Raw genomic sequence first — 57,671 nt, 5'->3', positions numbered from 1 at the left:
AGGGTGCCGATCCACGATTACCGATCGTCACTGCCGAAATGAACGGATAGACGTTTCAAATAACCACCAACATGCGCAAATACGATCTTCTTACCCTTGGCCGCTCGTCCATTGACCTCTACTCGGCCAACGTGGGCAGCCCTTTTGAAAAAATCGAGGCATTCAATGCATTTGTGGGCGGCTGTCCGCTCAATATTGCTACCGGAAGCCGCCGGCTGGGCCTGGAAACGGCTATTCTGACTGGTATCGGCAACGACCAGGTCGGGAATTTCATCAAGCATTTTCTTGACAACGAGGGTATTGTTACAGAATGGGTACCAACCATCGAGGGCACGCGAAGCTCGGCAGTCGTGCTCGGCATCGAGCCGCCCGACCGTTTCCCGCTGGTATATTACCGCGAAAACTGCGCGGATATCAACCTGAATATCGATCACGTATCCGCCATACCGTTCCAGGATTTCAAGGCTGCCGCATTCTCGGGGACCGCATTCAGCAAAGATCCCAGCCGTACGGCGATGTTCTACGCGCTGGAACTGGCGAAGAAAAACGGGGTTACCCGCCTCCTCGACATCGATTTCCGCGCCGACCAGTGGTTCGACCCGCGTGCATTCGGCGTGACCATCCGTGCGGCATTGAGCAGCTTCAATATAGTGGTGGGAACCGAGGAGGAGATTCTCGCCACCTTTTTGACCGACAAAGAGCAGCTCCTCATTAAACACCAGCAAATATCAGCACCCGAAATCCGGGGAAATATTGAGAGTGCAATCAACGAAATCCTGAATTCGGGTGTGGAAACACTGGTGGTAAAGCGCGGCAAAGACGGTGCGTCGATCTTCCAACCAGGTAAGGAAGAAGTGAAAGTACCCGGTTTCCCGGTGGAGGTACTGAATGTGCTCGGGGCGGGCGACGCTTTCTGCGCCGGCTTTTCGTTCGGGCTGCTGCGAGGCTGGGATTTATACAAAAGTGTGAGAATGGGCAATGCATGCGGGGCAATCATCGTCACGCGCGAAGGCTGCGCGAATTTCATGCCGGCCTATGACGAGGTAATGGAGTTTGTGAAAGGATACGGAGGATTATAAGTTTTAAAATACAAATGGAAAAATTACAGAATTACATCAACGGCCGCTGGGTCGACAGCCATTCAAGCCATTTTGTGGATGTGCTGAACCCTGCCACGCAGGAAGTATTGGCGCAGGTCCCATACGGAACGGCACAGGATGTTGCCGATGCCGCAGCGGCTGCCCAGGAAGGTTTTCAGGAATGGAGAAATACGCCGGTTTCGAAGCGTGTACAATATTTGTTTAAACTTAAAACAATCCTCGAAGACAACGCCGACGACATCGCGCGAACCATCACCCTCGAATCGGGTAAGACGTTCATAGAGGCAAAAGCTGAGATGGTGCGTGCGATCGAGAACGTGGAAAACGCCTGCGGTATGCCCACGCTCATCCAGGGCGAGTTTTCGGAAGATATCGCCAAAGGTATCGACGAATACATGATCCGCCAGCCGCTGGGCCCGTGTGCGTGTATTGCTCCATTCAACTTCCCGGGTATGATCACGTTCTGGTTCCTTCCTTACGCACTTGCCTGCGGAAACAGCTACATTATCAAACCCTCGGAAAAGGTACCGCTGACGATGACTAAGATCGTCGGATTAATGGAAAAACTGGACCTTCCCAAAGGCGTACTCAACCTCGTGCAAGGCGCACGTGAAACGGTGGACGCTATCCTCGAACACCCGGTGATCAAAGGGATCAGCTTCGTGGGTTCTTCCAATGTAGCCCGTTATGTGTATGCCAAGGGCTCGGCCAATGGCAAGCGTGTGCAGGCACAGGGCGGCGCCAAAAACCCCGTGATCGTACTGCCGGACGCCGATATCGATATGACTTCCCAGATCGTGATCGACAGCGTTTACGGCTGCGCCGGCCAACGATGCCTGGCTGCCTCGACGATCATTACCGTGGGCGAGCACAAGGACATCACCGAAAGCCTCGTGGAATCGGCCAGAAACCGCAAAACAGGCTTTGGTCTGGACTCAGATGTATTAATGGGCCCCGTGATCACCGCGGAAAGCAAAAACCGTGTACACAGCCTGATCGACAAAGGCTTGCACGAAGGAGGCCGCTTGCTGGTAGACGGGCGCAATACGAAAATCGATGGCTACGAAAACGGTAACTTCATCGCCCCTACCATCATTGAAGACATTCCACTGGACGGCGAGCTGGCCGCCACCGAAATTTTCGGGCCGGTACTGAGCCTTGTACATATTAATACCATCGACGAAGCGATCCGCTTTATCAACTCCGGCAAGTACGGCAACATGGCCTGCATTTTCACCAGCAGCGGTTTGAACGCGCGTCGTTTCCGCCACGAAGCCGAGGCGGGTAATATTGGTATCAACATAGGTGTAGCCGCTCCCGTGGCGCAATTCCCGTTCTCAGGCTGGAAGGATAGCTTCTACGGCGACCTCCACGGCCAGGGCAAACACGCCGTCGAGTTCTTTACACAGACCAAAGTTGTGATCGAGCGCTGGCTGAAAGAATGGAATAGGAAATTTTAGAATCAAAAAATTCAATTCTATCAATTCAATTCTAATCTATCAATTCTAATCAATTCCCGTCGACTTAAGTCGACGGCAAGGGATGACCAAGAATTTTATAAATAAATCTTTTCAATAATCTTTTCTAAATCTTTGACCGCCGACTAAAGTCGGCGGATGCAACTCGCTCGCAACTTTTGACGATGACAAAAAAACTCAAAACCGGTGTGATCGGACTCGGCCGGATTGGCCAGATCCACCTTAGCAACCTGGTGCACCATATGCCGGATGCGGAAGTAATCATCGCTTCCGACCTCTCGCCTACTGCACACGCATTCGCCCGTGACCTGGGTGTTCCCGAGGTCGTAACGGATGCCTACGACGTGATCAACCACCCCGATGTGGAAGCGGTGATTATCTGTTCGCCCACACCTTTTCACGTGCCCTACACCGTAGCCGCCGCTGAAAAAGGAAAGCATGTTTTTTGTGAAAAACCCCTGGACGTAACGCTGGAAGCGATCCAGGCCGCTGAAAAGGCGGTTTCGGATAATAACGTGAAGCTGATGCTCGGCTTTAACCGCCGTTTCGACGCCAACTTCATGAACGTAAGGCATTTGGTCGCCAACGAAAAAATCGGCGAGCCGCATATCCTCCGCATCACGAGTCGCGACCCGGCACCGCCGCCGGTGGAATACCTGAAAGTTTCGGGCGGGATTTTCCTCGATATGTCGATCCATGACTTCGATATGGCACGCTACATTGTCGGAAGCGAAGTAAAAGAAGTATTCGTGAAAGGCGATGCGCTCATTCATCCGGAGATTAAGGAGTTTGGTGATATCGATACGGCGGTGATCGTATTGACCTTCGAAAACGGTGCGATTGGCGTTATCGATAATAGCCGAAAGGCTGTCTACGGCTACGACCAGCGCCTGGAAATCTTCGGCTCGAAAGGCATGGCAAAAGCGGAGAACAATACCACCGATACGCTCATTCATTTTGACAGCAATGGCGGCCATAGCTCGCTCCCGCTGCATTTCTTCCTGGAAAGGTATGAAACAGCCTACCGCGTATGCCTTAAAACATTCATCGATTGCGTGTTGAAAGATACTCCTTCGCCTGTGGATGCACACGACGGTCTGATGGCGACGGCCATCGGTATCGCTGCTATGAAGTCGCTTACCGAAGGGAGAAGCGTGAAACTGGACGAGGTGCTACAATATGCAGCGGCGGTTCAGGAATAGTCAAACGTAGTCATTTGTAGTCAGGGGTGGTCAAGTATTGTCATTGTAGTCATGAATGGTCAGGTATTGTCATTTGTAGTCATGAATGGTCAAGTATTGTCAGGTGTAGCGGAAAATGAATAAGTTTGGCCCACATAAACAACCAGACCTGACTACACTTGACAATACATGACAACACCTGACTACACTTGACAATACATGACTACTCTTGACAACACCTGACAATACATGACTACTCTTGACAATCCCTGACAATACATGACTACTCTTGACAATCCCTGACCCACACCGGCTCCTTTCATCCATTACCGTACAATTTAACCAACTAACCCTTTCATAAGCATGTCCACTACCGGTCTGCAATCGCTGGATTACATAGTATTTTTCATCTATCTGATAGGCGTTTCCGCTTACGGTTACTGGATTTATAAAAAGAAGAGCTCGAAAGAGGTTAGTTCTACCGACTACTTCCTTGCGGAGGGCTCGCTGACGTTCTGGGCGATTGGTGCTTCCATTATCGCTTCGAATATCTCGGCGGAGCACTTTATCGGGATGTCGGGATCAGGATTTGCCATTGGCCTGGCTATTTCTTCATACGAATGGATGGCCGCAGCCTCGCTGATCGTCGTTGCGCTGTTTATCCTGCCGGTGTATCTCAAAAACAAGATCTACACCATGCCGCAGTTCCTGCGGGAAAGGTACAGTCCCACGGTGGCAACGATCATGGCTGTTTTCTGGCTCCTGCTGTATGTATTTGTAAACCTGACATCTATCCTTTACCTCGGCGCACTCGCACTTGAAGTGACTGCCGGACTTGATTTCAATTACGGTATCGTCGGCCTGGGTCTCTTTGCGATCGTGATTACAATCGGCGGAATGAAAGTGATCGGATACACGGATGTCGTACAGGTAATAGTGCTCGTCATGGGCGGTTTGGCAACAACCTACCTTGCATTGGATCTCGTATCACAGCATTTCAACAGACCGGGCCTTTTTAATGCACTCGCATTGCTCAAAGAACAGGCGGATTCGCATTTCCATATGATTCTGCCGAAGGAGAATCCTTTTTACAAGGACCTTCCCGGTTTGACGGTGATTATCGGTGCGATGTGGATCAACAACCTCGCCTATTTCGGCTGCAACCAGTACATTATCCAGCGCAGCCTTGGTGCCAGCTTGCCAACGGCCCGGAAAGGGATTCTTTTCGCGGCGTTGCTCAAATTGCTCATCCCGATCATCGTCGTAATCCCGGGCATTGCTGCATTTGTTTTATACCAAAACGGCATGTTCCAGCAGGAAATGCTCGACGGCAATGCGGTAAAACCAGACCACGCTTACCCGGTTTTGCTTAACCTCCTGCCCGCAGGTCTGAAAGGAATGGCATTTGCCGCGCTTACCGCCGCCATTGTAGCGTCGCTGGCCGGCAAGGCAAACAGCATCTCAACGATATTTACATTAGACATTTACAAACAGTACATCGCCCCGCACGCCACCGAGCGCCAGCTTGTGCGCGTGGGCCGCTACACGATCTACGTCGCGATGGGCATCGGTATCCTCATTGCGCCGCAATTAAGGGTGCTCGATCAGGCCTATCAATTCATTCAGGAATACAGCAGCTTCATTACGCCGGGTGTATTTGCCATATTCATTCTTGGGATGTTCTGGAAGCGGACTACATCGGCGGCGGCGCTCACAGCTGCATTGCTGACGATCCCGTTGTCGACCGCAGGCAAGTTTATGTACCCCGAAATCCCGTTCTTGGACCGTATGGGCTACATTTTCCTGATCCTCTGCGCCGTAATCGCCGCCATTTCCCTGGCCGATCCTAAGAGCAAAAACAACCCTAAGGCCTTGGACATTCAGGCTTCCATGTTCCAGCCCGGGAAAAGTTTTGTGATAGGCTCGGTGTTGATATGCGGTGTACTGGCAGCTTTATACACGATTTTCTGGTAACCATTCCAATGCTACTGACAACTCGCCAACTATTTGAAAAATGCTACGGCCGCTACGCGATACCGGCAGTGAATGTGTTTTTCATGGAAGAAATCCATGGCCTTTTCGCTGCGGCACAAGAGGCGAATGCGCCTTTCATTGTACAAACTACGCCATTCGCTCGTGACTATGCGAATGCAGATATGCTCCTGTCCATGATAGGTGCCGCCGCGCGCATTTACCCGAACGTGACGTACGCGGTCCACATGGATCATGGGTACGAAGCGCACATTTTCGACGCCATCGACAAAGGCGGATACACGTCCGTGATGATCGATGCTTCGCACGACAGTTTTGAAACGAATGTAGCCCGTACCAAAGCCGTGGTAGCCGCGGCGCATGCGAAGGGCATTAGTGTGGAAGCAGAACTTGGCGTGCTGGCTGGCGTGGAAGATGATTTGACGGTAGACGCTGCGCATTCGTTTTATACCAATCCGCAGCAGGTCGAAGATTTCGTAAATGCCACCGATTGCGACAGCCTTGCCATTGCCGTCGGCACCAGCCATGGTGCTTACAAGTTTTCCGGCGGCCAGGGTTTGCAATTTCACATTCTGCAAGAAATCCAGCAGCGCTTGCCGGGCTTCCCGCTTGTCCTGCACGGTGGCTCAAACGTGGTACCGGAAGTAATCGAACGCATCAATGCGGCCGGCGGCCAGTTGAAAACCGATGCCAAAGGCGTACAGGAAGAAGAAGTAAGGAAGGCTATTCCGCTCGGGATCTGCAAAATCAACATTGCTACCGACACCCGCCTGCTTTGGACGATGGTGAACCGGGAGTTTTTCCGCGACCGCCCCGACGAATTCGCTCCCACTACCCCTGGGAAGATTTTTATGGAGGAATACAAAAAGTTTATGCTGAAAAAGTTCGATCTGTTCGGTTGCACGGGCAAAGCGAGCGAATTCAGCAATGTTATCAGCTGACTCTGTTTCGAACAGTAAATATTCAAAGACATGACCAAACGACTCACGGTGGCGCAGGCTACCATCATGTTTCTAAAAAATCAGTACATCGAACGCGACGGTATTGAGGAGCCCTATTTCGGCGGCTGTTTCGGTATTTTCGGGCACGGTAATGTAGCAGGGCTTGGCCAGGCATTGCAGGAAAACCCGGATTTCCGCTATTACCAATGTCGCAACGAACAATCTATGGTCCATACCGCGGTAGCTTATGCAAAGGTGAAGAACCGGCTGGGCGCATTCGTTTGTACGACGTCGATCGGGCCGGGCGCTACCAATATGATCACCGGTGCCGCATTGGCGACCATTAACCGATTACCGGTACTGCTCCTGCCAGGCGATATTTTCGCTACACGTGAGCCGAACCCGGTTTTGCAGCAACTCGAAAGTGCCGCTTCGCAGGATATTTCGGTCAATGATTGTTTCAAACCGGTTTCCAAATACTGGGACCGCATTAACCGCCCGGAGCAGCTCATTTACTCCCTGCCCGAAGTAATGCGCGTACTTACCTCACAAGCAGAAATGGGTGCCGTGACGCTCTCGATGCCGCAGGATGTGCAAACACATGCTTATGATTTTCCTGAGTCATTATTTCAAAAACGCGTATGGCATGTCGGCCGGCCACGCCCGGATCTAATTACGTTGCAAAAGGCAGCAGAATGGATCAAATCTGCTGAAAAACCAGTGATCGTAGCAGGCGGTGGCGCCATTTATAGCGGGGCGACGGAAACGCTTCATCAATTTGCATCCAAAACCGGCATCCCTGTCGGCGAAACTTTTGCCGGAAAAGGTGCGGTGCGCTATGATGCGCCGTACAGCATTGGCGGCTTGGGCGCTACGGGCACCAAATATGCGATCGATGTGGCCAACCAGGCCGATCTCGTCATCGGTATCGGCACACGTTACAGCGATTTTACAACGGCTTCCAAATCGATCTTCAAAAATCCGGGTGTCCGTTTTATCAATATCAATATCAGCGAATTCGATGCTTTCAAACATGCTGCATTGCCCGTAATCGGGGATGCGAAGGCGGTATTGGAAGAATTGACCGGGCTTTTGGGTAACCATGAAGTGGCTGCGGAGTACCGTCAGCACATCGCTCACATCAACAAAGCCTGGGACGACGAGGTGACGCAAATCTACGCTGAAGGCAACAGTACCGTTCCGCCGATCGATCAGGCTGTTGTAATCGGCACGCTGAATAGCTTCATGGACGACCGTGATGTAATGATCAATGCATCGGGCAGTGCCCCGGGTGATTTGCACAAGCTCTGGCGCGCTACCGACCCGAAAAACTTCCACCTCGAATACGGTTTCTCCTGCATGGGTTACGAGATCGCTGCCGGGCTCGGGGCCAAAATGGCGGATCCGTCTCGGGAAGTATATGTGCTTTGCGGCGACGGCGGTTACCTGATGAACAACCACGAGATCGTCACGGCCATTCAGGAAGGCGTGCGCTTTACCATCCTGTTGTTGAACAACAACGGCTACGCTAGCATTGGAGGGCTATCGGAAAGCATCGGCAGCGAGCGCTTTGGGACTATGTACAAATACCGCGAAAATGAGACGGGGCAGCTATCGGGCGGATTTTTACCGGTGGACCTCGCCAAAAATGCGGAAAGCCTCGGCGCTAACGTCATCCGCGCTACCGACAGACAATCGCTGGAAAATGCATTGGCACAATCCAAAACCGCCGACCGCACTACTGTCATTTACATTGAAACCAGTCTTTACCGCACCGTGAAGGGTTACCACGCATGGTGGGAAGTGCCGGTGGCTGAGGTATCGACGTCGGCTTCGGTGCAAAAGGCATTTGAAACTTACCGCGAGAACAAAAAAACACAACGAATTTTTTTATAGGGAGAAAAGGAGGAAAGGGAGGAAGGAGGAAAAGGAATTTCTTTTGCCTGTTTCTTCCTCCCCTTCCTCCATCCTCCCTTTCTTCCCCTTCATCCCTTTTCAAAAAAATGAACTTCGAAAACATCAAACTGGGCGTTGCTCCGATCAATTGGACCAACGACGATATGCCGGAGCTCGGCGGCGAGAATACATTTGAGCAATGCGTGAGCGAAATGGCACTTGCCGGATTTACGGGCTGCGAAGTAGGCAACAAATTCCCCCGCGATACCAACGTGCTCAAAAAAGCATTGGAACTCCGTGGCTTGCAGATCTGCAACCAATGGAACAGCTACGAGCTGACGACCAAAACATTTGCCGAGAACCGCGAAAACTTCACCAAACTGCTCGACTTCCTGGAAGTAATGGGTGCCAAAGTGATCGGTGGTGGCGAAACCGGCAATAGCTGCCAGGGGCAGATGGATGTGCCGGTGTTTGAAGGCAAAGGCATGCTGAATACCCGTGAGGATTGGGACAACTTCACTTACGGCCTCGACGAGCTTGGCAAAATCGCCCGTGACCGCGGCATGAAACTCGCGTTTCACCACCACATGGGTACCTGCATTCAAACTGTGGAAGAAACCGACCGACTCCTCAACGAAACCAACCCCGACTACGTGTTCCTGAACTACGACTGCGGGCATTTCCATTTCGCCGGGGAAGACCCTGTGGCTGCGTTGAACAAATACATCGGCCGGACGGCGCATATACACCTCAAAGACGTACGCCCGAACGTGCTCCAACGCGTACACGACGAGCGCCTGAGCTTCCTTACAGCCGTTAAAAACGGCGTTTTCACCGTCCCCGGTGATCCCGAAGGCTGCATTGATTTCCCATCCCTTTTCGAAGTCATTAAAAAAAGCGACTACGCAGGTTGGATCGTCCTCGAAGCAGAACAGGACCCTGCCAAAGCAAATCCGCTGGAATATGCGATCATAGCGAGGAATTTTTTCAGGGGATTGACAGAGATTTAAGTAAGAGCAGGCCCGCTGGGCCTGCCCGTTTATAGCACAACAATCGGCACCCAATTAAAACGGCTCCGTAGAAGCCTCCTGTGAACTAGGAGGCTTCTACGGAGCCGTTTTGCATTTATCACAATGGTTTACTTCAAACAAGGCGCCCCTTGCGGGGCCACTGCGACTTTAACTGAATAAAATTAGCGCTGACCACCGCCACATTTCCCCTCCCCGCTACGTAACAGCAGTATATTACCGATTAACCTGCATTGCATTACGGCCTATGGAATCAGTTTACGCATTACTTTAAACTGAACACTATGTTAAATTTCAAACAATTACATCTTCTCTATGTCCTGATATTTGCGTTGGCGGTGGTGGGTTGCAAGGACAAAGATGTCGACCCCGCCGCCGCATCCGTCGATTCTATCACTGCGGCGGATTATCCTGACATTAATAGCTGGCTTTACGATGTGATGGACGATGCCTATTTCTGGTACAAAAACCTGCCGGCGGAAAGCACATTAGATAACACCATTGATCCCAACGACTATTTTGAAAAACTCGTGTACCAGCGCACAACCGTCGACCGGTTCTCGATGGTTACCGACGATATCGATGCCTTGCAGGACGAGTTCAACGGCATCAGTAAAATCTTCGGGATCAGCTATTCATTGTCTTACATTGATAATGGCAAATCGAACATTGCAGCCTTCCTGAATTACGTGGTAAAAGGCAGCCCAGCCGAAACAGCGGGCCTGAAACGGGGTGATATTCTCATGAAAGTAAACGGTTCGCAGCTGACCTCCAGCAATTATACTTCACTGCTCAGCAGCAACGAAACGGCCACTTTTACATTGGGAGAAGTCTCAGGTTCCAATATCGTGGCCAGCAGCCAGACGATTACCATGACCAAAGCACAGGTAAGCGAAGACCCCGTCCTTTTTTCGACGGTGATTTCAAAACCGACTTACGGCAAAACAATCGGCTACCTTGTTTACACCCAGTTCGTGCCGGGTACCGATAATGATGAATCCAAATACGACAATGAGCTGCGCCAGGTGTTTGCGAATTTTAAAAGTAAAGGTGTGAATGAACTGGTACTCGACTTGCGGTTCAATCCGGGAGGATATATCAGTTCGGCAGAAACACTGGCGTCGCTGATCGGGACTGGTGTTTCGAGCTCCAAAATCTTCTATAAAGAGCAGTGGAACGACAAATACACCGCTTACTGGCAGAAAACCCAGGGAGCCGACGCGCTCAACTACACCTTCCTGAACGAAGCGAACAATATCGGCAGCACATTGAACCGCGTGTTTGTGCTGACGTCCAACGGCACAGCTTCCGCCAGCGAGCTGGTTATCAACGGCTTGAAACCCTACATGAGCGTCATCAAAATCGGTGAGCATACCGCCGGTAAAAACCTGTTCGGCTCGCTGATCAGCGACGACCAGGAACGCTGGAAATGGGGCGCGTACATCATGCTCGGGCAAACGGCGAATGCCAACGGCGAGTCGGATTACGGCACCGTGAACGGCATGACGCCGGATTACGAAGTGGAAGATTCCACCGTTCCTTATCTGCCTTTCGGCGATGAAAATGAGACGCTGCTCCGCAAAGCACTCGATATTATTGGGATTCCAGCTCCGGAAGGACAACGTCTTGCCGCGACAAAGAACGTCGATAGCTTCCGTAAAATGCTCCATGACGATCTCAAAACGAAGGACAATCTCATGATCCGTCGTGGAAACGTAAGAGCAATTCCCTAGTAAACTCTCACATACATATTGATCGCTGGACCGGGCCTGCACTTGCGGGCCCGGTCCGTTTTGTGCCCGCTGCATCAAAAAAGCACCGGACTGGCATCGTTTTAGTTGTATTTACCGTAATTTTGAATCCCAATTTTTACTCACGTTCGGTCCGTAGGCAACGATATGAAGTTGAGTGCTTTATATATCCTCCTTTTTTTATGCTATTTCCTGCCTTTTGCCCAGGCGCAGACCGGCAAACACACCTATCGTTTCAAAAACGAATTCACTGTGGCGCAACCGGAATGCGGCCCGAACGTTGTACCGCAAAAAGCGGCAGGCTCGTGTAGTGCTGGCAGTTCGGAGGGCAGATTTATCGGTGAGACGCTTCCGTGCGGGGAAAGACGTGCTGTTTATCACAACAACATGAACTCGGGATTGATGTACCCCAATACCGACGGCTTCGTTTCCGAATCCTATACCATCCAGCTTTATCTGAAAGTGACCGACTGGGGCCAGGCCCGGGCCCGGATCATCGATTTTTCGAACGGTACCCGCGATGAAGGTATTTACTTTAAAACCGCTCCGGGAACTAACAGCCACTGCCTGGATTTATCTCCGAACGGCATTATCGGGGAATGCCCTTATTTCAACTCCTCCACCTACTACCTACTGACTTTCACACGTGATGGCGCCACGGGAAAGATGAATATTTATGTCGGCAATAACCTCTTTACCAGCTTTATAGACACCAATAAAAACTACGTAGGGAAAGCCGGGGTTCCGATTTATATTTTTCGGGATGATAGTGTAGTTTCCTGCGAATCGGGAGAAGCCAATATTGCCTACCTGTGTTTTCGTCGCGAGTATTTTTCGCGGGATGCGGTCAACAGGTCCGCTTTGGAAATCTGCTTTGAGGCCAATATCAACTCGTATGCGGATTTCTCCATTACTTCCAGTCCGGATTGTGACCCTTCAAAAAACGTTGAAGTAAAATACACCGGCCCCATTCCGGCTCCCGGCACGGGCTATGATTTTAAATGGGGTTGGGATGGGGCACAGGTTATTTCGGGTTCCGGAATGGGGCCTTATGTGTTGAGATGGACTACCGGCGGCCCAAAATACGTTACGCTTGCGGTTACCAGCCAGGCCTGCGGCAACACGCTTGAAAATGGCAAACAGATTATCATCGGCAGGCCGACATTAACCGCCGAGGTGGCACCCGGCAGCTGCGACACCGGAACCGACGGAACGATTACACTTTCTGCAGTCGATGGCGTTTCCCCCTACCAATATTCGATCGACTCTGTCAATTTCCAGGCAGCGAACACATTTCAGAAGCCGGCGGGGCATTACAGGGTGTTTGTCAAAGATGCCAACGGCTGCACCACCGGGCAGGACGCCAATGTGACGTTTACCAGTGATATTATCGTCAGTACTATGCCCGACACCATCCTTTGCACGGGGCAATCGGTCGCGCTCGCTACGACCAGCAATGGCCAGGCATTTTCATGGGCACCGCAAAACGGACTGGATAATGCCAGCGTGATGGAACCGGTAGCCAGCCCGGAAACCACAACGCAATACATCATTACCGCCACCAAGGGTTTTTGCACTCAAACAGACACCGTGCGCGTCACCGTATCACCCAAAATAGAGGTAAATGTGACGCCCGACGCCCTGATTGAGTACAATGTTCCATTTCAGCTCAATGCTACCTCTCCTCAGATCCGCAACTACGCCGCTGCGACGTTTCTCTGGACACCGGCATTGGGCCTGAACAATGCCAATATTCAAAGCCCGGTCGCTGTTTTACGCGAAAATCAGTCTTATACAGTGGATGTTACCTCGGAGCTTGGCTGCAAAGGTTCCGGGCAGGTAAACCTCTCCATTAAGCGTCAGGAGAGCATAATAATCCCAACCGCTTTCTCGCCCAATGGCGACGGCAAAAACGAGGTATTGATACCGGTCGTGAACGAAATCGAATCGATCCGCTACTTCCGCATTTACAATCGTTGGGGGCAGGTTGTTTTCTTTACCAACCAGCTCAACACAGGCTGGGACGGCTCTTTCAACGGCAATGCAGCCGTTTCAGGCAACTACGTGTGGGAAATCGAAGGGGTATCGACCAAGGGGAAGGTAATCAGCAAGAAGGGGGCTGTGATGTTGTTGCAGTAATGCGACCGCCGACGGCCGACCGCTGACGGCCGACCGCTGACGGCCGATCTCATGCCAATATGGCAAAATCGGCGGTCAGCGGTCAGCGGTCGGTCGTCATTTTACCGGCTTATCCAGCTAAACTCATATTCCAGATCCGGAATGCGGGTACGGTCGGCGATTCTTCTGAGGCGTGCGGGAAGAGCCATGAGGTAATCTCTTGCTTTTTCCGCTCTTTCGTTGATGTCGCGAACGGAACCGATATTCCATTCTTTAAGCAAATCTTCGAGGATATCGATGTAATCCAGCGTCGTGTACACGCCCAGGCGTTGTGCGGCATCGGAGAAGTGTGAGAACGTTTCGCCCATTTTCACGCCGGTTTCCCGCATGAAGTGCGCCGGCATCACGATCTTTTTCTTCATCATATCTTCCAAAGCCAGTATCAGCTCCGACGGGTCGACTTCCAGGATACGGGTTACGAATGTCTTGTATGCCTTTGCGTGACGCATTTCGTCGGAAGCAATCACACCGCATATTTTCGATAAATGCGGGTTACCGAATTTCTTCGCGAGCGTGGCCGTACGGCGGTGCGAAACGTTGGTAGCCAACTCCTGGAACGAAGTATAAATGAAGTTCCGGTAAGGGTCACGGTCGGTGCCGATATCGAAACCGTCGGCAATGAGATATTGTGTAGAAACCTCCATGGCACGCATATTCACACGGCCCGAGAGATAAAGATACTTGTTGAGCAAGTCGCCGTGGCGGTTTTCCTCGGCCGTCCAGGCACGCACCCATTTCACCCAGCCGGATTCCGGCTCGTCGACCTGGTTGACACCAATCACATCCACCAGCCAGGATTCGTAAGTAGGCAGCGCCTCTTCCGTAATCGTGTCTCCGATCAGCACAGCAATGTAGTCATAAGGCAGGTCGCGGCAACTTTCCTGCAAAAGCTTCACTTCATGCAAAAAATTCTCCCGCGTTGCATCGGGCAGAAAATCAGCGGGTTGCCAGTTTTCCTCGATCGGCTTCAGGTATTCTCCAATCAGCCCGTCGAGGTCTTTGCCTATATGTTTCATTACTTCAAGCCTTTCGGCTGAAAGCGTAATATCCATTGGTATTTCGATTTAAACACTATTGACTATTTTACAAATAACGTGAATTATACGTAAGTTTTGAATGACAATTGTCATTTCACGTCTTAGAATTTGGAGTAACCAAAACAGATTTAGACTATTTTTGCAAAAAAAATAAGAATGAAAAAAATCCTCGATTACGTTCTGAGTGCCCTCTACCTGATCCATTTCGGTATTACCCTATTAGTTTTCCATGTTATACAGGTCATCGCATTCAACGTCTTCGGCAAAAAGGCGCACAAGGTGTCGGTCGACTGGCTTAATTTTTCCCTCACATTCGGGCTCTACCTCACCGGTGCTCGTATCAAGCTTAGGAATCTTGCCCAGTTACCCAACGACCGGCCGCTTATATTTGTAGCCAACCACCAGAGCAGCTACGACATTTCCCCTATTTATTGGTATATGCGGAAATACAGTCCGCGATTTGTTTCCAAAATAGAACTTGCAAAAGGTGTTCCCAGCATTTCCTATAACCTGCGCAAGAGCGGTGCGGCGCTGATCAACCGCAAAGACGGCAAGCAGGCCATTATGGAAATCGCGCGCCTCGGCAAACTGATCCACGACGAAAAGGCCTCTGCGATTATTTTCCCGGAAGGAACCCGCACTGCCAGCGGCGATATGAAACAGTTCCAGTCGGGCGGTGTTGCTACGCTGCTTAAACGCGCCCCGGACGCACTCATCGTGCCGGTTGCGATCGATGGCACGGGCGCAATGAACCCAAAAGGTATTTTCCCCTTGAAATCATTCTGCGCATTAAGCTTCACGGTATTGCCCGGCATTGAACCTGCCGGTAAAAAAGTAGAAGAGGTATTGGCGGAGACACAGGAAGAAATCAGGAAGGTGATCCAGCCTGGATCGTTTGCCGTCAGATCCTGACCCCTCACAATGATATTGGTATCCAAGGCCTTATATCGGCTTAACAATCGTTAACAATCCCCTTTTAAACCTCTTCGGCAAGTAGCCCTCTAACCCACAAACATTAAAACTTTTGGGTTATGAAAAAGATACTTTTTGCCGCAGTGGTTCTCGCATTAGGATTCACCAATGCTTCCGCCCAATATGGTCCCCGTTACGATCGTGACGGCTACCGCGACGGTTATAGCCGTGAAAGAATGTCTGACATTAACAGACTCCAAAGAGAAGCACGACAAAATATAGCCAACGGTGTACAATGGGGCACCCTCACTTCCCGTGAGGCGAACATGCTGATGAACCGCTACGAAAACATCGAAGACAAGGAACGCCATTTCGCCCGCCACGGCCGCTTGTCGAACCGTGAAGAAAGAATTCTCCGCAATGACTTGCACGAACTGATGTCGGATACCCGCCGCCTGAGCCGTGACCGCGACCGCTGGTCTCGCGATGGCCGTCACAGAGACAGATATTAAGAGTTAAAAGGTTATAGTTGAAGGTTTAGGGTAATGCAAAAAGCACCGGGACGTTGGCCCGGTGCTTTTTTATTCATTTTTGAAGTATCTGACGAGCTTTACATGCGACTTTTCGAACCCTTCACGCTGGTAGAATTTGTGCGCCTGCTCCCGCGTAGCACGCGAGGTAACTTCCATCTGAATGGCCCCCGCTCCCTTTGCAAACGCTGTAACATGCTCCATCAATACCTTCCCAACCTGTTGCGAGCGATATTCCGGTTCCACATACATTTCCTGAATTTCGGAAACCAGGGCAGCGTGATGCAATAGCGGCTGAATATGGCAGCTTACCATTCCGACAGGTTTACGATCCAGCTCGGCGAGGAAATAGCTGATATTCGGGCTTGCTATGTTACGATCGAAAGCCGCATCGAATCCCGGCCGATCGAGGACCATGTTTTCGAGACCGCATATCATATCGTAAATGACCTCGCGGTCGGCGGCAGTTGCGAGACGGATGGTAGTGGGTGCGCGCACTTTGATTACGGATTGAGTTGAGCGGCACAAATTACACCAGTCGTTGCATAACGGCAATAAGATGGGCTATTTCTCCGGCCAGATTACGGGGCCTCGCGTATCTCCCCGGACCGTTTTCGTAAATTCCTGCATTTCTTCTTGTGTGAGTTTCGAAAGGTCGACGCGGGAGCCGTCGCAACGAAACACTGTGCAAATGTTGCAAGACATATAAAGGATAGTGTAATCGAAAATGATTTCACCCTTGTACTTCCCGACAGTGACCATGAGCATATTTTCCTGCTTTTCTGCCTTCAAAGAGTCAATCTTCGCTTTCAGCCAGGGAAGATTCCGGACTGGGTCTTTTACACCGCATACGTTGAGTGTCGACGAAACTGTATTGTCTTTGCAGGAAAGTATAAAGACCAGAAAGGCGAAGAGCAGAAGTTTTTTCATAAGTCGGAATTAGCATAATGATTTGGGTATGAGACACCCAATTTGTAAAAACGGTTGTAGAAGCCTGCGTTTTCTTTGAATATAGTTGTTATAACATTTATGTTATTTTAATATACGGTTACAAAATTTAAATTACATTTGAAAAACTCATCAACCTGACGAATATGAAGCAAATTGTACTGGCAATTGCATTGATCATTTCCTTTCACAGCCGCGGTCAAATTACGTTCATTGATAGCAATACGCTCTGGAAAGAGCTTTCCAAACAGGCAAAAGAACAGGATAAACTTATTTTTATCCATTTTGAAAACAGCGAATGTGTCCAATGCAACGAAGTGGCTTCCATGGGTTTTAGCAGCCCGGTACTTAAAAAGATCTTCGATGAGGAATTCATTTCCATTCGCTGCAATGTAGGTACCTCCAATGGGCAAAACCTGGCGCAGAAATTCCGGATCATGAGTTCGCTGATGTCGCTTTATGTAGATTCTGACGGAAATATCCTGCATGTAAACAATGGTTCCACGGGCGATTCATATACCTATTTAAATGGTGCTGAACGGGCGCTCGACCGCAAAGGAAAAAAGCAATTGCCCGACTACGAAAGAGAATATAAAGCAGGCGTGCGCGCACCGGCATTCATGAGGGAATTTATGATTAAAAGGAGGGAGTCGTCTATGGCCATTGATGACCTGCTCGACGAGTACGTCAGATCTCTCAGCACCGATTCGCTCAGCAGTTTCAAGATTGTCAAAGGGATATTTGAATTTTCCCCCGCAGTAAACAGCCTGGCCTATCAAACCATTAAAACCAAAACACCTAAATCAATAACCGACAGTATATTCAATTCGGCTAAACCCGACGAACGGAAGGCTATGAATGAGGGAATTCTTGAAAATTCATTCCGCATAGCCACGCATAAGCGGGACGATAAAATGGCCTCGCAAATCGCTGAATTTGCCAGGGAAGCTCAGGGAAAAAACCGGTCTCAAGGTGAAATCGATTCGGCCAAATGGATGGTCAAATACTACTATCGGATCGGTGATACGCGGCGATATTTTGAAAACGCAGCAAAGCTGATCGAAAGCAAATACATGCCGTTAACTGTCGATTCCCTTGATGCTATGGACGATGCTGCCTTTAAAGCGCAGCAAACCTTTTTTATGTCTAAACGCGGCAAACGGGAACGTGACATAACGGTCATGTCCATGGCCATAGCGCCGCCTTCCCAGTTTGTTTATCTGGAACTCAATGAACATGCCTATCATTTCTACGAGCTTACCCGAGACAGGGAATTACTGGAAAAAGCATTGACCTGGTCGAAAAGATCGATGGACTTATCCAATGCCAAAAGATCAAATGCCGTCACTCCATTTCGGTTGGGAGACCCTAACTTTATTGATACCTATGCACACATACTTTATAAACTGGGCAAAAAAGAAGAGGCCATTGAATGGCAAACCAAAGCAGTAGAAGCGCAAAAGGTTTCGGGTATGGCCTACGAATCTTTTGAAATACGCCTTAATAAAATGAAAACAGGCACATTATAGCGGCCTATGCACCTGTTTTCGCATTATACAAACGCACTCTCCCCTGTAATTGCCCTTCCGACGATCAGCGAATTGATTTCCTTCGTGCCTTCGTAAGAGTAAATGGCTTCGGCATCGGCCACGAAGCGGGCAATGTCGTATTCGAGCAGGATACCATTGCCTCCGAACAGCTCGCGCGCATGGTCTACGATGGAGCGCATACGCAGCGTACAGAAAACCTTCGCGAGGGACGCATGCTCGTCGGCCAAGTCGCCCGCGTCCTGCAACTGGGACAGCCTGTACACCATCGTCTGCATAGCCGTGAGATCGCCCAGCATCGTTACCAGCAGGTCCTGTACCAACTGAAAACCGGCTATGGGCCTGCCGAACTGCTTTCTTTCCATTGTGTATTTCAAAGCCAGCTCGTACGCCCCGCGCCCGCAGCCGACCGCCTGCCATGCAACGCCCGCGCGGGTCATGCGCAGCACATTGGCAGTATCTTTGAACGAGTTCGCATTTTGAAGCCGGTCGGCCTCGGGTACACGGCAGTCGGTCAATGTGATCAAAGCATTCTGTACGGTGCGGAGCGCCATTTTATCCTCCATTTTTTCGGCTTTAAAACCAGGGTTTTCTTTGCGCACGATAAATCCTTTTACCTGGTTATCATCCACATTACGGGCCCAGATAATCGTGATATCCGAGAAGGTAGCATTGCCGATCCATTTCTTTTGTCCGTTAATAACCCATTCGTCACCTTCCCGCTTGCAGGTGGTGGTGAGGCCGCCCGCGGCTCCGGAACCCACCTCCGGCTCTGTGAGCCCGAAGGCACCTATCAACTCCATTCGCTGCATGACGGGGAGCCATTGCTGCTTCTGCTCCTCCGAACCGCACAGGTAAATAGAGCCCATCGCGAGCCCGCTGTGCACGCCAAAGAATGTTGAAATGGACGAATCGACACGCGCCATTTCCATCGCTATGAACCCTTCCAGCAATGCCGACCGCCCGGCGCAGCCGTAGCCATGGTAGGTAAGGCCGCAGATGTTCAGCTTGGCCATCAGCGGTATGACGTGCATCGGAAACTGCGCATTGTTCCAATAGTAATTCGCAATCGGCCGGATTTCCGTTTCCATAAACTCCCTCACTCTGAGCTGAATTTCTCGTTCCTCGGGATTGAGCGTCGCCCCCAGTTCATAAAAATCCCCATTAACGGCAGGCGGAACTTTCTTTTTGCCGGACCCCGCTTGCATGAATTTGAGCATTTTGCCGAGGTCGTCATCGCTCATTTTAGAAACCACACCCATTAACTGGTTCAGGTCAACTTTCCGGGAAAGCTTTGCTACGGCTTCGATATCGATGGATTTGAGGAGATCGCGTATCTGAGAAATGGATTTGAAAAGATTCATCTGGTTTGTTGGATTGTGATTTGATAAAGAGTCCGCTCCGCGGGCGGTTCTACTGCACTACCCTAAAAAAGTGACGCCAACGGGAATGGAATTTGCAGGTACCAGTCAAAACCTGAAAAACCATGAAAACGCAAACCAACAATGTAGAAGGCGGCTCGCCAAGCCACGGCGGGCCAAAAAGCAAATCGAAACAAAGAGATGATAGCCGAAAACCTTCGGGAGTCCTCAAACAGGAATCCATCCGAAAATCGGAGAAGGTAAATATGACCCAGAAAAAGGGGTATAACGAAACGCCTGAGACGGTTCCGGTAAAAGGCAAAAAGGCTTGAACCACGCCTATTTCATCGTTGCTTCCATTGCAGCGGCGAGATAAACCATTGGTGCATTCCAATTTATCGCGATCTCATTGGAGGCGTATGAGCAATCGTTATCGGTGAACGACTCGTCGGCAAATTTGTTCGGGTAACCCGCGCATTTGTCCTGCTGCCCCGGATTAGGGCCACCCGAGAGCAAGCCCGGTAAGGGGTCTACGATTCCATCGGCTATCGAAAGGCGATGATGCGGATGCATGACACGCTTCGCGCCAAAGCCTGTGAGGAAACAGTAGCCGGTTACATTGCGCCCGAGCAGGTAATCGAGGTTACCCAATGCCGCGTGAAGGTACTTTTGATCTTTTGACAGGCGATAGGCATACAGCAACGCAATTCCCTGGTTAGCCGCCACCGAGCTGCTGCCCCAGGCATAATCCTGTGCCATTTTGCCCATTACGGTATGATATGGTTGCGCTTCCAGGTTTGTCAAAAGGTTATCTGCGTAACTCAGAACATTCTTCCGCAATGCATCAAACTGCTCCGAGGGCAATTTCAAAGCTTCTGCAAAACGGAGCAATGTGTAGTATCCCAATGTTTTCACCTGGCTCCAAGTCGGCAGGGTCATGGGTTGCTGCAATTCCAGATCGATATTTTTGATATACTCAGGCTTACCCGCAGCGGCATACATTTCACTCGCCGCCCAAATCCACTCATCCTTCACGGAACGGTCGCCGTACGCTCCGGTAACCACGTCGGGATCAAACTCCTTATTCATAGCTTCCTGGTTGTACAGGACGGCCGGATGCTTTTCGGCCCACTGCCAGCCCTTCACAGCCGACGTAATGCAGGAATCGGCAAGGCCGGGGAATTTATTGTCAAAATTTTTGAACACCCGCGACGCCTGTGCCATTACCGCAACGAAATCCAGCGTTGCAGCGGTGCCTTTCTGCACCACATACCGGGGATTTTTCGCGGCATCCGGCATAATCATCCCATCGAAACGCGGGTTCGTAAGCTTGTGGTAAACACCTCCGTCCGCGGGATCCTGCATCGTGAGCATCCATCGCAGGTTCCAGACAATCTCATCGAGTAAATCGGGAACACCGTTGTTGCTCTCGGGAATATTGGTGTTAAAATCTTCGAAATAGAGCGGATAATCCTCGTATAACGAGAGTAATGTTCCCATCGTAATGCCGGAATTGACGATGTATTTATTGTAATCCCCAGCATCATACCAACCTCTTGGCGAAGAAATTACAGTATTCTCAGGCCGCCGGTCCGAAACAGCCGACGCATGAATCAACACCTTCTCATCGGGGTGCCCGGCAGGGCGCGCCCACTTGCCTGCATATTTTTCGGGTAGCTCAATGGAAGCACGCTGATAATAGTACCCTTTCAATGCGGCCTCGGCAACGCTTCGATGGACGCGGTCACCGATGCTGAATACGGCAGACTTTCCCAATCCTGCTATTTCAATGACATAGGCTCCCGGCTTTTGCAGCTTACTGAAATCCGCCAGCCGGGTGTGCTTTCCCGAATGCTGGCTCGTGCGAACTTCCCCTAGTTTTCCTTTTAAAACCGTTTTTCCCGACTTAGCCTCCTTCACCTCAAATGTACCTCCCGCTTCGGCAGCAATAACCGCTACTTTGGGTGCTGCGGTATAAAATCCGACCTGATTCAACCGGATCGCGTCCGAATGCTGTGCAAATGCAGGAGAAAAATTCAGGCTGACAACGGTCAGCAGGGCCGCCAAATGGGGGAGTAACTTCATTACATTCAAACGAATTTTATTTCAAGATCACAAAGTCTCCGGGCCGGCGACTCTACCTCAGTCCTGCAATTCTTTTACGGGATGCTCGATGTTCGTACCGGTAATTACCAGGCGATGGTATTCGCCCCATTTGCGGAGTTCTTCGATCAACGGTTCGAGCGTGCGGGCATGCTCGGTACGCTCATACTCGATCACCGGCGGGAAGGAATCGTACACCTTGCGCTCTACCAGCATGTTCATTTCCAGCTCTTTCAGCTCCTTTGATAGCATACGCGGGGTAATATTCGGAATGGCATTCTGTAATTCCATGAACCGCTTGCTGCCCAAGGCCATGGCAATGAGGATAGAAATCTTCCATTTTCCGCTGATCACATCCAGCGCGTCGCGTACGGGCAGAATCATCTCCCGGCATTCGGGGTGGTTTTCCTTGAAATTCTCTTTCATAGCTTTTCGCTTCAATACATTTAATCTATCTTCTTTGGCCCTACCGAGTCGTACACCACCATTTTTTCCCACAAATGGGCATTATGCTCGATAAAATCGAGGTAGACAGGGTGTGTCTGATAGATCTCTTCTTCAATAATATTCTTGAAAAAACACAGCCAGGAAATTGTGTAGTCCTTCACGATCACGGAACGGTTGGTAACCGCCGGCTTTCCGATATGCGCGTACTGGATCATCGGAGCCTTGGCGAGCTTATGCAAACCCTCCAAAAGCTGCGCTTCGTGCTGGGCATTATTAGGCTCTTTGAGGTAAAAGAAAACATGATGAATAAACAGCTCCCTGGTCCTTTCCGGCTCGGCAATGACAGGGGAAACAGCGGCGAGCGAAGCCATTCCCGCATTTCGCAGGAACTTTCTTCTTGATTGATCTTCCATGGGTTGAGCGCAAAAACGATAGCGGAGCATTTGCCGCCTTTCGGCTTCAAGGATAATGCTTATTTGCCCATTATCAAAACACTATGGCATTCGCAGATTGCTTTTAAAACTAATCCAATAAAAATTTAAATTATTTTGACATAATATTCAAGGTAAACATTCCAGATAGAAGTCTTTCTACTTAAAATACTCAATATACCCCCTATTATGAAAATCACTAAACGAGACTTAACCGTCGCCTCTCTCTCTGTTTGTTGTACCTTGACCTGCATTATCGCCCAGCCCAAAGGCAGCATCCTTGAATCAACCGTTTTCGACTGGAACAATATCGCTGTAAGAGGGACCGCCATCGGCTCTGTAAGAACCTTTTTCCGTTCTCCGACAGCCACAACTGATGAACTCGAATGCCACGTGACCACATTGAATCCGGGCGAAGCCGCACATGCGCCTCACAAGCATCAGGAAGAAGAAGTAATTATTATTAAGGACGGCACCGTAGAGGCGCTAGCAAATGGAGAAAAGAAAAAAGTCGGCCCCGGTTCGGTCATTTTCCAGGCATCCAACCAGATGCACACCCTCCGCAACGTAGGCAAAACACCTGCGACCTACCATGTGATCAGCTGGCATTCTCCCGGAACGATGGATAAGTAGTTATTTCTTTTTGAAAAGGTGCTCGGGGACGGGGTGCTTTTCTAGAAAAGCCCTGGCCTCGTTGGCCTTTTTTTCGAAGAATTCATCCTCATTAACCGGGCGCACTATCGGCCCAGTAGCTCGTTTCACTTTAATTTTGTTAATTTCTATTACCGACATAGCTATCTTTTTTGGTTACTCCAATTTAAACATTCATTCCTTACAAATCAAGAATGCGTCGTACTCGACTCCCAATTCAATCTCACGCCATTGCCCGTATCGGCTAAAAGTCGCTTCGCCAACATTTTCGCAACGACTGATTTTTGACTTATATCCCGTCACTGTATAATTGCTCAAAAGTGGTAAAATCCTATTGATACCCATTTGATAAAGTCGTGTGCGCGCTCGGGTGCTTCCGGTTGCATAGACGCTTACTTGGGGAAATAGATCGAGAAAGATGAGGACTGTATTGGCCACGGTTGCCAATATCTTCTGGCTATCGCCATTCCTGAGTTCGATCAAATCGTCCAGTATTTCGGTCATCGGATCTAGTACACCGAAGCCAAGATTAAAGGTATTTTTCCATACATGGGTGAACTTTACGCGCATTTCAAATTTACCCTTCGATCCTGTGCTGAAAAAGCGATAGGTCCGTTTATCTAATTTCTCAATTTCATAGTGCTCTAAATCCATTCTAACAGATATTAAGGTAGCAAAAAAATAGCCAGCGAAAAGTCGCTGGCTACCCTTTCAATCTGCTATTATACAAACTATTCCGTCTTCGCGTACGCGGCTGCGAGGTCGTTCAGCGTGGCATCTTTCAAATGCTCTGAAGCAATTACCAGGCGGTAACGGAAGGTCGTCGATTCACCTTTTTTCAACTTAAAATTGAGTGTTTCCTTGCCGTCGCTAAGCGCTTTCATGCCCAGCGGGTTCACAGCGAACAAACCGTAACCTCTCGCGTGCCAATAAGCGGGATAGCCCACGTTTTTAGGGTGGTCGATCATCGCAATGCTGATGTTCTCGTCCTTGATCTTGCCAGTCAGGTTACACCAGATCGCGCGTTTGCCCCATACCGTTTCACCTTCCACACCGTTGCTGTTACGATAATTACCGGTAATGCCTTCATTGTTCATCACCGGTACTTTGGTGGCAATACCACTTGCATCCGTGAAGATTTCGGGCTTGTTCGAAGGCAGTTCGAGCTCACGTGCCACGCGAATCGCATACATTCCGTCTTTTACATCGGGCATATTCACCTCCGGCAATACCGCTGTCAGGGTGGTACTGCGATCGATAATACGGGTGTCGCCTTTACCGCTGAAAGTGTATTTGGTTACCTCTTTCAAGGTCAGCGTGCCGTTTTTATCAACCCAATCGGCCGTAACAACGAGCTCACCTTTGTCTTTACCGCTCTTTGCAGAAGTGATGCCGGTATGAATAATCGTCCCGTAAGCGCGTTTTTCGTGGTTTACGGCATCGGAGTTATTCCAGTAGTCATTACCGTTGACATCCTCGTAATTGAGCCAGATACCTACGTGGTGCGGGTGATCCACACGTTCGCCGGCGCGAGGATCGAGTGGCCATCCGCGGGTGATCACCGTTCCTTTGGCGGTCATTACCGGGTAGAGTACAGCCTTTTTCAGTTTCTGCTCGCCGGGGTAATAATATGCCGTAAATGGCTTTCCATCGATCTTCACCTCCACTTTTTTGTCCTTATCGTTCCGGACGAGATCCACCTTCTGTGCGAAAGCGCTTCCGGCAAAGGCAACGGCGGTCAGTGCCAAAGCAGTATGTTTCAAATTCACTGTTTGATCTTTTAAAATGGTTAGCTAAGCACGATTTCCTTTTTCTTCGGATCCCAGTTCACACGTTTTCCGGTATGCAATGCCTTAGTAGCCATAATATTCGCCACCGAGTGATTGAAACCTACACGGGCAGGTGCATTCGTTTCCTTGCGGCTGCGGATACACTCCATCCAGTTGCGCATGTGCAGCGAAGTCATCGGATCGGCGCCGGTGTTGGCGTCGGTCGCGATTTTATCACCGGTTTTCAGCGACATTTCAGGAAGCAAATTCGCCTGCAAGCCCATTCCTTTGGCATCTTTCTCTTTCAAGCCGCCTTCGGAAGTGATCTTGTTCGTATCGAGGTTGATCATGCCGCCATTTGAATAGTAGTACTCCTTCACACCGCCAGCCTCATTGTTGAAGCGGGAAGAGTAAATCACCTGGAAGCCCTTGCTCTTGTCGTCGAAAGGACCGTATTCGAATGCTGCGCTGAAAGTATCGACATTCGTACGGCCGTCTTTCCAGGTGTAAATACCGCCGTTAGCTACCACATTACGCGGCGCGTCGAGGCCTGAGAACCAGTGTACCGTATCGATCTGGTGAGCCATCCATTGTCCCGGAATACCCGATGAGTACGGATAGAACAGACGGAACTCGAGGTAGTAGCGCGGGTTCCACTCCACTTTCGGACGGTTCATCAGGAAGCGGTCCCAGTCAGTATCCTCCTTGCGGATTTGCGCAACAAGGTCTTTACGTCTCCAGCGACCCGGCTGGTTCACGTTCCAGGTCATTTCAACAGTTGTAATGTCACCAAATTTGCCCGATTTGATATATTCATAAGCCGCCCAGTAGTTGGGAGCACTGCGGCGCTGCGAGCCTACCTGCACGATCTGCTTCGATGCTTCTACTGCCTTCAATGCCACCTTCGCATCTTCGAGCGTCTCGGCAAATGGCTTTTCAACATACACATCACGGCCCGACTTCACGGCTTCCGCGCAATGCAATGCGTGCTGAAAATCGGCAGTACTGATGATTACCGCGTCCACATCCTTGCGACCCAGCAACTCTTCGTTATTGCGTGCTTTTACAAATTCGCTTGCCGCATAAGGTTTCCCTTTCATGAATGCCTCCGCTTCGTCGCGGCGACGGTTCCAAAGATCGGAAACACCCATAAACTCAAAGTTCAGTTCCTTGGCGTGATCCGAGAAGGAAGGTGCCAGCGAGCTGCGAAAACGGTCCGAGAAACCGATGATACCTACCCTTACGCGGTCATTGGCTCCCACGATACGGCGGTAGCTGGCCGCACTGAAAGCATTGGCGCCTACTGCGACACCCGCAGAAGCCAGTGCTGCATTTTTAAGAAAATCCCTTCTACTGGTCATGATATTGGATTTGAATAAAAGTTGACTTTTTGATTGCCATTCGGTCCGATTTACGGGCAATCGTCTCTAAATGTCGGATGCCCGTTTATCTACTGTAATTTTTTACCTTTTTTCCGCCATTTCGGACTATTTAATCTCCTTCACTTTCAAACTGCGGAAAAACACATTGTCGCCATGGTCCTGCAACAACAGATTACCCTCCTGAGACAGCCCGAAACCTTCAAACTTGGCGAATTTTGAGCCTGCCACAAACTCCTTGAACTGCGGGGAGCCGCGCACATATTCCACCACTTTATAGCCATTCAGGAAATGCTGCACGGTGCCGTCTTTCTGTACCACAATACGGCCCTGGTTCCACTCACCGATCTTTTTCACTGCATTCTTTGGACGATCCGCAGGGATCACATCATAAAACGAAGCAATGGTGCGGTTGCCATTCTTGCCCAGCTTCGCATCGGGGTGACGCTCGTCGTCGAGCACCTGGTATTCGCAGCCGATACCCGACTTGCCATTGGAATTGAATTTCTGATCTACGAAATATTTGACGCCACTGTTGGCTCCTTCTGTGAGTTTAAACTCAAATTCATATTCAAACGCCGGTCCGTAAAGCTTGCGGGTAACGATGTCATTACCGGTTTCGGAGCCGTCGGATTTAGAGATATTGATCACGCCATCCTGATAACTCCAACGCTTGGCCGGGAAGTCTGTGCCGCCGTATGAACGCCACTGATCTACCGATTTACCATCATACAGCAATGAATAGCCCTGTGCTTTTTCCGCAGCATCGAGGTTGTTTGGAATCAGGTTCACAATGCGCACATTGCTCGCCGGGCTTGGTTTCAGGTTGGCAGTTTTAATACGTACATTCTTCCAGCTCACCTGGGTACCTTCCATTTCCTTACTGCCGATGGCATGTACTTGCAGGCATATGAAACCCACGGGCGTCATGTCGTCCACCACGTGTGCCACCGGTACTCCATTCAGGAACGTGCGGATCGAGTTGCCGATCGCTTCGATGCGGTATTTGTTCCAGGCGTCTCTCTTGAATGCTTTTTTGCCTTCCGGATTCAGGTCGAGCGGATATAGCCAGCCGCGGCGTGCTTCGTCGTAAATACCGGCCGAATAAGCGCGGTCGCTAGGGTCGATTTCTACCTGGTACCCATGCACACGGCCATTCATGTATTCAGGTTTCGACAAACTGCGGATCTGAATGCCCGAGTTAAGCTTGTTATCAACCTTTACATCGAGTTCGAGGATAAAATCACCGTAATCTTTCTCGGTTGTGAGGAATGAATTAGGTGTACCCATCACGGAAGTGCCCACGATGGCGCCGTCTTTCACTTCATATTTCGCCTGGCCGTTGAGTTGTTTCCAGCCCGTCAGGTCCTTGCCGTTGAAAAGGTCTACCCAGCCATCTTTTGATTTCTGAGCTTGAAGCGGAGCGGTAAGGAGGAACGCGGCCATCGCTGCCAGCGGTAATCGGAATTTTTCATTGTGCTGATTAAAATGATGAATAACTGAAAAATGCGAAAGGGCATCCTATCTAATATCAGTTATTACATTAATAACGAAATATTAATAGGAATACCCCTACAAATCCAGTTCGGACTACAATGGATATTTTAAAACCTCGGTGATATACTTTTTGTTAGTTTCGGCACAAATCAGCGGGGATTTTTCCGGGTCTGGTACCCCATCGAGTTCCACCACTGCCCAGCCTTTGAACTTCACTTTATCCAAAGCCTTGAAAACCGCAGGAACGTCCACTCTGCCCTGCCCCAGTTCTACAAACTTGTAACCGCTTTTGGTCTCGGCCGGTTTGGTGTCTTTCAAATGCAACGAATGCAGAATATCCTTATACTTGATAATCGCCTCGTGCGGCTCGCCGCCGCCCTGCTTGTAATGCGCGATGTCCAGCAGCAACTTGATGTAACGCGGGTCCATGGCCTGCACGATCGCATCCACTTCCTCGGGGGTTTCACCAAGCTGGTTCATATGGTTGTGGTAAACAGCCTGCACGCCTAGGTCGGCGGTCTGCTTACCGACTTCATTCATGACTTGCGCGAGCTTTTTCAGCTCTTCTACCGACGGTGCGCGGTCTTTCGGGCGAAGACTATTGGTGAGCTGCATCGCATTACCACCCAATGCCTTCACAAAGCTCGCGTGCGCCACGTGCGTATCCACCGTACTTTCAAGTTTGGCCGGATCGATCTCCACGTTGCCACTCGAAAACATGCAGAGCGTAAGATTGTTTTTAACCAGGGCATCTTTCAATTCGGAAGGCTTGTTACGGTAAGGCCCGAAGGTATTGGCCCGCAGCTGAATACCCTTGAAGCCCAGCCCGGCCAGATCGGCCATGGCCTGTTCGTCCTTCCCGCCCCAGGTAATGGCAGAATATCCAATTTTAATGTCCCCTTTCTTTATAGCGGCTTCGAGCCAGCCGGTACCCGCGATGGTAGCGGCCATCGCCCATGAAGTGTTTTGCAGAAAATTCCGTCTGTTCATCTCAGGTTTAGATTAATGTAAAAATCCATAACCCCAAGACGACATAAAACGACAATGACCCGCTATCTGCGGGCCATTGCGTGTGATTTATTTCGGTATCTCTGTCAGCGGAGGTACATTCTTATCATATCCCGCATATCCCTTGTTCTGGTTAATCCTCGCCTGCGTATTTCCGTCGATCGCGGATTGAGGAATCGGCCACAACACGTGGTAGGGACTCATCGTGTACTCGTCCGCATGGCGCGTTTTCACACCTTTATTATAGAAATCGCTTTTCTCCATAACCCGGTCATAAAAGTAATTGTCGTCGGAGAATTTGTCGAGGCTATATGTTTTGCCATTTGGTGCCGGCTTGCCGGTTTGCGCGAAAATGTAGGCAATGCGCGTCAGCTCGGTTTTTCGCGGCTCTTCGAAATAAAGCTCGCGGGCACGCTCGTCGAGGATGGTACCGATATTGATTTTCCCCCCAGCCAACGGTGCACAATTGGCACGGGCGCGTACTACATTCACATCTTCGGCTGCTTTTGCCATGTTTTTTTTCAGACTTCCGTTTTAAAACAAAAAAAGGATGGCAGCCAATGGCAACCATCCTCCTATTAAAATTCGTTTTCGAACCGATCAATATCCCGTGTTCTGAGGGAACACCGACTTGCCGTCAGATGTTTTCGCGCTCCGGTCGATCTGCGTCTGAGGGATAGGTCTCAACACGTGGTAAGCCTGGATCGCGGATGCTTGCGGGTTGTATTTTTTCACCCTTTCCACGAGCAGTCCCCAGCGTTTAAGATCTACCCAGCGGGTTTGCTCGCCAGCCAGTTCCCTTGCACGTTCTTCGATAATCGTTTCCATCGTAAGGTCCTTCGCATCGATCAGCATTTTGTCCTTTTTACCAGGCCAGCCCGCACGGTATCTTACCATATTGATGGCTTCTGCCGCACCAGCTTTATCGCCCGTTTGCAGCAACGCCTCTGCAAGCATCAGGTAAACGTCCGCCAGACGTACCACGTAATAGTCGCGGCTACCTGGCTCGTAGGTCATGTCCGGGCGTTTTGAGTCAAAGAACTTCTGCAAAGTCGGGAATAATGCTTCCGAGTATTTGCTGGGCACGAGTACCTGGTATTTTTTAGTAGCACGTACCTCTTTCGTCATTTCATAACCTGGGATGAAGATCGCCGTATCGCCAGCTGCAAACGTTACTTTGGTTTTGGAATCATCAAATGACGCTGCATTGTAAGTGCCGGGGTTATTGGACAACCATGTATCACGGAAAGTCTTTTTGTAACGTGAGTCGTTGACGCGATCGGCAAAAACGGTGTTAAGCAGATATTCGGTCGGTCTCAGACGTTTGAAAGGGCGGCCCCAATACACGTCCCTCTTCATACCTGGCTGCACATCGTACTGCATCCCGAAATAGAGGTGCAAGCTGTTACCGGTTCCGTTCGTCAAAGCGTCGGTAGTGTATTGCACTGCAAATACTACTTCGGAGTGGTTCTGGTTGTTTTCATCAAATACAGCGGAGAAATCGTCGAGCAGTTTGTAACCATATTTGGTAGAAACCTCTTTTAGAAGGTCAGCTGCTTTCGTAAAATCGTCTGCCGCTTTTTCTGACGAATACCCTTTTGCCAGATACACTTTGGCCAGCAATGCCTGTGCATGAGGCTTGGTAGCCCGGCCGTAGTCGCTCGACTGCGCTTTGGCTTCCAGGTCGGTAACGGCATCGCTCAGATCCTTGATGATCGCCGCATACATTTCTGCATCGGTTGCACGCTTGGTTTCCTTCGTTGGCTCCACTGTTTCATTAAAATAAAGGTCAACACCGCCGTATTGCTGGTGCAGGAGGTAGTAGTAATGCCCCCGCAGGAATTTGGCCTCCGCAATACGCAGCTTCTTGACGTTGTCAGCGACACCCGGCACATTCGGGGCTCTTTCTATGACGGCATTACAAGTATTGATCCCTTTATAGAGCTCATCCCAAGTTGTTGCCAGGTAGTCTACCGTTGGATTCAACTGGCCATCATAAAAATGAAAACCCTTGTAACCGCCATCCGCACCAGTCGCATAGATATCAGTTCCGTACTCGCTCATGGTCAGCCCCTGCTGTGTACCGTAATAAAAGCGCAGTGATGAATAAGCAGCTTTTACGCCATCTTCAAAACCTTTGGCGGTATTCATATAGTCGTTACCGACACCGGAGATAATCTTTTCGTCCAGTACATCCTTACACCCCTGCCCGGCAAACATTAGCGCCGCCATGCCGCACACCACTATCGATTTTCTTATATTTTTCATTTGTCAGTATCTTTAAAAATTTCAAAACCAGGCCGTCAGAACTTCGCATTCACGCCGAATGTAATCACCATCGTAGCAGGGGTTACACCTGTACCACCTGCTGCAAGGCCGGTAGTTTCAGGGTCAACACCGTTGTATTTGCTGCGGTATTTCGCCCAGATAAACGGCTGCTGGATGCTCGAATACAAGCGAAGCGACTCCATTCCCAACTTTTTCGACAACTCAGGTGTAAAGGTGTAACCTACGTTCACGTTTCTCAACTTCACGAATGTTCCGTCGAAATAGGTAAGCGTGCTGCCGTAAACCGGGAATTCCTGGTTGCTTTTCGGACGCGGGAACTCGTTGGTCGGGTTGTTTGGCGTCCAGTAATCCACCTTCATTTGCTGATAGCGGCCTGCCAAAGCATTATTGTTTCTGTGGAATTCGCTGCGGATCAGGTTACCTACACGTGCAAAGAAGAAGAATGAAAGGTCGAATCCTTTGTAGCTCAAACGGTTGGTAATACCACCGCTAAAATCAGGGACATCTGAACCAATAATCTCGCGGTCATTGGCATTGATCTTGCCGTCACCGTTAATGTCTTTCAGTTTAATCTGCCCTACTTCACTGTTTACCGCTTTTGCTGCATCCGCTTCATTGGTTTGCCAGATACCGATTTTCCGGTAATCATAAACCGTACTCAGCGGACGTCCAATAAACCAACCATTACCGATATCATCCACCTTACCGTTGTAAAGCGACAGGATAGCTTCCGTATTTTTGGTAAAAGTGAAATCAGTTGTCCATTTAAACCCACCGGCAGTGTTGACGTTATTGGTCGTCAAGCTAAGCTCGATACCACGGTTGCGGGTCTCCCCTACGTTACGGGTAACTGCTGCATATCCCCTTGACCCGGGCAACTGGTCCGATAGCAACAGATCAGTCGTATTAGTTTGGTAAAACTCCAAAGAGCCTTGAACCTTTCCACGAATGAAACTGAAATCCAAACCTACGTTGGCGGTTGTAGACGACTCCCATCTCAAATCGGGGTTGCCGATCCTGTCACCACGATAGCCGTAAGCGGGGGTCGTATTCCATGCATAACTTGTGCGGCCAAGAAACCCTTGTGTCTGATAAGGAGCCAACCCAGTGTTACCCACTTTACCCCAACCTGCGCGGATTTTGAGAAGATCGATCCAGGTAACGCTTTTCAGGAAGTCTTCGTTACCTAGATTCCAACCTACCGCGATACCAGGGAAGTTACCATACTTGCTGTTTTCTCCGAAACGGCTTGAACCGTCACGTCTGATGGTAAGTGTAACAAGGTATTTGTCATTATAGTCATAGTTCACGCGGGCCATGTAAGAGTTGATCTGCCATGGAATGTAGCCGCTTGCAGGAGAGAATATGGTAGTTGCTGCTCCAAGATTGTAAAATGATTGTGTCTCCACCGGAACACCCTGAACGCTCGCACTGAAAAGTTCTGCACGGTCTTTCTGGAATGAATGCAGGAGTGTCACATTCAAATTATGCTTGCCGCCAAAGGTCTTACTATAATTGATAATATTCTCCAAAGTCCAGTTGAAAGCGAACCCTTGCAACGCCTTTGCCTGGGCATCCCCCCCTTTCCGGGCGTTCGTTTGCGAACCTATAAACCGACCATAGCGGCTGATGGTAAAATCAGGACCGAAATTGACACGGTATTTAAGTCCCGGCAGAATGCTGAATTCCGTGAAAAGGCTGTTGAAAATACGATAACGTTTGAGTTCGGCAACCTGCGCGCCTTTTACCAGCTCCGCAAGCGGGTTGGTCAGCAACGCATCATTGGTAGGTGAGAAAATCAGCTTGCCGTTATCATCATAAGGAACGGCCAACGGATTTTGGTTAATCGTCATTCCATAGGTATTCAAAGAGTCGCCGTTGCGGATGCTGTTCATCATATAGGACGACAGACCTACCTTCAACCATTTATTTACTTGATGATCAATGTTTGAACGCAGCGAAACACGGGTAAAATTTGCTTCCTTTACTACACCTTTATCACGGAAATAAGCGCCAGAAATGTAAAACTGCGTACGATCGTTACCGCCCTGAATACCTACCGAGTGATTTTGCATCACACCGGTTTTAACCACGAGATCCTGCCAGTCGGTGCTTGTGCCATTAGCAATACCTTTGGCCACGTTGGGATCACCGCCGAGTACCGCCACTTTCGCGTCAGCCTCCGCATTGATCACACCGGTCGGGATAGCATTGCCGGCAGCGTCTTTATAACCACCCGTCGCACGGTAAGCTTCGCGTACAAACTCTGCAAACTCAGTACCGTTGAACAGCTCCACTTTATCCAGTGCTTTGGAGACACCTACATAACCGTCGTAGCTGACGGTCGTTTTCCCCTTCTGTCCGCCGCGTTTAGTCGTCACGATCACAACCCCGTTCGCACCACGCGAACCGTAGATTGCCGTGGCGGTAGCATCTTTCAAAACCTCCATCGACTGAATGTCGTTGGGGTTCATGTCTTCATAACCTCCTGCCAAAGGAATACCGTCCACTACATACAGCGGATCGTTACCTGCATTGAACGAGCGACGACCGCGGATCAGGATTTTCGGCACCGTTCCCGGCTTCGAACCCGACTGCGTCACGTCCACCCCGGCCGCACGGCCTTGCAGCGCCTGCCCGAGGTTGGTAATAGGCATTTCATTAATTTCTTTTGCCCCAACCGACGAAATCGCACCGGTCAGCTGGCTTTTCTTTTGCGTACCATAACCCACAACTACGACTTCCGTCAATATTTTCTGATCGCTGGCGAGTACAATGTCCACCACGCTCTTATTTCCAACAGTAACTTCCTGCGTCACGAAACCCACTGCTGAAAACACGAGGACCGCATTGTCTTCCGGAATACTGATCTTGAAAGTACCGTCGGCATCGGTATTGGTACCGCTTTTACTTCCTTTCAGTACAACCGAAACACCGGGAACCGGAAGGTTGTCTTCCACGGAAGTCACCTTTCCTGAAACTGTCCTGTCGATAACCCTGATGGTCGGATTTGAAGGCCTCATTGCATAGGCCTGCCCTGTAAAACCCGTCATCACCGCACCAGCCATTGCCCAACGCATCATACAGTGGCCAATACTTGTAAAGTTTCTTTTCATACGCATTGATTGTTTAACCATTAATAGTAGTTCACCATAAACTGTCAATTCTGACGATCACTTGATAGATCACCCCTTACAAAATAATTACATTTTTTCCATCAATAGTTACAAATAAGCATAGAGTTACTTAACACAGATTTGTAACTAATCTGTTGAAATATTTTATCTGGAAAGAGGCTTAGGGATGATAAGGCACTTTTGATTTCCCGTCACAGGCTCATTTGAACAATTCCAATAAGCCTATTTATTGTACTAAAAGTACCATTTGGAAATCTTTCGGAGAATAGAGATTCGGGGAGAAAATTGAAAACGATCTGCCAAGTTTATTTATGCAATCGTTATCGGGAACGTTGCCAAAATAGACTCGTTCCAATAATTTATTATAAAATATTTGCACAAACGAATACAAAAATGCCATATCCACTAGTTATACCCCGCCAAAATATTGCACTTAAACAATATTTAGTAAGAGTATTACCCAGCAAATATGGCACTCAGAATGCTGATGAAGCGGTAATCTGACACCTATTTATAATGGTCCGGATTCTCATCCTGCCACTCGTTCACACCGTCGCGGATACGGTTCCTGAAAGTGAGTGTATCCTGTGCGAAAGACGTCGTACCATCCTCATTTTCATATTGATAACTCAAATACAATTTACGCTCCTGCAACAGCTTTGCCCGGTTGAAAGTACTCGCTCCATCAGGCTTCACATTGACTACCGAACCATCCGCTTTACTGATTTTAATAGCAGTTCCGTCCAGCGTAATCTTAAAGGAGCCTTCCTGGTCGCTGATCATGTTGGTCACGAGGGCGTCGGGGGCCACGGTTTTTAACTTAAATATCTTGGCTTCCGGCGAAGGAATTGTCGTGTAATACTTCACGGTCTTCACCACTTTGCCTGTGGCGTCCTTCACGGTCGTCACGCCGCCATGCCAGTAGTTGCCGAAAAGCATATTCTCGTATTTGAGCGCGACCACCGCCGAACGCTTCGCACGAACGATCGAATCCGCGTCGGCGGAGGTAATGTAGAATGGGATCGCATAGCCTGCGCGAATCGTCGCGGCGTCTTTCAAAAACCTTGCCGAATCGGCCTTGATTACCACCGAGCCCATGTGCGTACCAGCCTTGATCACCATTTTTGAATTATCGGAAATCGTGAAATAATCGGCAGGCAGCGGTTTCAGCGTATCCACGCCGCTCACCGCTTCCCGAATGTAGCCTGCTCCGGCCTTCATAGCTTGCAGCGCATTCGCATTCACCAGCGCAGCGTCCATTTGAAACCCTACCACGCGGTCCTGCCTGTTTTCACGCACACCCGCCAGCGCAGCGCCTACCTCTATGCTCATCCCCTCACCCACCACGAACGTGCGCGCGTTGGTCTGGTACATAAAATACACCGAGGTGTAATCGAAATCTTTGATGTAGTCGTCATAGCAGGCACTGAGGGCCATGGTAAGCCCGAGGGCGACAGCAATTTTCTTTTTCATAGCATTCATGTTTATTTCCAGGCCTCCCAGCCATCGTTTTGTACCAGGTTAGACATTCTCAGCATTTCGTCATAAGGGATCGGCAGGAATGCGGATGCATACGATCTCGCTTCCACTACCTCGTCGAGCTTGTATTGAAATGTTCCATCGGAATTACGGGTAACTTTCGCCATCCGAACAGGCTTGTTCAGGTCGGTGAGGTTGGTCGTCCAGCGGCGGATGTCGAAGAAGCGCATGCCCTCGAAGCATGTTTCAATACGTCTCTCATTCTTGATAAACTCATTGAAAGCCACCTTTCCTTTCGACGCGACTTCGGTGAAATACGGATCTTTATCGAAGCCCTTGCCGCCGTCGCTATTGTCTTTCTTCCGAAGGTATTCCATTGCTTCTTTGGCTGATATGCCGTACTTGCCTCCATCGGGCCCTTCCACCTGATTAGCCGCCTCCGCGAAGGTGAGCAGCATATGCTCCCAGCGGATAAAGAACTTCGAATGCGGCTGGCGGTTGATGGAGTTGTCCGACCAGTTAAGACCCATGAACACCATTTTCTTGATATGGTAATTAGTGCGGCTGTTCACCGCAGGTCCGGCGGCATCTTTCGCATTCTGCCAGTTCTCGAAGGTGTACATCACCTTGTCCGAGTTGATCCGTATTGCTTTGGCATTATTGTGAAAAATAGCGGCGTAGAAACGCGGATCGCGGTCGGCGTAAGGGTTTGCGGGGTCGTAGTTGCTGCGCGGGTCGGTGATAGGATAGCCGTTTTTCATCGGAAATGCGTCCACAAGGTCCTGCGTGGCACCTACCGAGCCTGTTCCCTGAAAGCCCCCCGGGTAGTACATGCGCTCCATGGCGTCGTTCGCATTGTTATAACGCGATGCCCACACGATGCCCGGGAAGTTGGGATCAAACCAGTTGACCCCCTTTTTCACATTAAAACCATTGGTAACCGCGTCGGTCTTCATTTTGAAATTGATCACCTCCTTCGCGTTCTGTGCGGCAAGGTCCCAACGCGTCATATCGTTGGATGGATTGAAGCGCGGGCTGGCCCAGGTAAGGTATACCAAAGCTTTGATAGCCCTGGTAGTGATGCCGTCCATCCGGCCCCAGAACCGGCCGCCGGCATAGGCCCGGTCGTTGGTGTTCTTGACGAGGAAATCGCGGTGGGCAATGGGCAGGTACTTGTAGGCCGAGTCGCAATCGGCGATGATCTGCTTCACGCATTCTTCGTAAGTGTTGCGTTTGAGGTTTGTTTCCGCTTTTACATCCACGGGTTCAAGCACGATCGGAAAGCCAAGCAACTGACCATTCGCGCTCCCGCCGAACTTTTGCAGCAGGTCCCATTCAAACCATGCCCGTAAAGCGTAAGCCTCGCCCTGCAAACGGTTCTTGACCAGGCTGTCCAGATGCGGATCTACCAGAAAGCGGGTGTTGTAACCACGGCGGTCTTTCAAAAACAGGTTCACCAGGTAAATCGACCGGTAGTCCCTGTCCCAATAGGTACGAAAAGGATCCTGGCTGGTAGGCAGTGAGCCCAGGGCAAAGCGGGTCAATGCGTGGGTGGTACTAGTGATGACAACGTCATCTGTCGCGCCGTCGAGGTACACTCCCTCGTTGTCGTTGTAGTTACGGGGCATTACGTCGTAGTTCTGTCCGACAAGGCCCTGCACCATATCCTGGTATTTCCAGATATCTTCCGTGGTGCGGTTACCGTTCGGATAAGGTTCCAGGTAATCGACGCACGATGTCAAAGCGAATGCGGCAAGCGCCAGCGACAGGATGTTTTTGATATAAAATGATTTCAAATGCATAGCTCTGGCTTTAAAATGTCAGTTTAACCCCGCCGGTAAATGTGCGGAACAACGGATAGCTGGTAATCCCGGAATTGATCGACTCCGGATCCACATCTTTAATCTTCGAGAAAGTCAGCACGTTAGCCCCGCGCACATACACACGGATACCGCGCGCGCCGATGATGTTACCCAGGCGTACCGGCACATTATAGGCGAGTTCCACATTCTGAATTTTGAAAAACCCACCATCGCGCAGCCAGAAATCCGAGGTGACGAAGTTGTTATTTACCTTATAATAAGTCAGGCGCGGGTATTGGCCGTCCATATTCTCTTTCACAAAATCGGAGTAGTTGTTATCGCCCCAGCCGTTCCAGAAATACTTGTTGGTGAGTGGGAGCTGGTAAAAAGCACGCCCGGTTCCGATGGCGGTGAGTTCGAGATTGCGGTAAGCGAGTTTCAGGTTCAATGCGTAGATCAGCCGCGGCGAAGTGTTGCCGATCTGCACCTGGTCGTTATCGTCCACGATGCCGTCGCCGTTCCGGTCAAGGTATTTGAGGTCGCCGGCTTTGAGGTCGTCGTCGTAAACCTGGCGGATAACGCCGGTTTCGGCATCGGTAGCAAACTTGCCAATGTAGGTCTGCCCCCAGTAAGCGTCGGTAGGCTTTCCGACGCGGGTCTGGTAGTCAAAACGGTAGTTGGGCTCGTCCCATTTCAGGACTTCGCTGTTCTGCATGGTGGCATTACCACCGATCGAAAAGCGAACGTCGCCCACGCGCTCTGTGAACTGCAACGCAGCCTCAACCCCAAAACTGCGGATTTTATTATAGTTATACCACGGACGGGCGCCGGACACGCCCACCACGAGCGGCAGCGTATTCGCAAGCTGCGACACAATGCCGTCGCGCAGGTTATTGAAATAGTTAATCTCCACCGAGAGCCTGCGTTTCAGGAATAATCCGTCGATTCCGATGCTGAACTCCTTGCGTTTCTCCCAGGTCAGGTCAGGATTGCCGACGCGGCCTTGTGTGGTACGGTAGGCAAGGTTGTCGGTATTACTGCCAAACCACTGGCCTGTCGAGTAAGGGCCGAATGCGGAGCCGGTCGAGTTAACCGCCCAACGGTCGAGGTAATAGAAAGGCGGCAGGAAACTTTCATAACCCAGCATACCGGCCTCCACCCTGATTTTGAGGTAATCAATCGCTTTCAGGTTCTTCAAGAACCCTTCTTCCGAAATCACCCAGCTCACACCCGCCGCCGGGAACATCGCGTAACGTTTGTCTTTATCGAAACTATAAGTACCCGCATAATTGAGCACACCCTGGAATACATAGCGGTCTTTGAAGGAATATATTCCATTAAAAACTGCATTCTGCTGCCGCTGAGGCTCTTCAATACCGTTGCGCGACGATTTTCCGAGGTAATACGTAAGCCCGGCCTGAATGCTGTGAACACCCCAGTTTTTTTCATAGCTCAGGTTTTCATACACCACGAACCGCTGTGAATAGTAGTCGTGGAGCTTGGCCTGCCCTGCCATATCCACGCCGTCGTGGACTTTGGAAAGGCGGATTGTGTCGATGCCCGCATTGGTTTTGCCGGGCGTTACAATGTAGGCGATGTAATCTTCGGCCTTCCCGATCCTGAGGCTATTGAAAAGGTTAAAACCGGCATAGGTCGTCGATTTGAGCCCGGGTACCAATTCTCTCAGGTCGTATTCGAATGTAATATTGGAAGCACCCGTACGCCCGGTTTCGGTATAGTACCCATTGTGCATGAGGTTCCCGATCGGGTTGGTTTTGAAATTGGAACTTACCCCATACCACGGCGCCACTGGGTTGTCTGCAAATGCGGCATACACCGGAAATGCGATCGGCGGCGTGTTGGTAATGTCGTTGATAGCCGAGTTGAACTCCACGAGGTCTAGCGCGGTGTTGGTATTGCCGTCGTCGCTGGTGAAGTTCGAGTTATAGCCATAATTAGGGGAACGCCGCAGGGTAAGTCCGCCGAAAAAATCGAACTTGACCTTGATGAGCGGATTGATCTTGATATCGATATTAGACCGGACATTGACGCGGTTATAATCCGATTTAGCGCCGATCTTGTAAATATCCCCTTCGCCATTGTACCCCAGATAGGCGCTGTACTGAACGGTTTCATTCCCTCCGGTCGACGAAAGATTAACCCTCGTGAACGGCTTCGAGTTTTTCAGCATCAGGTTCCGGAAATCTACGCTGGGGCGGTAAAGATCGTACGGGTTGTTTTTTGAATAGGCAGCAATGTCGCTCTCATTATAAAGCGGTGTGAGGGCGCTGTTTGTTCTTGCCACATTATTGAGCTGCGCATATTCCGCACCCGACGCCCAACCTGGGAACCGGTCCACCACGCTCACGCCTTGCTCGGCATTCACGCTCAGCACGCGCTCATTTACCTTTCCTCTTTTTGTTTTAATATAAATAATGCCGTCGGCCCCCCTTGGACCGAGCATGGCTTTACCTACGATATCCTTGATGATCGTCACTGACTCAATTTCCTGCGGATCGATGGGCATTTCTGTAATGTCCGTCGGCACATCGTCGATAATGAAAATCGGGCTGCGCCCGCGGGTTGCAATACCGATCTTTTCCGTGATCCTGAAATTTCCGAGTTCCTCTTCGGCGGTGAGGCCGGGCGAACCGTCGCGTTCCACCACTTCCAGGCCGTTCACCAGTCCGGCAAATGCATTGCGGAGGTCGTTAGTAGGATATTTTTCAAGATCGGCGGTTTTCAGCGTCACATAACTCCCCGTGGCCATCCGTTTCGACAAATTCATAAAAGGCATCGGCACGGCGTCATCGGGTGTCGCAAACAGTTTCGCCTTTTTCAGTTCTACCACACTATTGGCAGCAATATCGCCTACGAGCGAAACCGATTTGCTATAACCATACGAGGAAACCGTCACGAAATCCTCCGGCAATGCTTTAAAATCAAAGTCGCCGTCCGCATTGGTTTCCGCGTGGATTTGGCCCTCGCCTACCACCACCGATGCATTCGGGATCGGGTTACCGTTTTCATCGGTTACTTTCAGGCTTACATTCACAGGCTTCGGCTTTTTGGCCTGCTTGTCCTGGGCGAACACATTGCTGCTCCACAGCAGGCAGAGTATGATCATTCCGATAGCCGCCTGCGCTGTATAATGGATTACTTTTTTCATCATTGAATTGAGCGTTACAGGTTACCAGACTTCGTTAGGGACGAAATTTTTCATTTTGTACATATCCTCCGTGTTGAATGGCAGGTAGTACATGGCTTCTTTCCAGCGCACCTGGCGGTCGGCCGAGAGCGGCATGCGGGTATACTTGAAGCCCGTCGGGTAAGTGGTGCTTACGGCCACCTTTTCGACGTCCATTCGGATGAGCGTACCGCCCATCACTTTCGGGGCGTCCTTCCAGCGACGGATGTCGTGGTAATAGTGCCCGCCCTCGAAGCACAGCTCTATGGTGCGTTCGTTCTTGATGCGGTCGCGGAGCTTGTCCTTGCTGGAAGCATAGGCCGGCAACACATTAGGCATGTTTGCGCGTGTGCGGATGCGGTTGAGCGCCTGCAGTGCCGTCATAGACGCGCCCGGGGCGGTGCCATTCGGCCCGTAAGCCTCGTTGGCGGCCTCAGCGTAGTTGAGGTAGAGTTCACCCAGGCGTATCAGCGGATCGGTGTATTGCGGGGTCGTTTTGTTGTTTACGCTCTGCTCACCCCAGGTTTTGCGCTCGTAGTAACCGGTGCGGGTAATGCCCGCGTACGACTGATCGAGCAACTGACCGTAAACAGCGGCACCATCTTTGGTTTCGTAGTAGATCTTGGCATTGCCGTAACCTGGTACCGGCGCGGAATTGTAAATAATATCAATGTAAAAACGCGGGTCGCGGTCCTTGTACGGATCCTGATCGTTATAATGCCCCGCTGCTATGGCGGCCTGGCGGTCGGCGGGGGTATTCAAAGGCTCGCCCCATTTGGTTTCGAACTTGTCTACCGTATTCTGTGTAGGGCATTCACCCGACCAGCCTGTCTTACCTCCTCCGAAAACGCCATTCATCTGCCCGTTCAGGTCACCGGCGTTATAGGTTTTTGTACCGGCATACCATGCCCAGAGCTGCTCATTGGAATAGGTGGTGCCAATGTAGTTTTTCTTGTAATCATCGAGCGACAGCAGGTCGTAGCCATACTTTTCGGCGATTTGAATCGCTTCCCAGCTGGCCTTTGCGGCGTCTTCCCAATCGGCATTGCCTTTCTCGTTGTTCAACGGACTGGCCGCATACAGCAGCGCGCGCGCCTTGAATGCCTTGGCAGCCACGCCGGTAGGGCGCTTTTGTTCGGGGTTGTTCAAATGCCCCGCTACACCCGGGCCCGGGTCGCGACGCATGAGGTCGGCCTGTTCGAAATAGGCGGCAGCACTATCCATGTCCATCGCAATGCGAACCAGCGTCTCGCGTTTTGAGAGCCGCGGAACATCCCATTCATCATCCTGGCCCATCACGGTCGTCAGGTAAGGCATCGGCCCCCACAACCTGAACAGTTCGAAGTGCGCGAATGCCCGGATGAAATGCGCCTGGCCTTTGAAATCATTGATATCCACCGGGCTGGCATCTTTGAGCATCCCGATGTTTTTCAATGTCGTATTGCATTTGCGAATGATGTAAAACATCGAACCGAGTATCGGCCGACGCGACGGGTCGTAGGTCATCTTGTTGATAATCGCAGAAATCTGACCGCTTTTGATCACCTGCGCATCCATCACACGGCCCATATCACTCATGTCGGTCAGCGCTTCGAGGGTATACTTCTGGTCCCAGAAATCGAAATAGAGTGAGTAGCCATTCTTGATATTATAAGCACGCCAGTCTTTACCGTCGAGCCTATTGCCCTCATAAATATCATCGAAGTACTTTTTGAAGTTTTCGTACTTGGAAAAAACATCGTCGGGAGTAAGCCCCGACTCAGGTGCTTTGTCGAGATAATCTTCCACGCACGAACCGAGAAGCAAAATCAACAGCACCGGTACACAAAGTATCGTAATTAATCTTTTCATCATCAGTTGGTTTGGGTTAGAATGCAGCCCTGATCGCAAATTTCACAGTGCTCATTTGGGGGTAAAAACCCTGGTTGAAATCTTTCCTTTCCGGGTCGCCCTCGATGAGCTTGGTGAAGGTCCACAGGTTATTGCCCGTCACGAAAAACACCAGGTTGGAAGTACCGATAACACGCCGGAGGAATTTGGAATTGAATGTATAGGAAGCATATACCTCCCTCAATCTCAAATAATTGGAATTCCGCCAGAACCGGTTCTCGATCATAATATCGAAGCCCCTGTCAGCCTCGCCTCCACCCCAGAAGAGGTTGTCGGTACTGCCGCCGCCGGAGTAATGCAGCGTGGCGTGGTTCGCTCCCGGATTGGTAGGCGTCCAATAGTCGAGCTGCGATGCGTGCACGCGCCAGTCGCCCTTGATAAATTCCACCTCGTAAGGTTGGTTGAACTCCACGTATTTACCCACATTACCCTGGAACATGAAGTTGAAGTCAAACTTTTTCCAGGTAAAACCGGCTGAAAATGAATAGGTGATCGGCGGGTAGTCGGAGCCGGGGACCGGGTATTTGTCCAGGTTGGTCACTTTTCCATCGCCATTGTAGTCGAGGAATTTGTAGTCGCCTACATTCAGTTTTTGCAGGTCAATCGCCGAAACGTTATTATGAATATCGTCCACGGAGGTATAGTAGCCGCTGCCTGTCAGTTCAACACCGCTCAGCTGCGCGCCCAGCGGCTTGCCGGCTGCTTTTTGGTAATCGTAAGCATAGGGCAAATCGTCTTTGAACAGAATGCGGTTTTCATTAAACCCGAAAATCCCTTTCACAAAATAGTTGAGGCCCGAAGCGGTGTGGTTACGATATTCCGTTTCGAGCTCGATGCCATGCTTTTTCAACCGGCCGAGGTTCAGCTCTTTAAATGAGTTGCCTACCAGCATAGTTACACTCTGCGGGATCAGCAGCATTTTCTGACGGCGCTCGTCGAAAAGGTCGACGCCGAATGTGAAGGTATCGTTCCAGAGTCCCAGCTCGATCCCGAAGTCGCGCTTGCGGGCTTCTTCCCATTGCGAAACCAGGTTCGGGCCGAGGTCTTCGTGAATATAGCCTGCATTATCCTTGAAAAACTCGCTCAGGTACAGCCACCGGTTATCGGCGATATCGCTTCCCACTTTGCCATCCGAATAGCGGAGTTTCAGCTTGCTGATCCAGGGTATGCGGTCTTTGAAGAACTTCTCCTCCGACACCACCCAGCCGATCGCTCCCGAGGGGAAAAAGCCATACCGCTTGCCCGGCGCGAAACGTTCGGAGCCGGTGTAGCCCACGTTCAGTTCGAGCAGATATTTGTTGGCATAATCATAGGTAGCACGGCTCACGAGCCCCTGGTTGTAATAGGGAAAGTCGGTCGTCTTATCCTTCTGCTGGCGGTTCACGAGTACGAGCCCGGTCACGCTGTGTTTGCCGAATGCACGGTTATAGCTGGTAGAGAGTTCGTAGTAAAAATCTTTGTAATAGTCATTTTCCAACTCTCCCACATTAATATCCAGCGGTGATTGTTCGAAAACCTCATTACCCTGCCCCGCCCTGAACCACGGGTTTTCCTCGGTGCCTATTTTATCGTAATTCAACTGATATTCAGGAAAAGAATAGCTGGCTGTGAGCGAGCGGTTGCGGTAATAGGTGCTCATGGAGACCTTTCCTTTCACGGACAGTCCTTTGGTGATCGCGTCCAGTTTCTGGTCGAGAATAAGGTCGGTGAAAAGCTTCGAATCCAGGTATCGGTTAAAAGATCCCTGGTTCATGGAAGTGTACGGGTTACCGGTAAACTCCCCGAAGTTCATGGCTAAACGGTCGCCGGTTGCTCCCGGATAATCGGGATCAGGCACTTGTTCAAGCACCCAGGCAGGGAAATAAGCCGGGTAACGCGATGGGCCAGTAGAATACAAGTTCCTCCACGGAGAGTTGTTCGGCTGATTTTTGATACCCGTTTCCCCACCCACATTCAGCGTCAATGTCGTATTTCGGGTGAGGTTAAAATCGATGTTGGTGCGGTAGTTGAACCGGTTGTACCAGTAGCGGGTATCGTCGTAACCTTTGTGATAGGCCTTGAAAAAATCGCCTTGATAAGCATAGCCCAGCGACGCGAAATACTTGATAAAATTGGTACCGCCCGAAACGTTGAAGTTCGCATTCGCATTGGTCGCAAACGGCTTGGTCATAATATCGAACCAGTTCACATCCGGGTAGCGCAGGCTGTTGAGCGGCGTCGACGGGTTCCGGTATTCGTTCAATGCATTCTGCGGAATGAGGTCAGTAAACTGCTGACCGTTCATCAACGCCTGGTTATACATCGACATCGTCTGGTAGGAACTGATGTGGTCTGGAATGCGCGTCGCTTTTGCCAGACCGTACGAACCTGTAAAATCGAGTTTGGGCTTTCCGATCGTGCCGCGTTTGGTGGTAACAATAATTACCCCGTTAGCCCCTTTCGCACCGAAAACGGCTGTGGCCGAAGCATCCTTTAATACGGATATGGTTGCGATCTCATTGGGATCCATGTCGCGGAAATCGCGCTCCACGCCGTCCACCATTACCAGTGGCTGCGAGCCGTTCCAGCTCGAAAGTCCGCGAATCACGATCTCGGAATGGTCACTGCCCGGCTCGCCGCTTTGCTGCATCGTGAGCACGCCCGAAAGCTTGCCCGCCAGCGCATTCGTAACGTTGGACGTACCCGCGCGCATGAGGGCTTTGTTATCTACCTGAGAAATAGCCCCTACCACACTCTCCTTGCGCTGCGTGCCATAACCCACCACGACCACCTCTTCCAGCGCCTTGTTTTCGGGCACCAGTTTCACGTCCAGTGAGCGACGGCCTGCGACCTGTATTTCCTGGGAAACATAACCTATATAACTGAATACCAATATCGAAGCGTTATTGGTAACGGTAATTTTGTACTTCCCTTCGGTATCCGTCGAAAGCCCGTTGAGCGTCCCTTTTTCGACTACATTAACCCCCGGCAGGCCATTGCCATTTTCGTCCCGGATCACCCCCGCTACCGTTACAGTCAGCGAAGCGATCGCATTCTCCATCACCTGACGGAGCCGCTGCGCATGATAGGCCTCAGCGGAACCCGCGAATACATCGGATTTGCCCGTGGCCGACGCTTTAAACACCGAAGTGCCATTGAGCACCTCGGTCACAGCGAGCTTTTTGGCATTGGAAACATAAATGGTTTCGTTGACCCTGCTGAAACTGAGGCTCGTCTCCTGCGAAATATGCCGCAGCAGCTTTCCCACACTCGCCTGCGGAAAGCTGAGGTCAACCGTTTTGTTCTGTACGAGTTTGTGATCGTACTGAAAATTGAAATTGGTTTTGTCGTTGATCACCACAAAGGCATCTTCCAGCGGCACGTTGTGCAGGTCGATGGAAATGTAGATTTTCTCAATGCTCTGCTCCTGGGCTTTACCATCCGAAGCCGACAGTAAACCCGCAAAAATGCATTGCAAAACCGTCCCGATAACCGCATACCTAGACATCGCTACAATTTGTCGTAGTAGTTTATATTGCATATTTTTGATCGTTTTGAATTTCACGTTCATTACACGTGACTCTCCCCGTTACCTGATTGAGCGCCAACTCTTAGCACGGGAAAGTCACACGGACCGGTAATCAGCGATGGTTACCGGTTCTTTTTTCAGGAGGTGTCGGACCGCATACGGTGGTTTCTGTTATTGGAGTTTGACAACGCTGTTATTGATCTTATAGGAGAACCTGCCGGGATAACTCATCACCCCGAGGATGTAATCGAGCTGCTTATCCTGGAACTTCCCGCTGAACCGCCAGTCGGCATCCATGCGCACGCCCGGCGCCACCTCGAACTTTACGCCATACCAGCGTTCCAGTTTAAGAATGGTGGAATGGAAATCTGATTTCTGGAAGTAGAGCATCCCGTCTTTCCAGCCGATCTGCTCTTTTTCGTCGTAGGTGCTCACGATGAGCTCACCGGCTTCTTTCTGAAAAGTCGCCATTTCACTTTTGCTCAAAAAGACGCACGCATTCTGGTCCTCCGAGCCTATTTGGGCATTCACTTTCACCTTGCCGCTCACCACCGCCACTTGCACGGCCTTGTTTTCGGGATAGGCCCTGATGTTGAATGAGGTACCCAGCACTTTGGTCACTACATCACCGGTGATGATCACGAACGGCGCTTTTTCGTTCCGTTTGACGTCGAAAAATGCCTCACCTGAGAGACTTACTTTACGGACATCTTCTTCAAATTCCTGGGGATAAGAAATAGCGGAACCAGCATTCAGCGTCACACGGGTACCGTCCGGAAGCAGCAGCTTGCGTTGCTGGCCATTCGCCGTCTTGTGCTCCACCGGCACATAGGCCGAGGCCGGGGCATGATGCCCGGTGAGGTAGCGGTTTACAAATAAAAAAGCTCCTACCACCACACATGCGGCTGCGAGGAGTCTCCAAATCCAGGTGAAACTGCGAATGCGGGATGGTGTTTCACCCTCTTTCGCGGCTTCGGATGCGGCGATGGATGATTCGAGGCGTTTCCATTGTTGCCCGATGTCGTAATCCGGGACAGATTTACCCTGAAAATTCAGGGCAAGGACAATTTTCCGGGCTTTTTCAATTTCAGGATGGCGGGATGGATTGGCAAGAAGCCATTTCTCCCACAGCTGGTCTTTTTCGGGGGCGGTGCCGTTGAGCCACGCACGAAAATCTTCGTCGAGGACGAAATCCTTGTAGTCAAACCGGTCGTATTTGTGCGCTTCCAATAGGATAATTTTTATTCTTTACTTTGATAAAGCCAGAATAAACAGGAAGTGACCCTCGACCGGGTAAATTTTTTGTAAAAATTTTTACATAAACTCCTTAATAACTTCTACACCCTCACCCACGACGCTTCCGGCACCCAGTAATGCCATGTATATGCCCAGCACAAAAGGCACGTCACGTCCCTGAGGCGCAAGCTCCTCATTCAATGCATCCAGCGCTTTATAAATCAGTTTGTAAACGGCCCGGGTAGAAATGTTCATGATGAGCGCGATCTCACCGAACGACTGGTCGTTGTAAAACCGCAGGTATAATGCCTCCTTCTGCCTCGCTGGAAGGTTCTGAATCGCGTTTTGCAGCGAAAGCACGTTTTCTTTGAGCGTCTGATCGTGGATCATCTGCATTTCCGCGGACAGTTCAACGTGAAAAAGCGAATCGTCATCTTCGAGCGTGATCGTCATCGGATTTGCCTTTGCCCGTTTGAGGATCAAACGTCGAAGGGATGCGAGCAGGTAGTTCCGAATAGAATCCGAATTGCCGAGAAAAGCTTTTCGCTCCCAGATATTCATGAAAAGTATCTGAATGCAATCTTTCACCTCCTCGTCATCCTTGTTGAAGCGAAGCCCGTAATTGAGCAGCGACGGATAATAATGCCTGAAAATCTGCTCGAATGCCTCGCCGCTTCCGGCCCTTAGCATGTTCCACAGTGGTGGATCGTTAGTCAGGTTTAGATCTTCCATTTTCGCTGAGATTGGCAAATTTTCGGTTTAGGGACCCATTGGCAGTATGTAACTGCACAATGATTTTAAGGTGACGCAGAATTGCCCGATCACCCTTAAAAAAGTCAATATTTTTCAGGAAATAATAAAATAAGCAGCGAGGAGTCGGAGGACTCAGTGGTTCCCCAATATAAAATAAAAGATAAAAAGCAGAAACGTAACCGACATCAGGATCAGGACGATATTACCTGCCGAAAGACTGCTAACCGGTCCGTCCTGCACATTTTTTCGCGAATCACGATCTCCCATAATGTCCAGCGAGCTCATAATGCGCCCCCAGATGGAATTCACATCCTGGCTGGAAAGGCCGTCGGGCTTCCAGTCGGAGGCGATCAGCACCAACTCGCGGGCTTTGGCTACGGTATCTTTCTGCGCGGGATATTTGAGGATCCAATTTTCCCAAAACGAGCGGATTGGTGGATCATCAGGAAACCGTACCCATCTTATGAAGAGGTTTTCCATTGCCAACTCCTCAGCCGATAACTCTGAAAACGGTTTCATCGATATTAGTAGATTGAATTTTAGGGCCTAGCAAACAGAAATCCGGATTTAAACCATCCTGGGTATTATTTGTTTGTTAAGCTTTATGAGTAAAAAAGGAGGCGTTTCAGGGTTTATACTCACTTTTGGAGTCATTAGAAAATTATTTTAAAAAAAGCCATCCTGTACTGTGGGGTAGGTTGAAATTTGGAATATGCGGAGCCGTAGTAACTTAATCTCAATGCAACTGTGTACCTTTGCGGCAAATTTCACGATGATATAGTACCAAAACAGACACAATGACCTCGCATCAAATACGTCAGGCTTTTCTTGATTTTTTCCGCAGCAAAGAGCATTTAATAGTACCCTCGGCGCCACTGGTAGCCAAGAACGATCCCACGCTGATGTTCAACAACTCGGGGATGGCGCAGTTCAAGGACTTTTTCCTCGGTAACGGCACGCCTCCATCGCGCCGGATCGCGGATACCCAGAAATGCTTGCGGGTGTCGGGAAAGCACAACGACCTCGAAGATGTGGGTTTTGATACTTACCACCACACGATGTTCGAAATGCTGGGCAACTGGTCGTTTGGTGACTATTTCAAAAAAGAAGCCATTGCCTGGGCGTGGGAACTGCTGACCGACGTTTACAAACTGCCGAAAGACAGGCTGTATGTATCGGTATTTGAAGGCAATGAAGCCGACGGGGTACCTTTCGACCAGGAGGCCTGGGACCTTTGGAAGGGTATCGTCGGTGAAGACCGCATTATCCTCGGCAACAAAAAGGATAACTTCTGGGAAATGGGCGACACCGGTCCGTGCGGCCCTTGCTCGGAAATCCATATCGATTTGCGTTCGCCGGCCGAGGTAGCCGAGGTATCGGGCAAATCGCTCGTGAACAACGACCACCCGCAAGTGGTGGAAATCTGGAACCTGGTATTCATGCAGTTCGAGCGCAAGGCCGACGGTTCGCTGATCCCCCTCCCATCGACACACGTCGATACCGGTATGGGTTTCGAGCGTCTTTGCATGGCTATTCAGCAAAAGACATCAAACTACGACACCGATGTTTTCCAAAACACGATTGGCGTGCTGGAAACGCTTTCCGGTAAAAAATACGGACAGAACGACGAGCCTTTCGCGGATATCGCAATGCGCGTAATCTCCGACCACATCCGTGCGGTTTCGTTCGCGATTACCGACGGCCAGTTGCCGTCCAACGTAAAAGCGGGTTATGTGATCCGCCGCATTCTCCGTCGCGCTGTGCGGTACGGATACTCCTACCTGGGCTTCCAGGAGCCGTTCTTTCACAAGCTGGTGCCTGTATTGGCCGAGCAGTTCAAGGATGTATTTACCGAATTGAAAGACCAGGAAGAATTTGTAACCCGCGTGATTTTGGAAGAGGAAAAAAGCTTCCTGCGCACGCTCGAATCGGGTTTGAAAAGGCTCGACAGCATTATTTCCGGACTGAAAGAAACCGGCCTCAATACCATTCCGGGCGACGAGGTGTTCGAACTGAGTGATACGTTCGGCTTCCCTGTGGACCTTACCGCGTTGATCGCACGTGAAAAGAGCTTCCAGATCGATGAAACGGGCTACCAGGATGCCTTGGCCGAGCAGAAAAAACGCTCCCGCCAGGATGCTGCCAAAGAAGCGACCGACTGGGTGGAGCTGCGTGAATATGACGGCGTGGAATTCCTGGGTTATGATTTTGAAGAAACACACAGCCACATTGTAAAATACCGCAAGGTAAAAACCAAGGCTGGCGAAGAATACCATATCGTGCTCGACCGCACGCCTTTCTATGCGGAAATGGGGGGACAAGTGGGGGACACTGGCGAGCTTATTTTGAATGGGGAGAAAAAGGAAGAGGGAGGAAGGAGGATTGCGATTGTCGACACCAAAAAGGAAAACGATCTTTTTGTACATATCTCACGGGATAAAAACCTGGACGAGGCATTATCGGGAGCAGGCATTATCACTGCCAAAATCGATATTGACCGTCGCAACAAAATCAAGGCGAACCACTCGGCTACGCACTTGATGCTCTCGTCCATGCGCGAGGTGTTGGGTACGCACGTGAGCCAGAAAGGTTCGTTCCTCAACGACGAAGTATTGCGTTTCGACTTCGCCCACTTCTCGAAAGTGACCGACGAAGAGCTGCGCCGAATCGAAGACCGCGTGAATGAGAAGATCCGCGGGAATATCGCATTGGAAGAAAGAAGAAATGTACCTATTCAGCAGGCGCTGGATGCAGGTGCTACGGCTACTTTCGGTGAGAAATATGGCGATTTCGTACGCCTCATTATCTTCGATCCGAAATTCTCTTTCGAACTTTGCGGAGGTACGCACGTGCCTTCCACAGGCGAGATCGGCGTATTCAAATTCATTTCCGAAGGTTCGGTATCCGCGGGTGTACGCCGTGTGGAAGCCGTAACCGGAGAGAAAGCATTGGAACTGATGCGCCAGCAAGAAGAAACTTTGAACAAAATCAAAGACCTGCTCAAAGGCCCGGCGGACCTTGTCAAAGCCGTAGAAAGCCTGATCGAAGAGCGCTCGGCGTTGCAGAAGAAGATCACCTCACTCGAAAACGAGAAGATTCAGGCGTTGAAAACGGCGTTGATCGAAAATATGGAAACCCACAGCACCTTCAACCTGATCGTGCAGAAAGTGGATGTTCCGAGCGCCGACTCATTGAAACAACTCTCATATGAACTCCGCGACCAGGTCGAGAATCTGATCGCCGTGTTTGGTGCCGAAATCGGCGGAAAACCACAGCTTTCGGTATTCATCGCCGAGAATATCGTGCAAGAAACCGGCCTCAATGCGGGCAAGATCGTGAAAGATCTCGCGAAGGAAATCCGCGGCGGCGGCGGCGGCCAACCATTCTTCGCCACAGCGGGTGGTTCCGACGCCAGCGGACTGGACACTGCGCTGGAAAAAGCAAAAGGCCTGTTCTAAGCTAGTATTACTACTTATCAGCTCATAACAAAAGAGCGGCATCCTCACGGAGCCGCTCTTGTTTTTTGCACTACATTGAGTGCCGAATCAGCGGGTTATTCCTCAGCTTTCAACTGACCTCTGATCTCGCCGGTCGGATATTTGGCTGTATGAATGTTTACATAATACAAGCCTGCTTTCAGATCGGCCACTTGTGCCTCGGTAAGGGTGTCTTTAAATGCGAAGGGTGTTTTGAAATCGGTGCCGAAGTCGATCACCACTGCACCGGTCGAATCAGGCGATCCTTTGTGGATGTGCCAGCCGGTTGGTACGAATAGCGAGTCGGACGATGCAGAGTCCGACGCCGCGGAGTCACTGTACATGATGTTAAGGCTCAAAATCCTCGTCTCCTGATCCAATGTACCATCTACTGAACCGGTAGCTGTTGATGGATTAGCGGGTACTTCGTTTGCACCGGAGAGTGTTGTGGACACTTTCAGCTCGGGCAATACGGGAGTTGGGTCTGTCGCGTCGTCGTCGTCATTACATGCTGCCACCATCCCGGCGATCACAAACACACCCATGAATGCTAATTTTCTCATAATGCTTTGTTTTAGTAAATAATTGGTTTGACCGCCCCCCTGTAAAATTATGGTTCCCGGCTAAACCTATTTCATACAAAACATTCACTATTAGATACTTACAAAATCAGTTAAAAAATTAGCTATTGGGGAATAGGTCCTACCCTTTGCTGAATATTACAACAATTTCAACGCATTGACCGGCTTCTGGCCCTGCCTCGAATGAAATTTCCATCGGTTGTGTGACCAAAGCCAAAACTCCGGCTGCCGTTCGATGGTGTTTTCCAGGGCTTTATAGTAATGTTCCATAATACCTGCCTCGCCGAGTTCGCGCGGCTGGGAGGTGATCAGCCGAAACCTGAAATCGTAGGCATTGCGCGCTCGCCGGGTAACATCCAGGTACACCACCGCGCAATCGCGATGCACGGCAATGCGCGCCGCACCCGACTGCACGAAGGTCTTCCGGTTCATGAAATTGAGGTAGTATTTGCCCGACTCCGGCGGACGCTGATCGGCGATCGTGACAAAAATCGCGGACGACTCGGCATTCCAGCCCAACGTGCGTCGGTACCACTCCGATTTCGGGATCATCACCGCTCCGAACCGTCCGCGCATTTTCAGCAGCAGGTTATCAATCCATTTGTTCGAAACCGGCGAGTACGCGGCCAGTACCTGGCAATCGGTTTGCAGCGGGAGTGACAGCAGATATTCCCAGCTCCCATAATGTGAGGCCATCAGCACAATATGCTTTTTCTCGTGCAAAAGCCGCTCGATGAGCGCGGTATTCTCGTAGTGTACTAAATTTCCGAGGCTACCGCGGGCAGCGCCGCCGATCATGAACGGTTCCACGATGAGATCGGCGAGGTGGCGGAAATAGGCGGTCACCATTTGCCTGATTTCCTTTTCCGAACGCGTCGGGAAGCAGCGGGCCATATTCAGCAGCACCATGTTGCGGCGATATTGCCAGAGCCGGAACAGGACCAGGAAAATCAGGTCAGAGAGGGAACGCCAGCCCCATAGGGCCAGCCTGAACCGTAGCGCCTGCATCAGAATATGTACTGCATGCCTACGTTAAACCCTACGAACAATCCCTGGAAATCTTTGGAACTGTTGTTCTTCCAGATGTATTTTTTGATAAAATCATAGTCATTTTCGCGATCATAGGAGACGTAATTGAGCGTCGGCCCGGCGAATGCCTCGAAACGGCTGCCTAATTTCAATGCAGGTAGTATGCGAAGCGAGTTTTTGTTGTAGCTCCCACCGTGGAAATCGGTCAGCGTGGTACCTACCGCCTCCAGATTAATCCGCAGGCTACTGGCTAATGGTATGTGTGCCCCCAAACCACCTTCCGCGGCATACATAGCTTTCGGATTGTCTTTGAAATTATAACCGATCCCAGCGATACCGTACAGCACGCGCCCGCCTGAGCGGAAGGACACAATGCCCGTCATTGTTTCGTCGATCGTAAGGGCAACCGATTTCTCGCCGTTTTTGATAAAGTTGAAGATCGCGATCGGGTAATCGCTGCTGTCGGCAATATTGATCAAACCGGCCAGCTGGATTCCTTTCACTTTCTTAGCGACGTTTGCAAAACCTGCTACCTGCGCATTCACATCGCGGCCTTTGTTGAGAAAACCGGCGAGCTGCAGTCCTTTTGCGTCCTTTTTGGCAATATTCGCAAAACCGGCCACCTGCGCCGCTCCCGATGCATCGGAGAGATTCAGAAAACCCGCCACCTGTGCACCCTTCGCTTCGCCACCTGTAATATTGGAAAAGCCTGCAAGCTGAGCACCCGTCGCTCCACCGCCGATCACGTTGGCCACGCCCGAGATTTGTGCACCGCTCGCAGATCCTCCGATCACATTCACGGCACCGGCGATTTGTCCACCGCTTACGTTTTGCTTCACTACATTGGCTACACCCGCAATGGATGCGCCCGTCTCGGCCTTGGAAAGTCCGGCGATGGCATGGAGCGAAAACCGGTTGGTAATGGAAGCAGCATGCTTGCCGTTCGAGCTTACCGGGTAAATGAAACCGATGTGCACTGCAGCAGAACTGTCTCGTTGCGCTACCGCGCCGAATGAACAGGTGATCAGTAGTATGCTGATGAAGAATAGACGGGATGGATTAAAAAGCAAATTTTTCATGGGTAATGCATTTGAGAAATAATTGTCTAAATGCACACAGTACCCGATCTCCTTGCAGGCCTTCAAGCGTACCGGTAAGTACCGCATGCAACAAACCGACAACCTTATGATGCCTTACCCTAATTTTTTCCGAAAAAATAATCGGCCATCGATAGTCCCTTTTACCGAAAAGTAAATATATCTCTACAAACTAAGTTCACATCGGACACATATCAGTAGAAATAATTTTATTTGTAATTCTTATATTCTTTAAATATTTATATACATTTAGTTCATTATCACATTAGTCACGTTTTCCTTTTACACTTAATCTCGATCACTATGATGAAACGCTATCTGCTTTTTTGCCAGTTGGCATTACTTCCAACAATGGCCGCACACGCACAGTTTACAGCAGGAACTGATGGTTTCTTTATCGGCCAGAACACGCAAGTCTTCATCGACAGTCTTACGCTGCTCCCCAGCGTCGATTTCACTATCGCTTCGCAAACGCTTACGATTTCGCCAACGCCGATTCCGGGCTCACCACCCAGTATCGCCAGGGTTTACAATTTTACTACGCCGGTGGATTTCATAGGAGTTGCAGGTTTCTTCTACCGTGGTTCGGAGCTGAATGGCAACACCGAAAGCACGTTACAACTCACGCATGGCAATGCCACTTTTACGTCAACCACGGGCAGTACGGTCAATGTAGGGCAACACTACATTTCCAACACCCTGCCGCTTACGAATTTCACGTCGCTCACCGCGGCACAGGAAAATGCATTGCCTGTGAACCTGGTTAGCTTCGATTTGAAACGTGTGGAGAACAGAACAGTGCTTTACTGGCAGACTTCCGAGGAGAAAAACAGTGATTTCTTCGAGATTCAGCAAAGTGAGGATGCTAAAAAATGGAAAGTACTGGGCACTATCAATGCGGCAAAAGAAAGTAACTCGAAAAAGGACTACTCCTTCGACGACGCAGCCGAACGCTATGGCACGCAGTATTATCGGCTGAAAATGGTGGACACCGACGGCAGCTTTGCTTACAGCAAAATAGAGTCGATCCGGTTGGGATCTGCCGGGCTGATCAGTGCATACCCGAACCCGGTTGTCGACAAGCTGCTGATCGGTTCCAAAGAAGCGCTCGCTAGTGTAAAAATGACGGATTTAACCGGCCGCCAGTTTCTGGAACTATCAAAACCTAAACCAGGCCAGGAGGTTAGCCTAAAAAACTACCCCGCCGGAACCTATCTGGTAAAGGTTGAGACAACCAGTGGTACCATCCAGGTTATCAAAATCATAAAACACTAAACTATCGCAACCTCATGAAAAAACTATACAAATGTGATTCTCTTTCATCCGCTTTGAAAGGGACACTGTTGACTGCATTGTTCGTATTGCTCACATTCAGCGTGCAAGCTCAGGTGGGGATCGGGACTATCAGCCCTAACGCCAGTGCCCAGTTGGACGTTCAATCCACAACAAAAGGCTTGCTTGCGCCAAGAATGACCGTGGCTGAGCGGAATTTGATCGCAAGCCCGGCTACTGGTCTTTTGATTTTCCAAACTGACTCAACTCCGGGCTTTTACTACTACAATGGTACCGCCTGGGTTCCGTTCGTATCCACCACAGCCGGAGGAGGTGCTATCATTCCGTATGCGTCCGGCACCCCTGCTGTTTTGACCACGGTACTCGGAGGTCTGCTTAATACCCGCACAGTGATGGGTTTTGGAATCTCTGCTCCCGGTATTTCAGTGGTTGGAGGGATAATCAATGCCACAAATCTTACCAACATGGCATTTTCCGTTCCACGTGATGGTGTGATCACCTCCATCGCCGGCAATTTCAGTACTACCGCTGCGCTTGCCCTGGTCGGATCGACTATCACGATACGTGCTCAGTTGTACTCGGCTCCGGCTGGATCAAACAACTTTACGCTTGTTCCTGGTGCTTCGGTAAATTTGGCTCCTCCCATGACGGGCATTCTCGCAATCGGCACAACCTCTTCGGGCACCACAACCGGACTTTCAATTCCTGTTACAGCGGGAACAAGGTTGCTGCTCGTATTCGGTGCCGACGTTACAGCGGGTCTTGACATTGCAGCAACCATTGCCGGCTATGCCAGCGCAGGCGTTGGAATCGACTAAATACCATCCGACAACAGAGCTTCCGTTTATCGGGGGCTCTGTTACTTTTCCACGAATCTCATTCCAATGAAAAAAAACTATCAACTGCTACTAACAGGCCTGCTTGTGCTACTAACCTTTACGGTGTATGCCCAGGTAGGTGTCGGAACGATCTCTCCGAACGCCAGTGCACAGCTGGATGTTACCTCGACTACGAAAGGGCTCCTGATCCCGCGTATGACCGATACCGAACGGACAGGCATCGCCAGCCCGGCGACCGGCCTGCTCGTTTATCAGACCAACGGCGCCGCCGGTTTCTGGTATTTTGATGGTGCAACATGGCAACCTTTCATGTATGGCGCTCCGACTACCGCTGCTGGTTTTACCGCTACGCTGAGTTCTTTGACTGTCAATGCAAACAGCGCGATTACGGGATACAGTACTTTGTATTCCGACGGAACCGGGCTGAACACCGGCGCCGGAACTTATACTGTTCCGACGACAGGCAGATACCGTGTATCAGCCAACGTTAACTACACAACTACCGCAGCGATTTCGATAGCCTTGGGAGCCAGCGTAGATCCCAGGATCGCCTTGCGGGTGAATGGTAACGAGACTTTGACGGGTCTTTTCCCGATTCTCAACGTCAACGTGGTGTTGGTGCTGACATTGCGGGCCATTTTGGGTAGCGGTACGGTGGTAGTCGCCGGCGATCTTCCACTGAATGCCGGTGACGTTCTGGACCTTCAATACGTGGCAGACGGTCTCACGCTTAACCTCAATTTAGGTGGTGCCGGTACTACCAATGGCATCGTTTGGTCGGTAAGGAAACTGTAATCGGGAATCCAAGCTGTTTAGGGGCTGACTAAAAAGGCCCGAGTCAATTTGGCTGTAAATAGGCTTTTTGGATTTTTGAGACTGATAGAAGCCTGGTTAAATTAACAAGGGGTCA

Annotated in this window: 45 protein-coding genes (1 of these 45 running past the window's edge); 19 read left to right on the top strand and 26 right to left on the bottom strand. The window is 50.3% G+C overall.

All coding sequences use genetic code 11. The features are described 5' to 3' along the window. From iolB to CLV60_RS24170, 10 genes are all read left to right on the top strand, one after another. On the top strand, window positions 1-50 hold the end of the coding sequence (gene iolB / locus CLV60_RS24215; RefSeq protein ID WP_106597970.1) for a 5-deoxy-glucuronate isomerase. It extends 814 nt beyond the left edge of the window; only the last 50 of its 864 coding nucleotides appear in the window; its start codon lies off the left edge, out of view; its stop codon occupies window positions 48-50. 21 nt (window positions 51-71) lie between these two features. Continuing rightward, window positions 72-1,079, top strand: coding sequence for a 5-dehydro-2-deoxygluconokinase (gene iolC / locus CLV60_RS24210; RefSeq protein ID WP_106597969.1), 1,008 nt, complete (start codon window positions 72-74; stop codon window positions 1,077-1,079). A gap of 14 nt (window positions 1,080-1,093) precedes the next feature. Continuing rightward, window positions 1,094-2,560: a CoA-acylating methylmalonate-semialdehyde dehydrogenase gene (locus tag CLV60_RS24205; protein ID WP_106597968.1), complete on the top strand. Its 1,467-nt coding sequence runs from the start codon at window positions 1,094-1,096 to the stop codon at window positions 2,558-2,560. A 182-nt stretch (window positions 2,561-2,742) separates the two neighbouring features. Continuing rightward, window positions 2,743-3,780 (top strand): inositol 2-dehydrogenase, encoded by a 1,038-nt coding sequence (gene iolG / locus CLV60_RS24200; RefSeq protein WP_106597967.1) that lies wholly within the window; start codon window positions 2,743-2,745, stop codon window positions 3,778-3,780. Between the two features lie 342 nt (window positions 3,781-4,122). Continuing rightward, window positions 4,123-5,733, top strand: coding sequence for a sodium:solute symporter family transporter (locus CLV60_RS24195; RefSeq protein WP_106597966.1), 1,611 nt, complete (start codon window positions 4,123-4,125; stop codon window positions 5,731-5,733). Window positions 5,734-5,741: 8 nt separating this feature from the next. Then, entirely contained in the window at window positions 5,742-6,692 is a 951-nt protein-coding gene (locus tag CLV60_RS24190) for a class II fructose-bisphosphate aldolase (protein ID WP_106597965.1), read from the top strand. 30 nt (window positions 6,693-6,722) lie between these two features. Continuing rightward, window positions 6,723-8,588, top strand: a complete 1,866-nt coding sequence (gene iolD / locus CLV60_RS24185) for a 3D-(3,5/4)-trihydroxycyclohexane-1,2-dione acylhydrolase (decyclizing) (RefSeq protein ID WP_106597964.1) — start codon at window positions 6,723-6,725, stop codon at window positions 8,586-8,588. A gap of 107 nt (window positions 8,589-8,695) precedes the next feature. Next, window positions 8,696-9,598: a myo-inosose-2 dehydratase gene (iolE, locus tag CLV60_RS24180; protein ID WP_106597963.1), complete on the top strand. Its 903-nt coding sequence runs from the start codon at window positions 8,696-8,698 to the stop codon at window positions 9,596-9,598. A gap of 302 nt (window positions 9,599-9,900) precedes the next feature. Then, entirely contained in the window at window positions 9,901-11,349 is a 1,449-nt protein-coding gene (locus CLV60_RS24175) for a S41 family peptidase (protein WP_229211110.1), read from the top strand. A 165-nt stretch (window positions 11,350-11,514) separates the two neighbouring features. Further along, window positions 11,515-13,506: a T9SS type B sorting domain-containing protein gene (locus CLV60_RS24170; protein ID WP_106597962.1), complete on the top strand. Its 1,992-nt coding sequence runs from the start codon at window positions 11,515-11,517 to the stop codon at window positions 13,504-13,506. Between the two features lie 101 nt (window positions 13,507-13,607). On the opposite strand, the gene CLV60_RS24165 is transcribed toward CLV60_RS24170, so the two are convergent. Then, window positions 13,608-14,597, bottom strand: a complete 990-nt coding sequence (locus CLV60_RS24165) for an acyl-ACP desaturase (protein ID WP_106597961.1) — start codon at window positions 14,595-14,597, stop codon at window positions 13,608-13,610. 141 nt (window positions 14,598-14,738) lie between these two features. Between CLV60_RS24165 and CLV60_RS24160 the strand changes: the two genes are divergently transcribed. After that, on the top strand, window positions 14,739-15,494 hold the full coding sequence (locus tag CLV60_RS24160; protein ID WP_106597960.1) for a lysophospholipid acyltransferase family protein: 756 nt from the start codon (window positions 14,739-14,741) through the stop codon (window positions 15,492-15,494). 119 nt (window positions 15,495-15,613) lie between these two features. Continuing rightward, complete coding sequence (locus tag CLV60_RS24155) at window positions 15,614-16,006, top strand: hypothetical protein (protein WP_106597959.1); 393 nt, start codon at window positions 15,614-15,616, stop codon at window positions 16,004-16,006. A 69-nt stretch (window positions 16,007-16,075) separates the two neighbouring features. Here the strand turns inward: CLV60_RS24155 and CLV60_RS24150 are convergent, their stop codons facing one another. Beyond that, entirely contained in the window at window positions 16,076-16,522 is a 447-nt protein-coding gene (locus CLV60_RS24150) for a GNAT family N-acetyltransferase (protein ID WP_106597958.1), read from the bottom strand. A 66-nt stretch (window positions 16,523-16,588) separates the two neighbouring features. Next, entirely contained in the window at window positions 16,589-16,954 is a 366-nt protein-coding gene (locus CLV60_RS24145; protein ID WP_106597957.1) for a hypothetical protein, read from the bottom strand. A 164-nt stretch (window positions 16,955-17,118) separates the two neighbouring features. Here CLV60_RS24145 and CLV60_RS24140 point away from each other — a divergent pair, with 164 nt between their 5' ends. Continuing rightward, window positions 17,119-18,501, top strand: a complete 1,383-nt coding sequence (locus CLV60_RS24140; protein ID WP_106597956.1) for a thioredoxin family protein — start codon at window positions 17,119-17,121, stop codon at window positions 18,499-18,501. 23 nt (window positions 18,502-18,524) lie between these two features. Here CLV60_RS24140 and CLV60_RS24135 read toward each other — a convergent pair whose 3' ends face one another. Beyond that, window positions 18,525-19,883: an acyl-CoA dehydrogenase family protein gene (locus tag CLV60_RS24135; RefSeq protein WP_106597955.1), complete on the bottom strand. Its 1,359-nt coding sequence runs from the start codon at window positions 19,881-19,883 to the stop codon at window positions 18,525-18,527. Window positions 19,884-20,005: 122 nt separating this feature from the next. On the opposite strand from CLV60_RS24135, the gene CLV60_RS24130 reads away from it, so the two are divergent. Further along, complete coding sequence (locus CLV60_RS24130; RefSeq protein ID WP_106597954.1) at window positions 20,006-20,212, top strand: hypothetical protein; 207 nt, start codon at window positions 20,006-20,008, stop codon at window positions 20,210-20,212. Between the two features lie 7 nt (window positions 20,213-20,219). Here the strand turns inward: CLV60_RS24130 and CLV60_RS24125 are convergent, their stop codons facing one another. From CLV60_RS24125 to CLV60_RS24115, 3 genes are read right to left on the bottom strand one after another with little or no spacing between them, the layout of a single operon-like run. Continuing rightward, complete coding sequence (locus tag CLV60_RS24125; RefSeq protein ID WP_106597953.1) at window positions 20,220-21,965, bottom strand: glycoside hydrolase family 9 protein; 1,746 nt, start codon at window positions 21,963-21,965, stop codon at window positions 20,220-20,222. A gap of 57 nt (window positions 21,966-22,022) precedes the next feature. Beyond that, window positions 22,023-22,409, bottom strand: a complete 387-nt coding sequence (locus tag CLV60_RS24120; RefSeq protein WP_106597952.1) for a winged helix-turn-helix transcriptional regulator — start codon at window positions 22,407-22,409, stop codon at window positions 22,023-22,025. Between the two features lie 20 nt (window positions 22,410-22,429). Next, entirely contained in the window at window positions 22,430-22,843 is a 414-nt protein-coding gene (locus CLV60_RS24115; protein WP_106597951.1) for a Dabb family protein, read from the bottom strand. Window positions 22,844-23,050: 207 nt separating this feature from the next. Here CLV60_RS24115 and CLV60_RS24110 point away from each other — a divergent pair, with 207 nt between their 5' ends. Next, the gene (locus CLV60_RS24110; RefSeq protein WP_106597950.1) at window positions 23,051-23,494 is read left to right on the top strand and encodes a cupin domain-containing protein; all 444 of its coding nucleotides are present in this window, start codon (window positions 23,051-23,053) and stop codon (window positions 23,492-23,494) included. Between the two features lie 192 nt (window positions 23,495-23,686). Here CLV60_RS24110 and CLV60_RS24105 read toward each other — a convergent pair whose 3' ends face one another. The 16 genes from CLV60_RS24105 to CLV60_RS24030 all read right to left on the bottom strand — a co-directional run bounded on the left by CLV60_RS24105 (window position 23,687) and on the right by CLV60_RS24030 (window position 48,965). Beyond that, window positions 23,687-24,166: a DUF6934 family protein gene (locus tag CLV60_RS24105; protein ID WP_106597949.1), complete on the bottom strand. Its 480-nt coding sequence runs from the start codon at window positions 24,164-24,166 to the stop codon at window positions 23,687-23,689. A 77-nt stretch (window positions 24,167-24,243) separates the two neighbouring features. Beyond that, window positions 24,244-25,260 carry a DUF6807 domain-containing protein gene (locus CLV60_RS24100; RefSeq protein ID WP_106598148.1) on the bottom strand — a complete coding sequence of 339 codons (1,017 nt, stop codon included), beginning with the start codon at window positions 25,258-25,260 and terminating at the stop codon, window positions 24,244-24,246. 41 nt (window positions 25,261-25,301) lie between these two features. Further along, window positions 25,302-26,642, bottom strand: a complete 1,341-nt coding sequence (locus CLV60_RS24095; protein ID WP_106597948.1) for a Gfo/Idh/MocA family oxidoreductase — start codon at window positions 26,640-26,642, stop codon at window positions 25,302-25,304. A 126-nt stretch (window positions 26,643-26,768) separates the two neighbouring features. Then, entirely contained in the window at window positions 26,769-28,106 is a 1,338-nt protein-coding gene (locus CLV60_RS24090) for a 3-keto-disaccharide hydrolase (protein ID WP_106597947.1), read from the bottom strand. 144 nt (window positions 28,107-28,250) lie between these two features. After that, window positions 28,251-29,147 carry a sugar phosphate isomerase/epimerase family protein gene (locus CLV60_RS24085; RefSeq protein WP_106597946.1) on the bottom strand — a complete coding sequence of 299 codons (897 nt, stop codon included), beginning with the start codon at window positions 29,145-29,147 and terminating at the stop codon, window positions 28,251-28,253. Between the two features lie 87 nt (window positions 29,148-29,234). Then, the gene (locus CLV60_RS24080) at window positions 29,235-29,678 is read right to left on the bottom strand and encodes a RagB/SusD family nutrient uptake outer membrane protein (protein WP_229211109.1); all 444 of its coding nucleotides are present in this window, start codon (window positions 29,676-29,678) and stop codon (window positions 29,235-29,237) included. 87 nt (window positions 29,679-29,765) lie between these two features. After that, entirely contained in the window at window positions 29,766-31,433 is a 1,668-nt protein-coding gene (locus CLV60_RS24075; RefSeq protein WP_106597945.1) for a RagB/SusD family nutrient uptake outer membrane protein, read from the bottom strand. Window positions 31,434-31,468: 35 nt separating this feature from the next. Further along, window positions 31,469-34,522, bottom strand: a complete 3,054-nt coding sequence (locus CLV60_RS24070; RefSeq protein WP_106598147.1) for a SusC/RagA family TonB-linked outer membrane protein — start codon at window positions 34,520-34,522, stop codon at window positions 31,469-31,471. A 576-nt stretch (window positions 34,523-35,098) separates the two neighbouring features. Next, the gene (locus CLV60_RS24065; protein WP_106598146.1) at window positions 35,099-36,064 is read right to left on the bottom strand and encodes a DUF1735 domain-containing protein; all 966 of its coding nucleotides are present in this window, start codon (window positions 36,062-36,064) and stop codon (window positions 35,099-35,101) included. An 11-nt stretch (window positions 36,065-36,075) separates the two neighbouring features. Continuing rightward, the gene (locus CLV60_RS24060) at window positions 36,076-37,872 is read right to left on the bottom strand and encodes a RagB/SusD family nutrient uptake outer membrane protein (protein ID WP_211302273.1); all 1,797 of its coding nucleotides are present in this window, start codon (window positions 37,870-37,872) and stop codon (window positions 36,076-36,078) included. Between the two features lie 10 nt (window positions 37,873-37,882). Next, entirely contained in the window at window positions 37,883-41,044 is a 3,162-nt protein-coding gene (locus CLV60_RS24055) for a SusC/RagA family TonB-linked outer membrane protein (protein WP_170118852.1), read from the bottom strand. Between the two features lie 18 nt (window positions 41,045-41,062). After that, window positions 41,063-42,913 carry a RagB/SusD family nutrient uptake outer membrane protein gene (locus CLV60_RS24050; RefSeq protein WP_211302272.1) on the bottom strand — a complete coding sequence of 617 codons (1,851 nt, stop codon included), beginning with the start codon at window positions 42,911-42,913 and terminating at the stop codon, window positions 41,063-41,065. A 13-nt stretch (window positions 42,914-42,926) separates the two neighbouring features. Further along, a complete protein-coding gene (locus CLV60_RS24045; RefSeq protein ID WP_229211108.1) occupies window positions 42,927-46,469 on the bottom strand; it encodes a SusC/RagA family TonB-linked outer membrane protein in 3,543 nt (1,180 codons plus the stop codon). Window positions 46,470-46,628: 159 nt separating this feature from the next. Beyond that, on the bottom strand, window positions 46,629-47,687 hold the full coding sequence (locus CLV60_RS24040; protein ID WP_106597943.1) for a FecR family protein: 1,059 nt from the start codon (window positions 47,685-47,687) through the stop codon (window positions 46,629-46,631). An 84-nt stretch (window positions 47,688-47,771) separates the two neighbouring features. Then, window positions 47,772-48,425: an RNA polymerase sigma factor gene (locus CLV60_RS24035; RefSeq protein ID WP_106597942.1), complete on the bottom strand. Its 654-nt coding sequence runs from the start codon at window positions 48,423-48,425 to the stop codon at window positions 47,772-47,774. 153 nt (window positions 48,426-48,578) lie between these two features. Next, window positions 48,579-48,965 carry a hypothetical protein gene (locus CLV60_RS24030; RefSeq protein WP_106597941.1) on the bottom strand — a complete coding sequence of 129 codons (387 nt, stop codon included), beginning with the start codon at window positions 48,963-48,965 and terminating at the stop codon, window positions 48,579-48,581. Between the two features lie 278 nt (window positions 48,966-49,243). Here CLV60_RS24030 and alaS point away from each other — a divergent pair, with 278 nt between their 5' ends. Further along, on the top strand, window positions 49,244-51,904 hold the full coding sequence (gene alaS / locus CLV60_RS24025) for an alanine--tRNA ligase (RefSeq protein WP_106597940.1): 2,661 nt from the start codon (window positions 49,244-49,246) through the stop codon (window positions 51,902-51,904). A gap of 95 nt (window positions 51,905-51,999) precedes the next feature. On the opposite strand, the gene CLV60_RS24020 is transcribed toward alaS, so the two are convergent. The 3 genes from CLV60_RS24020 to CLV60_RS24010 all read right to left on the bottom strand — a co-directional run bounded on the left by CLV60_RS24020 (window position 52,000) and on the right by CLV60_RS24010 (window position 54,611). Next, window positions 52,000-52,485 (bottom strand): CHRD domain-containing protein, encoded by a 486-nt coding sequence (locus CLV60_RS24020; RefSeq protein WP_106597939.1) that lies wholly within the window; start codon window positions 52,483-52,485, stop codon window positions 52,000-52,002. 156 nt (window positions 52,486-52,641) lie between these two features. Then, window positions 52,642-53,511, bottom strand: coding sequence for a lysophospholipid acyltransferase family protein (locus CLV60_RS24015; RefSeq protein ID WP_106597938.1), 870 nt, complete (start codon window positions 53,509-53,511; stop codon window positions 52,642-52,644). Then, window positions 53,511-54,611 carry a hypothetical protein gene (locus CLV60_RS24010; RefSeq protein ID WP_106597937.1) on the bottom strand — a complete coding sequence of 367 codons (1,101 nt, stop codon included), beginning with the start codon at window positions 54,609-54,611 and terminating at the stop codon, window positions 53,511-53,513. Before CLV60_RS24010 ends, CLV60_RS24015 begins: the two co-directional genes overlap by 1 nt. 321 nt (window positions 54,612-54,932) lie before the next feature. On the opposite strand from CLV60_RS24010, the gene CLV60_RS24005 reads away from it, so the two are divergent. The 3 genes from CLV60_RS24005 to CLV60_RS23995 all read left to right on the top strand — a co-directional run bounded on the left by CLV60_RS24005 (window position 54,933) and on the right by CLV60_RS23995 (window position 57,556). After that, the gene (locus CLV60_RS24005) at window positions 54,933-55,904 is read left to right on the top strand and encodes a T9SS type A sorting domain-containing protein (RefSeq protein ID WP_106597936.1); all 972 of its coding nucleotides are present in this window, start codon (window positions 54,933-54,935) and stop codon (window positions 55,902-55,904) included. A gap of 14 nt (window positions 55,905-55,918) precedes the next feature. After that, complete coding sequence (locus CLV60_RS34935; RefSeq protein ID WP_106597935.1) at window positions 55,919-56,740, top strand: exosporium glycoprotein BclB-related protein; 822 nt, start codon at window positions 55,919-55,921, stop codon at window positions 56,738-56,740. 66 nt (window positions 56,741-56,806) lie between these two features. Then, window positions 56,807-57,556, top strand: coding sequence for a phage tail-like protein (locus CLV60_RS23995; protein ID WP_106597934.1), 750 nt, complete (start codon window positions 56,807-56,809; stop codon window positions 57,554-57,556). Window positions 57,557-57,671 lie beyond the last annotated feature (115 nt).

This window comes from Dyadobacter jiangsuensis (genome assembly GCF_003014695.1).
Classification (GTDB): domain Bacteria; phylum Bacteroidota; class Bacteroidia; order Cytophagales; family Spirosomataceae; genus Dyadobacter; species Dyadobacter jiangsuensis.
The sequence above is the reverse complement of the archived record's forward strand: the minus strand, read 5'-3'. Positions and strand labels throughout refer to the sequence as shown.

Coding starts and splice junctions, on each gene's coding strand:
- iolC (WP_106597969.1), top strand. CDS start 72: ATGCGCAAATACGATCTTCTTACCCTTGGCCGCTCGTCCATTGACCTC.
- CLV60_RS24205 (WP_106597968.1), top strand. CDS start 1,094: ATGGAAAAATTACAGAATTACATCAACGGCCGCTGGGTCGACAGCCAT.
- iolG (WP_106597967.1), top strand. CDS start 2,743: ATGACAAAAAAACTCAAAACCGGTGTGATCGGACTCGGCCGGATTGGC.
- CLV60_RS24195 (WP_106597966.1), top strand. CDS start 4,123: ATGTCCACTACCGGTCTGCAATCGCTGGATTACATAGTATTTTTCATC.
- CLV60_RS24190 (WP_106597965.1), top strand. CDS start 5,742: ATGCTACTGACAACTCGCCAACTATTTGAAAAATGCTACGGCCGCTAC.
- iolD (WP_106597964.1), top strand. CDS start 6,723: ATGACCAAACGACTCACGGTGGCGCAGGCTACCATCATGTTTCTAAAA.
- iolE (WP_106597963.1), top strand. CDS start 8,696: ATGAACTTCGAAAACATCAAACTGGGCGTTGCTCCGATCAATTGGACC.
- CLV60_RS24175 (WP_229211110.1), top strand. CDS start 9,901: ATGTTAAATTTCAAACAATTACATCTTCTCTATGTCCTGATATTTGCG.
- CLV60_RS24170 (WP_106597962.1), top strand. CDS start 11,515: ATGAAGTTGAGTGCTTTATATATCCTCCTTTTTTTATGCTATTTCCTG.
- CLV60_RS24165 (WP_106597961.1), bottom strand. CDS start 14,597: ATGGATATTACGCTTTCAGCCGAAAGGCTTGAAGTAATGAAACATATA.
- CLV60_RS24160 (WP_106597960.1), top strand. CDS start 14,739: ATGAAAAAAATCCTCGATTACGTTCTGAGTGCCCTCTACCTGATCCAT.
- CLV60_RS24155 (WP_106597959.1), top strand. CDS start 15,614: ATGAAAAAGATACTTTTTGCCGCAGTGGTTCTCGCATTAGGATTCACC.
- CLV60_RS24145 (WP_106597957.1), bottom strand. CDS start 16,954: ATGAAAAAACTTCTGCTCTTCGCCTTTCTGGTCTTTATACTTTCCTGC.
- CLV60_RS24140 (WP_106597956.1), top strand. CDS start 17,119: ATGAAGCAAATTGTACTGGCAATTGCATTGATCATTTCCTTTCACAGC.
- CLV60_RS24135 (WP_106597955.1), bottom strand. CDS start 19,883: ATGAATCTTTTCAAATCCATTTCTCAGATACGCGATCTCCTCAAATCC.
- CLV60_RS24130 (WP_106597954.1), top strand. CDS start 20,006: ATGAAAACGCAAACCAACAATGTAGAAGGCGGCTCGCCAAGCCACGGC.
- CLV60_RS24125 (WP_106597953.1), bottom strand. CDS start 21,965: ATGAAGTTACTCCCCCATTTGGCGGCCCTGCTGACCGTTGTCAGCCTG.
- CLV60_RS24120 (WP_106597952.1), bottom strand. CDS start 22,409: ATGAAAGAGAATTTCAAGGAAAACCACCCCGAATGCCGGGAGATGATT.
- CLV60_RS24115 (WP_106597951.1), bottom strand. CDS start 22,843: ATGGAAGATCAATCAAGAAGAAAGTTCCTGCGAAATGCGGGAATGGCT.
- CLV60_RS24110 (WP_106597950.1), top strand. CDS start 23,051: ATGAAAATCACTAAACGAGACTTAACCGTCGCCTCTCTCTCTGTTTGT.
- CLV60_RS24105 (WP_106597949.1), bottom strand. CDS start 24,166: ATGGATTTAGAGCACTATGAAATTGAGAAATTAGATAAACGGACCTAT.
- CLV60_RS24095 (WP_106597948.1), bottom strand. CDS start 26,642: ATGACCAGTAGAAGGGATTTTCTTAAAAATGCAGCACTGGCTTCTGCG.
- CLV60_RS24090 (WP_106597947.1), bottom strand. CDS start 28,106: ATGGCCGCGTTCCTCCTTACCGCTCCGCTTCAAGCTCAGAAATCAAAA.
- CLV60_RS24085 (WP_106597946.1), bottom strand. CDS start 29,147: ATGAACAGACGGAATTTTCTGCAAAACACTTCATGGGCGATGGCCGCT.
- CLV60_RS24080 (WP_229211109.1), bottom strand. CDS start 29,678: ATGGCAAAAGCAGCCGAAGATGTGAATGTAGTACGCGCCCGTGCCAAT.
- CLV60_RS24075 (WP_106597945.1), bottom strand. CDS start 31,433: ATGAAAAATATAAGAAAATCGATAGTGGTGTGCGGCATGGCGGCGCTA.
- CLV60_RS24070 (WP_106598147.1), bottom strand. CDS start 34,522: ATGGCTGGTGCGGTGATGACGGGTTTTACAGGGCAGGCCTATGCAATG.
- CLV60_RS24065 (WP_106598146.1), bottom strand. CDS start 36,064: ATGAAAAAGAAAATTGCTGTCGCCCTCGGGCTTACCATGGCCCTCAGT.
- CLV60_RS24060 (WP_211302273.1), bottom strand. CDS start 37,872: ATGCATTTGAAATCATTTTATATCAAAAACATCCTGTCGCTGGCGCTT.
- CLV60_RS24055 (WP_170118852.1), bottom strand. CDS start 41,044: ATGATGAAAAAAGTAATCCATTATACAGCGCAGGCGGCTATCGGAATG.
- CLV60_RS24050 (WP_211302272.1), bottom strand. CDS start 42,913: ATGATGAAAAGATTAATTACGATACTTTGTGTACCGGTGCTGTTGATT.
- CLV60_RS24045 (WP_229211108.1), bottom strand. CDS start 46,469: ATGCAATATAAACTACTACGACAAATTGTAGCGATGTCTAGGTATGCG.
- CLV60_RS24035 (WP_106597942.1), bottom strand. CDS start 48,425: ATGGAAGATCTAAACCTGACTAACGATCCACCACTGTGGAACATGCTA.
- CLV60_RS24030 (WP_106597941.1), bottom strand. CDS start 48,965: ATGAAACCGTTTTCAGAGTTATCGGCTGAGGAGTTGGCAATGGAAAAC.
- alaS (WP_106597940.1), top strand. CDS start 49,244: ATGACCTCGCATCAAATACGTCAGGCTTTTCTTGATTTTTTCCGCAGC.
- CLV60_RS24020 (WP_106597939.1), bottom strand. CDS start 52,485: ATGAGAAAATTAGCATTCATGGGTGTGTTTGTGATCGCCGGGATGGTG.
- CLV60_RS24015 (WP_106597938.1), bottom strand. CDS start 53,511: ATGCAGGCGCTACGGTTCAGGCTGGCCCTATGGGGCTGGCGTTCCCTC.
- CLV60_RS24010 (WP_106597937.1), bottom strand. CDS start 54,611: ATGAAAAATTTGCTTTTTAATCCATCCCGTCTATTCTTCATCAGCATA.
- CLV60_RS24005 (WP_106597936.1), top strand. CDS start 54,933: ATGATGAAACGCTATCTGCTTTTTTGCCAGTTGGCATTACTTCCAACA.
- CLV60_RS34935 (WP_106597935.1), top strand. CDS start 55,919: ATGAAAAAACTATACAAATGTGATTCTCTTTCATCCGCTTTGAAAGGG.
- CLV60_RS23995 (WP_106597934.1), top strand. CDS start 56,807: ATGAAAAAAAACTATCAACTGCTACTAACAGGCCTGCTTGTGCTACTA.